This is a genomic window from Bradyrhizobium viridifuturi (genome assembly GCF_001238275.1).
Taxonomy (GTDB): domain Bacteria; phylum Pseudomonadota; class Alphaproteobacteria; order Rhizobiales; family Xanthobacteraceae; genus Bradyrhizobium; species Bradyrhizobium viridifuturi.
Window position 1 is genome coordinate 1 of the sequence record NZ_LGTB01000022.1, and the last position, 56,149, is coordinate 56,149.

Genomic DNA, 56,149 nt, shown 5'->3' on the forward strand with positions numbered 1-56,149 from the left:
CCGCGGTGATCGCCCGAACTTTAGCCGCGACGACCGTGGGCCGCGCCGCGATCGCGACGACGCCCGCCCGGCGGGACGATCTTCCGACCGCAAATTCGGCGACAGGAAGCCCTACGCACCGCGGGATCGCGATGGCGAGAAGCGGCCGTACACGCCGCGCGGTGAGCGATCCTATGGCGACCGTCCGTCGCGCGACGGTGATCGGCCCGAGCGGAAATTCGGCGGCGAGCGGAAGTTTTCGCGCGGCGGCGATCGCGGGGGAGATCGTGATCGTGGCCCGCGCAAGGATTTCGGTGATCGTCCGCCGCGCGGCGAATCCAAGCCGTGGCAGAAGCGCGAGGGCGGCTCCGATCGTCCCGAGCGTGGTTCGCGTCCGTTCCGTGACGGCCCGCGCAAGTTCGACAGGCCGCGCGACGATCGCGGCGGCGATGAGCGTCCGCGGTTCTCCCGGTCCCGCGACGATCGCGAGCAGGGCGATCGCCCGAAGTTCAGCCGGCCGCGCTGGAAACAGGATGAAGACGGCGGTGATCGCCGTGACAGCCGTCGTCGTGAACGCCCCGAAGGCCGCACCGACTGGCAGGAGCATCCGCGCAGCGAGGGCCGCTTCGGCGATCGTCCACGCCGCGACAACGAGGATGACAGCAGGATCTTCGCAAAGCGCCCGGCCTTCGGCGGCCGCGGCGCCTATCGCGAACGCGCCTCAGATGACCGCCGCGAGCAGAAGCCGAAGAAATCCGGCGAGCGCATCGCCAAGGTGCTGGCCCGCGCCGGTCTCGCCTCGCGCCGCGATGCCGAGGAGATCGTCACCCAGGGCCGCGTCACCGTCAACGGACGGGTGATCAACTCGCCGGCGCTCGATATCACCGACAACGATGTCGTGGCGGTCGACGGCAAGCCGTTACCGCCGCGCGAGCGGACGCGGCTGTTCATGTATCACAAGCCGCGCGGACTGATGACGACGCATGCCGATCCCGAGGGGCGGCCGACCGTGTTCGACAATCTGCCCGAGGGCCTGCCGCGGCTGATCTCGATCGGCCGGCTCGACTTCAACACCGAAGGCCTGCTGCTGCTGACCAATGACGGCGGCTTGGCGCGGACGCTGGAGCATCCCGACACCGGATGGCTGCGCCGCTATCGCGTGCGCGCGCATGGCGAGGTGACGCAGGCCCAGCTCGATCAGCTCAAGGACGGCGTCGAGGTCGACGGCGTCAAATACGGACCGATCGATGCGACGCTGGAGCGCGACCAGAGCTCCAACGTCTGGGTGGTGTTCGCGATCCGCGAGGGCAAGAACCGCGAGGTGCGCAACGTGATGGCGCATCTCGGGCTCGAGGTGAACCGCCTGATCCGGATCTCCTACGGCCCGTTCCAGCTCGGCGAGCTCGAGGAGGGCAAGGTCGAGGAGGTCAAGACGCGGGTGCTGCGCGAGCAGCTCGGCGAGAAGATCGCCAAGATCGCCGGTGCCGACTTCACGCGACCGGAGCAGCGTGACGCCGGCGACGATGCACCCGCGAAGAAGCCGAAAGCCAAGCGCGAGACCATCAACGACCGCAAGGGCCGCCGCGTGCTGGTGCAGCGTACCGGCAGCGAGGAGGCGCGCGCCCGCAACGAGGACGAGGCCAACGGCTACGGCCCGCCGCGCCGTGCCAAGCGCGGCTATCACGGCAAGCGCGATCTCAAGCCGCAGGACGAGTAACGGTCGATGCGTGTCGTCGGGGGCAGGCTGAAGGGCCGCAATCTCGCTTCGCCCTCGGGCCGCGAGATCCGCCCGACCGCGGACCGGTTGCGCGAGTCCGTGTTCAACATCCTGGTCCACGCCTACGACAACCCGATCGAGGACGCCCGCGTGCTCGATCTGTTTGCCGGCACCGGCGCGCTCGGCGTCGAGGCGGCCTCGCGCGGCGCGAAATTCACGCTGTTCGTCGACAATGGCGCCGAGGCGCGGGCGCTGCTGCGCAACAATGTCGAGTCGCTCGGCCTCGGCGGGACCACCAAGGTCTATCGCCGCGATGCCACCGACCTCGGGCCGGCGCATCCGGTCGAGCCGTTCTCGCTGGTGTTTCTCGATCCGCCCTATGGCAAGGGCCTCGCCGACAAGGCGCTGGCCTCGCTGCGCGACGGCGGCTGGCTGGCGCCGGGCGCACTGCTCGTGGTGGAGGAGGCCAAGGCCGCGGCGTTCGCGGCGCCCGACGGCTTCGAGGAGCTCGAGCGGCGGGCCTATGACGACACGGAATTCGTCTTCCTTCGCGAAAAAGTGTAGGGCGCACCGGCCTCTATCGACCTTATGCTGCGGCATGGTGGAGCCCGTCATCGGGCTCGGACCCGTTGGGCTATTCCACCATACGACGGACCAATCTTCGCTTTCGGAGCGTGAACCATGGCCGACACTCTCGCCGGGCTCGCAGTTCAGCTGGAGACGCGCGTCAAGGCGTTGCGCGGCGCGGGCGATGACGCAGCGCTGCTGGCGGCCGCGCGTGACGCCGCCGACCAGATCGGGCGTCGTCGCGGCGCGCTCGATGCTGACGCGCACGAAGCGCTCGGAATGATTCAGCGGATGACGTTCAACGCCGCGGCCGATTGCTGGCCGGGCTGGGCCGTTTCGGACAAGCCGATCGATCCGGCTCACCTGCTGGCCGCGCGCGACCTTGCCGAGCACTCGCTGGATCTTGTGCAGGAGCTGGAGCTTGGGCCGGCGCGGCTCGGAACGGGCGCCTGGCTGGTCGGGGCCTTCGATCTGGCGCTTGGCCGCTATGACGAGGCGATCGACATCTTTCGCGGTGCACGTCAGAACTATGCCGCCGCGCGCGCACCGGGCCTGGTGCTGCTGACGGACGGCTATGTCGCGATCGCGCGGCAATTGGCCGGGGATCAAACGTCATCCCGCGACGAAGGTCTCGATCAGGTCTGCGAGCGGATCGCAGCAGGCGGGTTCGAGCACGGCGACGAATGGATCGCGCAACTGCGCACCGCGCTGGAGGTCTTCACGCGGCAAGTGAATTCCTAGGATGGGTGGAGCCAAGCGATACCCATCATGATGCCGCAGAGGCGATGGGTATCGCTGCGCTCCACCCATCCTACGGGCTACGGATCGTCACCGCGTCATGACCTGTCGTCCCTGCGAAAGCAGGACCCATAACCACAGGATCGTGTGGTTGGATTCGCTGTAGCCCCAGCTAGCTCTAACGGCAATCAGCGGTGGTTATGGGTCCCGGGTCGCTCGGAGCCTGTCATCGGGCGGCGCTTTGCGCCGACCCGTTGGCTTGCCCGGGACGACGGAGCGTGTGGTGGCTACCGCCGCCCGAACAGCTTCTCTATATCGCTCAGCTTCAATTCGACATAGGTCGGCCGGCCGTGGTTGCACTGGCCGGAGTTCGGCGTGTCTTCCATCTCGCGGAGCAGCGCGTTCATCTCTTCCGGCTTGAGGCGTCTGCCGGCGCGGACCGAGCCGTGGCAGGCCATGGTGGCGGCGACGTGCATCAGGCGGCGCTCCAGCGGCAGCGCCTCGTCCCATTCCGCCATGTGCTCGGCGAGGTCGCGGAGCAGGCCGGCCGCGTTGGCCTTGCCGAGCAGCGATGGCGTCTCGCGCACGGCAACCGCGCCGGGGCCGAAGGATTCGATCGCGAGCCCGAACGAGCACAGCTCCTCGGCGCGATCGAGCAGTTTCTCGACGGTCGCCTCATCGAGCTCGACGATCTCGGGGATCAGCAGGATCTGGCGCTGCACGCCGTTCTTCGCCAGCGAGGCCTTCAGCCTCTCGTAGACGATGCGCTCATGCGCCGCGTGCTGGTCGACCACGATGAGACCATCGCGGGTCTGCGAGACGATGTAGGTCTCGTGGATCTGGGTGCGCGCGGCGCCAAGCGGACGGTCGAGCAGATCGGGCGCGGGTGCGGCCTCGAAGCGCACATCGGCGGTCGGGGTGCCGACGTCGAAGGCGGCCTGTCCCGGTTCGGCGAAGGCCGTCGCCGCAGCGCTTTCGAATCCGCGCATTGGACCAGTTGGATAGGACGGCGAGCTGCGCCAGTCCCAATTGCCTGGGCGTGGCGGCGTGAAGGCGGGGCGGAACGCCTGCAACGTCGCGCCGTCGGCGGTGTTGGCCGCGGTGCGCCGGCCTTCGCGCGCGAGGCCGTCCTTCAGCGCGTGCACGATCAGCGCGCGCACTAGGCCGGCGTTGCGGAAGCGCACCTCGGTCTTGGCCGGATGCACATTGGCGTCGACCTCTTGCGGGTCGCAGGTCACGAACAGCGCCACCACGGGATGGCGGTCGCGCGGCAGATAGTCGGAATAGGCCGCGCGCACCGCGCCGAGGATCAGCTTGTCGCGCACCGGGCGGCCGTTGACGAACAGATATTGCCCGAGCGCGTTGGCGCGGGTCAGCGACGGCGCGGCGGCAAAGCCCTCGACCACGACGCCTTCGCGCTCGGATCGGACTTCGATCGCGCTGGCTCGGAAATCCGCGCCCAGGATATCGCCAAGCCGCGTCAGCCGGCCGGCCGCCCCGGGCAGCGCGGCGGCCCAGGTCACCGGAGCACGCTCTTCGCCGGCCAGCGTGAAGGCGATGTCGGGGCGCGCCATGCCGAGCCGCCGCACCACCTCGCGGATCGCCTCCGCCTCGGTGCGGTCGGTCTTGAGGAATTTCAGCCGCGCCGGCGTCGCATAGAACAGCTCGTTGACCTCGACGCGGGTGCCTTGGCCGAGCGCGGCCGGCATGATCTCCGATTTCTCGCCGCCCTCGACCGACAGCGACCAGGCATGCGACTCGCTGGCATGACGCGTGGTGATGCCGAGCTTGGCGACCGCGCCGATCGACGGCAGCGCCTCGCCGCGGAACCCGAGCGTGCGGATGCGCAGCAGGTCTTCGTCGTCGAGCTTGGAGGTGGCGTGGCGGTCGACCGCGAGCGCGAGATCCGACCGCGTCATGCCGCCGCCGTCATCGGTGATGCCGATCCGGCGCCGCCCGCCGCCATCGGTGAACACGTCGATCCGGCTCGCGCCGGCGTCGATCGCGTTCTCGACCAGTTCCTTGACTACGCTCGCAGGGCGTTCGACCACTTCGCCGGCGGCGATGCGGTTGACGAGCTGTTCGGGAAGCTGGCGGACGGGCATGGATTGCGCGATCGGACAAGGATTCGAGGTTGACGGCATTCTAGTCGGCCTGCCCGCCAAATGCATGGGCCGGTCCGCGAATGGCTGCCTTTTGCTGGGGATGGAGCCGGCCTATCGCCTTGAAGACGCTCACCTTCGCGTGTGCTCCGGCTACGCCCTACGTGGCGATTGTGGGGCCTCACGCGCGGGTATATCGTTTAGAAAAATTATAATCCGATCGGAGGATAGCCATGTGCCATTTGTTCTCGCACCAGCCGCAGCGCAATTATGAGTCGCAGACCCGGTCGCTGCGAATCGGCGGTCACTGCACCTCGATCCGGCTGGAAATGTCGTTCTGGGACACGCTGGAGGAGATCGCCGCCAAGGAGGGGATGAGCGTCGCCAAGTTCGTCACCACGCTGTATGGCGAAGTCCTCAACCACCATGGCGAAGTCAATAATTTCGCATCGCTGCTGCGGTGCTGCTGTTTGATCTATCGCTCGCAGAGCACCACGCCTGTCTCCGAGTTTCAGAGCCAGCCCATCCTGGACGCTGCCGAATAGGCTTGCGGATTCATCGCGCAAGAAAAGCGGCCTTGTCCTGTTGGGCAAGGCCGCTTCAGTGAGAGGGGAACTGTAGTTTCTTGCTAGATCTCCTTCCGCTGCATCGCGCCGGCGATGCTGTCGGCCTGGCGGATCGCCAGCGACACGATCGTCAGCGTCGGATTGCAGGCGGCACCGCTCGTGAACTGGCTGCCGTCTGAGACGAACAGGTTCTTGATGTCGTGGCTCTGGCCGAACTTGTTGACCACGCCGTCGCGCGGCTTCTCGCTCATCCGGTTGGTGCCCATGTTGTGGGTGGAGGGATAGGGCGGCGTCGGATAGGTCACGGTGGCGCCGACCGCCTCATAGACCGCGGCGCCCTGCTTGTAGGCGTGATCGCGCATAGCGACGTCGTTCGGATGGTCGTCGAAATGCACGCTGGCGACCGGCATGCCGAACTTGTCTTTGATCTTCGGATCCAGCGTGATGCGGTTGGTCTCCTGCGGCATGTCCTCGCCGACCAGCCACATGCCGGCCATCCGCGGATAGCCCTCGATCGCGCTGGTGAAGCTGCGGCCCCAGGCGCCGGGATTGAGGAACGCGGCCATGAAGGGCAGGCCGAGCGACAGCGTCTCCATCTCGTAGCCGCCGACGAAGCCGCGGCTCGGATTATTCTTGGCCTCGTCGCGAATGATGCCGGCCATCGTGGTGCCGCGATACATGTGCACCGACTTCTCGAAGCTCGCATACACGCTGCCGGTCATGTGCCGCATGTAGTTGCGGCCGACCTGGCCGGATGAATTGGCGAGCCCGTCCGGGAACATGCTCGAGGCGCTGTTGAGCAACAGCCGCGGGCTCTCGATCGAGTTGCCGGCGACCGCGACCACGCGGGCCTTCTGGCGCTGCATCGCGCCGGTTGAATCGGCATAAACCACGCCGGTGACCTTGCCGGACTGGTCGTGCTCGATCTTGATCACCATGCTGCCGGGGCGCACTTCGAGATTGCCGGTGGCTTCGCCCTTCGGAATCTCGGTGTAGAGCGTCGACCATTTGGCGCCCGACTTGCAGCCTGGAAGCAGAAGCCGATCTGCTGGCACGAGCCGCGGCCGTCGCGCGGCTCGCTGTTGATCGCCATCCGCCCGGTATGGACCTCCTTGTAGCCGAGCTTCTTGGCGCCGGCTTCCATGACCTTGAAGTTGTTGTTGCCGGGTAGGCAGGGATGCCGTTGGTGCGGGTCACGCCCATCTTGTCCTCGGCCTTGGCGTACCACGGCTCCATTTCGGCGAGTGTGATCGGCCAGTCCAAGAGATTGGCGCCGGGGATGCCGCCGTAAGCCGACTTGATCTTGAACTCGTGCTCGTCGAAGCGCAGCGACGCGCCGGCCCAGTGCGTGGTCGAGCCGCCGACTGCCTTGACGATCCAGGCCGGCAGGCCCGGAAAGTCCTGGTGCACGCGCCAGCTGCCCGAGGTAGAGCGCGCGTCGGACCAGGCGAGCTGGGTGAAGCTGTCCCATTCATCGTTGATGAAGTCCTGGTTCTCGATGCGCGGACCGGCCTCCAGGATCACGACCTTGATGCCCTTCTGCGCCAGTTCATTGCCGAGCGTTCCGCCGCCGGCACCGGAGCCGACGATCACGACAACGCCGCTGTCATTCAGATCGAATTTTGCCATTGTGTCCTCCTGACCGTTTCCGACGCTATGCCTTGGGCAGCCAGTCGATGTCGGCGAAGCCGCGCTTGATGTAGCCGCCATGCTCGGCGGAGGAGCCCTCGTAGCCGAACCGCGGCCACACCTCCTTGTTGTTGTAGAGCGAGACGATGAGGTCGCCGCGGACCTGCTGGAAGAACGCGCTCTGCTCGATCTGCTGCAGCAGCGCGACGCGATCGTTTTCCCAGGCGAGCTGGGCATACGGCATCTTGTGGCGGTCGTTGGCCGCCTGATCGAGCCGGGCAACGCCGTCATTGATCAGCGATTTGACCGCCGGATCCTTGGCCGCCTTGGCATCCCATGCTTGACCGCCGTGATGTAGTAGCTGTCGCCGAGGAAATCGTGCGGATAGATGTCGCGCGCGACCTTCAACAACGTCTTCATCGTGGCCGGCGCCAGCGTCGAGGCCTCTTCGGCCCATGCATCGGTGATGCCGAGCCCGGTCGATGTCGCGATCGCGACGGCGGGTGCGGTGACGGCCGCGCCCTTGAGAAAGACACGCCGGTCATATTTGCTGCGTCGATCGATTTCTCTCATGGGTTCCTCCGAAGTTTATTTTCTGTTTGGATCTGCAACTGGATTAGCCGAAGCGCCCGCCGCGCTGGATCACCTCGATCTTGTAGCCGTCGGGATCGGAGACGAAGAAGAAGCGCGCCAGCGTCTTGCCGTCATGCTTGAAGTCACGCAGCGGTCCAGGCGACAGCCTCTCCTGCTCGAAGCGGGCGTGCTCGGCATCGACGTCGTCGACGACGACGGCGAGGTGGCCGTAGCCGTCGCCGAGCGCGTAGGGCTCCTTGCGATCGAAATTGACCGTGAGCTCGACCTCGAACGGCGAGGACGGATGGCGCAGATAGATCAGCGCGAAATCGGGAAATCGCAGATTGTCCGCGATCTCGAGCCCGAATGCGCGATGATAGAAGTCGAGCGCCCTGGCCTCGTCGAACACGCGGATCATCGAATGCACGGGTTTCGCCATTCAGTTCAGCTCCTTCAGATAGGCGATGATCATGGCGCGGGTTTCCGGCTTGGCCTGTCGATAGGCCATCACGGCGCCCGGGATCACCGCTTGCGGATTGGTCAGCCAGGCATCGAGCCTGGCGTCGTCCCAGACGAAATCGGCCTTGGCGAAGCCGCGGAATATTTGAAGCCGTCGGCCTGGCCGGCATGGCGGCCGACGACCTTGTAGAGCGACGGTCCCTGCCGGACAGGATCTGTCGTGTTGGTCGTGTGGCAGGTCGCGCATTGCTGCTTGAACAGCGTCGCACCATCGGGTGGCTTGGCGGCAGGCAAAGGCATCTGCGCGCTGGCCATTTGCACTGCGAGCATTGCGCTGCAAAATCCCAGCGCCAACATCCGTCTTGCAGCCCACCTTGCGTGCAGCTTTGTCATATACATCACCGCCTCTGTGCAGTGACTGTAGGAGGCTGAAATCCGCCGTTGGTAGTAGCGGGCTGTTTCACGGCAGAACAAAGCTGGGCGGTGATCTGGCGCGGAACCGGTCGCTGCCGCATATGCGGACGACAAATCCGCAAAATGACCGCGAAATCCCTGCACGATCACCACACGACGCAGCTTGCATTGGGTGTGCGCCGTTTGCGGAAATTCAGTCTCGCGCGATGGGGTTCAGGGTCGGCGCTGCAAACGGCGCACACCTGCGCCGCTCTTTCCATCGCCAATCAAAGTCCAGGAGAAATGGATGACGTTTGCAAAAACCAGCGTGCTCGCCCTTGCCATCTCGGCCGCGATGGCCGGCCCCGTCCTGGCACAGGGAGCGGCGACACCCAATACCCAGCTTCGCGGCGGTGCAACGGGCGCTGGAACGATGCAGCAGGGCGGCGGCATGTCCGGCAGCGGCGATGAGGAAATGGCGGCGCAGCCGACCGCGCCGACGCAGAAGAGCGGGACCAGCGCCAAGTCAGGCAGCAAGGGGACGGTCGGCAGCAGCAGCGGTCACGCCACGCCGAAGTCGAGCGGCGGCTCGGAGATGGCGCCCGCAACCAAGAAGCACTGAGTATTCTGATCCCGGATGCAGCGCCGCGCGTGCGCTGCATCCACTTCGCTCGAAAACGCTCTAGTCGTCGAAACGGCGGGTGCCGCGGCCGGCCTTGATGTCGCTGCGGCGCTTCTTGCCTTCGAGGCGGCGCTGCTTGGAGCCGAGCGTCGGCCTGGTCGGCCGCCGCGGCGTCGGCCGCACCATCGCTTCCTTCAGCATCTCGAGCAATCGTTCGATTGCGTCCGCGCGATTGCGCTCCTGGGTGCGGAAGCGGAACGCCTGGATCACGATCACGCCGTCCTTGGTCATGCGGCTGCCGGCAAGCCGCGCCAGCCGCTGCGCGGCATCCGGCGGCAGCGCGATCTTCGTCGTGTCGAAGCGGAGCTGCGCGGCGGTCGAGACCTTGTTGACATTCTGCCCGCCCGGACCGGAGGCGCGTACAAACACGATCTCAATGTCGTTCTCGTCGATCGTAAGGTCGCGGGACACCCGCAGCATGACATCACCCGGTGCAGGGAAGAATCGGCGGCCGCAGGATAGCGGGTTTGTGTTGCGTGTGCTTGGGGTGCGTGGATGCCGCGCTTGCGACATCTGCGGTCAGAGCCCGCGGCTTACCCCTCTCCCCCTCCCTCCTCCGCAAGGGGGGAGGGAGCCCTACCGCCTGCGCGTCCCTAACGATCGAAACGTTACGCAGATTGAAGCGTTGCGCCGATCGAAGCGCCAGTCGTGACGCGCCGTGAGGTGAGCACGCCCCCAGGCTCCCTCTCCCGCTTGCGGGGGAGGGGGGAGAGGGGTAGCCACGACGATGGTGTGTAAAGAAGGAGCGCGCCGAAGCGCCTCAGTTCGCCTTCGGCGGCGCCGACACCGGCTGCGCGGCGGCTTGCGGGGCGCGGCCGACGACCACGGTGAGCAGGCCGTTGCCCCAAAGCCGTTTGGAGACCCGCTTGACGTCGTCGAGCGTCACCGCATCGACGATGGCGCTGCGCTTCTCGATGTAGTCGATCGGCAGCTTGTCGAGCTGGTATTGCAGCATCGCCTGCGCGAGCTTGGAGGAGGTGTCGAGCGCCAGCATCTGCGAGCCCTTCAGATAGGACTTCGCCTCGTCGAGCTCCTGCTGCGTCGGACCCTGCTCGGCGATGCGGCGGATCTCCGCTTCGATCGCATCGATGGTCTCGCCAGAGCGGTCGGCGCGGGTGCCGGTGTTGCCGAGGAACAGCGCGGAGTGGTCCATCCAGAGCAGCGCCTCATAGATCGAATAGGCCAGCCCGCGCTTCTCGCGCACTTCCTTGTAGAGCCGCGACGACAGCCCGCCGCCGCCGAGAATGTGGTTCACCACATAGGCGGCCATGAAGTCGGGGTCGTGCCGGTTGATGCCGGGACCGCCGAAGGTGACGATGGTCTGCGGCACATCGAGCGGGACAAAGGCGCGCTGCGGCGGCTTGGTCGCCACGACGTCAGGAATCGGCGTCAATTCGGCCTTGGCCGGCAGGTCACCGAAGGTCTTGTCGAGCAGCTTGCCGAGCGTGTCGGGGTCGACGTCGCCGACCACGGCGATCCGCAGCGTGTCCTTGGCGATGATGCGGCGGACATACTCCTTGAGGTCGGAGATCTCGATCGTCGGCACGCTCTCGAGCGTGCCGGTCGCCGTCCTGCCGTAGGGATGATCGCCGAAAGCGAGCTCGAGGAACTTGCGGCCGGACAGCGAGGACGGATTGGTCGATTCGCGGCGCAGGTTCGAGATCACCTGGGCGCGGATGCGTTCGACGTCCTTCGGCTCGAACCGCGGCGAGGTCAGCGCCATCCGCAGGAGGTCGTAGGCTTCGTCCTTGTTGTCCTTGAGCATGCGCAACGAGCCGCGGAACTGGTCGCGGTTCGACGCGAAGCTGAGCTCGATGGCGCGGCGCTCGAGCCGCTCATGATAGGTCTTGGAATCCAGATCGCCGGAGCCCTCGTCGAGCAGGTCGGCGACCAGGTTGCCGACGCCGGGCTTGCCTGCCGGATCCTGGCTGGCGCCGCCGCCGAACGAATATTCCATCGCGATCAGCGGCACCGTCGCGTCCTGCACGAACCAGGCCTCGATGCCGCCGGGAGATACCAGCCGCTGGATCTTGGCCGCGGCCTGCGAGGGCGCTGACGTCAGCGCCAGCATCGCGGCGCAGGCGCCGCCGATCAGCGCCGCGCGGCGGGTGAGGGCATAGGTCACGAGCGCTTCTCCTCGCGTTTCGGCGCAGTATCCTTGATCAGATAGCCGGTCACCGACCGCTTCTTGTCGAGCCAGGTCGCGGCAGCGCTGCGCACCTGCTCGGCGGTGACGGCACGAATGCGATCCGGCCAGCTGCGGATGTCGTCGATGCTGAGGCCGGTGGTCAGCGCGCCGCCATACCAGCGCGCCAGCGTCGCCTGGTTGTCCTGGGCGTAGATCGCCTCGGCGATGAGCTGGGTCTTGACCCGTTCGAGATCCTCGGCCCGCGCCGGGTTCTGCGCGAGGTCGGCGATCACCTTGTCGATCGCATCCTCGATCTGGGCGAACTCGACGCCGGGCTTGGGCGTCACCGCGATCGAGAATTGCGACGGGTCGAGCGCGGTGCCCTGATAGCCGGCGCCGGCCGAGATCGCGAGGCCCTTGTCGATCACCAGCGCGCGATAGAGGTAGGAGTTGGCGCCGCCGCCCATCAATTGCGCCAGCACGTCGAGCGCCTGGCTCTCGCCGGCTGCCGCCGTCGTTGCCGACGGCACCAGGTAGTAGCGGCGCAGGCTCGGCTGCTCGACCCGCGGATCCGACAGCGTCACGGTGCGCGGTGCGGCCGGCGTCGGCTCCTGCGGCCGGACGCGCTTCTCGGGGATCGCATGCTGCGCCGGGATCGGGCCGAAATTCTTCTCGACCAGCGGGCGGACATCCTTGACGTCGACGTCGCCTGCGATGACCAGGATCGCGTTGTTCGGCGCGTAGAAGCGGCGGTAGAAGGCGAGCGCATCCTCGCGATCGAGCTTCTCGATCTCCTGGTGCCAGCCGATCACCGGCCGGCCGTAGGGATGGTTGAGATAGAGCGCAGCCATGATCTGCTCGGTGAGTCTTGCATCCGGGTTGTTGGCGACCCGCATGTTGAATTCCTCGAGCACGACGTCGCGCTCGGGCAGCACATTCTCGTCCTTCAGGATCAGGCCGGTCATGCGGTCGGCCTCGAATTCCATCATGGTGGGCAGCTGCTCGCGCGGCACGCGCTGGAAGTAGCCGGTGTAGTCGTTGGAGGTGAAGGCGTTCTCGTTGCCGCCGATGCGCAGCACGGTCTGCGAGAACTCGCCGGCCGGGTGCTTGGCGGTGCCCTTGAACATCAGATGCTCGAGGAAATGCGCGAGGCCCGATTTGCCGGGCGTCTCGTCAGCGGAGCCGACCTTGTACCAGATCATCTGCGTCACGACCGGCGTGCGGTGATCCGGGATCACCACGACCTGCAGGCCGTTGTCGAGCGTGAAGCTCGCAGGGCGTTCCGAGGTGACGGTGGTCTGGGCGCGGAGGCTGGCGCCCGACAGCGGGATGATTGAAACAAATGCGGCAGCGAACAGGGCAATCGATCGGCGAGAGCGCATCACGGTCCTTATGAAAGCCCAGACATGCGGCCGGGGCGCGAAAGCAAGCCATCGTACACGGTCGTGCCCGTGCCCGTCGTCACGAAGCGGAGAGACACACGTCACCCCGCATTAAGCTTTGCCCATGTCAGCCTTCGTTCGCCGAGGCCAAGCGATCACTGCACCGGTTTTCCGGTCATGACGTCGTACTGGCCTTCCTTCGCCATCGGCTGCATCGGTCCGGTGCCATAGGCAAAGCCCGAGGACGGCGTCTGGTAGCCCGGAGGCGGCTCTGTCAGCGAGTCGCGCGTCGGCTCACCCTTGAACGGCCTGGACTCGCTGCTGTTGCCCTTGAAGATGCCGAGCAGGCCGCCATTGTAGCCGAGCTGGCTCGGCATCAGCGACGGATTGGTGGTCGCGCCGGGCTCGAGCGGCTCCCTGCGGCCTTCGGTGGCCGTCTGCTGCTTGCGGCCCGCCTCGATCTCAGCAGGCGTCAAAGCCACCGCCGACTGCCACGGCTCCTTCTTGACTTCCTTCTTGCGCGCCGCGATCGCGGCCTTGCGGGCGGCGATATCAGGGTCCTTCGGCCAGTTCGGCGCGTTGACCTGGGCAGTCGAGGACGGCGGGGGCAGGTCGAGCTTCGGCGGCACCACCAGCGGCGAGCGCTCGCGGTAGTCGATGCCCTTGCTGGCGGCGCTCTTGGCACCGAGCCCGGTCATCAGATTGTCGATGATCCGCTCTTCGAAGGTCAGGCCATCATCGCCGTCATCGTCGTCGTCGCCGGCACGTACCGGGCCGGCCGCCATGACAAGGCCGATTCCGGCCGCGACGAACGCCAGGCGCAGGCCGCGCAGCAGCGAGGTCTCGATCAGATTTCCGCGGACTTCGGTGTTGCGCATCGCGCTTTCCCCATTTCAAAATTCGCCAAAGCGATCACTGGCTTAGCGCTCAGTTCCGCTGGGTACAGGTCGGCCGCCGACCGGCTCGTATCGGCCGGGATCAGGGCGCTTTTACGGCGGGGGTCCCCATGACGGAATCATACAATAGGGCCGCCACGCCAGCAACGATCGCCACGTCGGCGAGGTTGAAGATGTACCAATTATAGGTTTTTCCGGCGATCTCGACATGAAACAAGGCAAAATCGACCACGGCGCCATAGGCGAACCGGTCGATGCCGTTGCCGATGGCGCCGCCGATGATCAGGCCGAGCGAAACTGTCGCCAGCCAGGTCCGCGACCGCGCCATCCAGATCGCCAGCGCGATCACGGCGGCGGCCTTGATCGCCATCAGCAGGATCTGGGCGGCCGGGGTCTCGCTCTGGAACCAGCCGAAGCTGATGCCGGGATTCCAGGCCAGCACCAGGTCGAAGAACGGCGTCACCGTCACCGGGGCGTGGCGCGCGATGTCGAGGACGTGGAGCAGCCAGAGCTTGGAGGCCTGGTCGGCGATCAGGGTGATGACCGCCGCCAGCACACCGGCGCGAACGGGCGAGTTCAAGCCGTGACCCCCAGCGCCTTCCATTCGCGCAGCGCCTGCGCGTCGCGCGGCGAGACGTCGGGATACTCAGGGTCCTCGCCGACCGTTGGCAGGATCTTCCACGAGCGCGCGCATTTCTTGCCGACAGCCTTCTCGACCACGACCGCAACGCCCGGCACCGCATCGAGGCGGAAGGCGTTCGCCGGCGCCTCGCCCTCGCGCACCTCGTAGTTCGAGGTGATGCAGACCTCGGCGAGATCGATGTCGAACAGCGTGGCCAGCGTGTCGCGGTCGGCAACGTAGATCACCGGCGATGCCTCCAGCGACGAGCCGATGGTCTTGTCCTTGCGCTCCAGCTCGAGCGCGCCGGTGACGACGCGGCGGACGTTGCGGATCGTCTCCCACTTCGCGGCGAGGGCGTCGTCGCGGAACTGTTCGAGGCCTTCGGGGAACAGCGTGAGATGCACCGAGGGCTCGGCGTTCGGCCGGTACATCCGCCAGGCTTCGTCAGTGGTGAAGCTCAGGATCGGCGCCAGCCATTTCAGGATCGCGTCGCACAGCAGGTCGATCGTGGTCAGCGCCGCCTTGCGCGCCACCGAGGACGGCGGGTCGCAATACAGCGTGTCCTTGCGGATATCGAAGTAGAACGCCGACAGCTCGGAGTTCATGAAGGCGGCGAGCGTTGCGACCACGGTCTTGTAGTCGAACGCCGCATAGGCCTTGCGGATGGTCTCGGTGTGGCCGGCCAGCTCGTGCAGCATCAGCCGCTCGAGCTCAGGCATCTCGCCAAACGCGACCTTCTCGGCCTGCTTGAAGTGATGCAGCGTGCCGAGCATCCAGCGGATCGAGTTGCGCAGCTTGCGATACGTCTCGATGGTGTTCTTCAGGATCTCCGGACCGATGCGCTGGTCGTCGGCATAGTCGGTGGCGCAGACCCACAGGCGCAGGATATCCGCACCGGAATCCTTGATCACCTTCTGCGGCTCGACCGTGTTGCCGAGCGACTTCGACATCTTGCGGCCGTTCTCGTCGAGCGTGAAGCCGTGGGTCAGCACGATGTCGTAGGCGCGCGCCCGCGCGTGCCGGCGCTTTCCAGCAGCGACGAGTGGAACCAGCCGCGATGCTGGTCCGAGCCTTCCAGATACATCACGGTGTCGTCGCCGCCATCGATCTTGCGGACGATGTTGCCGAGTTGCGGGAAGTTCTGGCGGTCCTCCAGCACGAAGGCGTGGGTGGAGCCGGAATCGAACCAGACGTCGCAGATGTCGTCGACCTTCTTCCAGTTCTCGGACGCGCGGCTGCCGAGGAAGCGCTCGCGGGCGCCGTCCATGTACCAGGCGTCGGCGCCCTCCTCCATGAACGCCTCGGCGATGCGCTGGTTGACCACCTCGTCCTGCAGGATCTCGGCCGAGCCGTCGGCGTTCTCGCGCACGAACACGGCGATCGGCACGCCCCAGGCGCGCTGCCGCGAGATCACCCAGTCCGGACGGTTGGCGATCATGCCGTTGATGCGGTTCTCGCCAGCCGGCGGCACCCATTGCGTGACCGAGATCGCGTGCAGCGCGCGGGCGCGCAGCGTGTCGCCCTTCTTGGCATGGCCGTTCTCCGCGATGGGCTTGTCCATCGCGATGAACCATTGCGGGGTGTTGCGGAAGATCACCGGCTTCTTGGAGCGCCAGGAGTGCGGATACTGATGCTTGAGCCGGCCGCGCGCGAGCAGCTTGCCGGCTTCGATCAGCGCCTTGATGACAGCCTCGTTGGCGTCACCCTTCTCGCCCTTGTCGTTGAGCACGCGCTTGCCGGTGAAGCCCGGCGCCTGCGCCGTGTAGGCGCCGTTCTCATCGACGGTGTAGGGGATCGCGGTCGGGATGCCGCGTGCATCGAGCTCGCGGGTGTTGGCGGTCCAGACGTCGAAGTCCTCGCGGCCGTGGCTCGGCGCGGTGTGCACGAAGCCGGTGCCGGTGTCGTCGGTGACGTGCTCGCCGGCGAGCAGCGGCACGATGAATTCGTAGCCGCCGCCGAAGCCCTTCAGCGGATGCGCACATTCCACGGCGTCCAGCGTATCGCCGGGGATGTCGCGGACCTTCTCATAGGAGGTGACGCGCGCTTGCTTGAAAACCTCCGCGGCGAGCGCATCGGCCAGGATCAAGAGATCGCCGGTCTTGGCCCAATTGTCCGCGGGCGCATCCGTCACCTTGTAGAGGCCGTAGGCGATCTTCGGCGAGAACGAGATCGCGCGGTTGCCGGGCAGCGTCCACGGCGTGGTGGTCCAGATCACGACCGAGGCATTGGCGAGCGCGCCATGCGCCGGCGACGTGACGGGGAATTTCACCCACACCATGTCGGAGGTGTAGTCCTCGTATTCGACCTCGGCTTCGGCGAGCGCAGTCTTCTCGACCACGCTCCACATCACCGGCTTGGAGCCGCGATAGAGCGTGCCGTTGGCGGCGAACTTCATCAGCTCGCGGGCGATCTGCGCCTCGGCCGGATAGCTCATCGTCTGGTAGGGATGATCCCAGTCGCCGATGATGCCGAGCCGCTTGAACTCCTCGCGCTGCACGTTGATCCAGTGCGTCGCATAGGCGCGGCATTCCCGGCGGAACGCGACCATCGCGACGGAGTCGCGGAAGTCGGGCTTCTGCTTGCCCTTGGAGCGGTAGTTCTCCTCCTCGATCTTCCATTCGATCGGCAGCCGTGGCAGTCCCAGCCCGGCACGTAATTGGAGTCGAAGCCGAGCATCTGCTGGCTCTTGGTCACGACGTCCTTGAGGATCTTGTTCAGCGCATGCCCGATATGGATGTTGCCGTTGGCGTAGGGCGGGCCGTCATGCAGCACGAACTTGGCGCGGCCCTCGGCTTCCCGGCGCAGCTTGTCGTAGAGGCCGATCTCGTTCCAGTATTTCAGGATTTCCGGCTCGCGCTGGGGCAGGCCGGCGCGCATCGGGAATTCCGTCTGCGGCAGGTAAAGGGTCTTGGAATAGTCGTTGGCGTCGGTCTTTTGCGGCTTGTCGGACATGAAAGCTCTGATTTGGCAGGTGCGGGCGCGGATACGCGATCAATCGCGGGTGAAAACGGCGAAAGTCCCGGTCTTGCGCCGAGCCTTCAGGCTCAGGCGGAAGCCGGGCCGCTAATCCGTATGATGCGCCGCGAAAACATGGGGTTTCCATAGCAGCCAAGCGGGCAAATCGCAAAGCCCCCGCACCCGTAAATCCGACCCCGCCGGGGGTGCCCTAGGGGCGGCGCCGGGCCGGATTTCCGGCCACGATGGTGCCGGCCGCGACGTCCCGCGTCACCACACTGCCGGCCCCGACCAGGGCGCCGTCGCCGATGGTGACGCCGGGCAGGATGATGGCGCCCCCACCGATCCAGACGTCGCTCCCGATCCGGATCGGGCGGCCGAATTCCAGCCCGGCGCGGCGGGTTTCGGCATCGCGCGGGTGGTCGGCGGTATAAATCTGCACCGCGGGCCCGATCTGGGTGCGATCGCCGATCACGACCTCGACGACGTCGAGGATGACGCAGTTGAAGTTGAGGAACACGCCGTCGCCGAGGCTGATATTGCTGCCGTAATCGCAGAAGAACGGCGGGCGGATCATGGCGTCCTTGCCGACCTTGTGGAAGCGCTCGGCGAGCAGCGCGTTCAACTCGGCCGCGGACGACGCGCCCGACGCATTGTAGCGTGCCATCCAGCGTTCCGCCGCGGTATGGTCGGCGGCGATCTCCGCATCCGGACGATACAGTTCGCCCGCCAGCATTTTTTGCTTTTCAGTCTTGTTCAATCAATCGCTCCGAGCTGCGGGAACGCGTTCGGCGCGGCGGCGAGGTGCGCGCGCGCCTTGGCGCTGTCGTCATCCATCTGGCGTATCAACGCCTCGATGGTGTCGAATTTCAGCTCTTCGCGAATGAAACCGATGAATGCGACATCAAGGACCGCGTCGTACAGGTCGCCCTTGAAGTCGAACAGGAACACTTCGAGCAGCGGCGCGCCATTGTCGAAGGTCGGACGGCGTCCGAAGCTTGCGACACCGTCGAACCGCTGCGCGCCCTTGCCGACCCGTACCGCATAGATGCCGTGCTTCAGGCCGCAATGCTTGTCGAGCCGGATGTTGGCTGTGGGATAGCCGAGATCGCGGCCGCGCTTCTCGCCATGGATCACCTTGCCGGTGACGAACCACGGTCCGCCCAGCATGGTGGTGGCGTCGGTGACCTCGCCTTCGGCGAGCGCCATGCGGATGGCGCTGGAGGAGACCGGGCGCTCCGCGATGTCGACATGGGCCTGCACATCGACCTCGATGCCGAGCCGCGGTGCTTCGCTGACCAGCAGGCTCGGCGAGCCGACCCGGCCCTTGCCGAAATGGAAGTCGTAGCCGACCGCGATCCCGCTGATGCCGAGCCGGCGGATCAGGTCATGGTGAATGAAATCCTGCGCCGACGTCCCGGCACGCGCCTTGTCGAAGGTCATGACGACGGCGCCGGCGAGCCCGGTCGCTGCGAGCAGCCGCAGCTTGTTGGTCTCGTCCGTGAGGCGGAATTGCGGGGTGTTCGGGCTGAAGAAGCTGCGCGGATGCGGCTCGAAGGTCACGGCGAGCGCGGGCACGCCGTGCGCTTTGCCCATCGCCAGCGCCGCACCGATCACGGCGCGGTGACCGAGATGGACGCCGTCGAAATTTCCCATCGCGACCACGCTGCCCTTCGGGATGACGCTTTCGGGGGTGCTGTCGCGGATAACGGTAAAGCCGGTGCTCATGTCAGGTATTCTTCAAGGATTCTTAAGCATGATTGTTGCGCGCCGGACCGTGACGCGGCGGCGGCGTGGAAGTCAAGCGTAGCGAAAATCGCGTCAAATCCGTAACAATCCGGATTCAGCGGGTTAACGCGCTGTTTAACGCCAGCTGTTACTCGTTGCCGGAAAGCTGCGTTCGTGCAGAAGCCAAGTTGCGTCAGGCGTTTTGGGGGAAAAGATGGCGGTTGATTTGTCCATGCCGGTTCTGGTGGTTGATGATTACAGCACCATGATCCGCATCATCCGGAATCTTCTCAAGCAGCTTGGATTCGAGAATATCGACGATGCCTCGGACGGCTCCGCGGCGCTCAACAAGATGCGCGGCAAGAAGTACGGCCTGGTGATTTCCGACTGGAACATGGAGCCGATGACCGGCTACGACCTGCTCAAGGAAGTCCGCGCCGATCCCAATCTGGCGACCACGCCCTTCATCATGATCACGGCGGAATCCAAGACCGAGAACGTCATCGCGGCCAAGAAGGCCGGCGTCAACAACTACATCGTCAAGCCGTTCAACGCGGCGACGCTGAAGACCAAGATCGAGGCGGTCTTCCCGGACATGGCGACGGCGTAAGACGCTCGTCCATCGCATCTACTGAAATTCACGTCGTGCCCGGGCTCGTCCCGGGCATTTACGTCTTGGGTTGACGGTAAGGCGAGCGGACGCATCCGAAATTTCGGAATATTAGAAGTATGCCCCTGAGTTGCCCGACGTGTCAAGGCGACCGGTCGAACACCCGGCGCCGTGGGCCGCTTTGCATGGGGTTGTTTTCGATATTTTGGCAGCGCGCCGTTGCGGAGCCAGCCGCTACCACTTCAGCTCGCGCATCAGTGCACGCGGCGGGTGGCCGAACAGTTCCTTGATCGAGGCCGCGTCGAGCTGCTCGATGCCCTCGAACTGTTCGGAGTGGATGCCGCGGGTGACGAACAACAGGTCGATGCCGAAGCCATGGGCGCCGGTCAGGTCGGTGCGCACGGAATCGCCGATCGCGAGCACGCGGCCGAGTTCGGTCGGATGTCCGCGGCGCTCGGTGGCCAGCGCCATGGCGCGCTCGTAGATCGGCCGGTGCGGCTTGCCGTAGAAGATCACCTCGCCGCCGAGTTCGCGATAGAGTTCGGCGATCGCGCCGGCGCAATAGATCAGCCGGTCGCCGCGCTCGACCACGATGTCGGGATTGGCGCAGACCAGCGTCAGCTTGCGGTCAAGCGCCTTGAGCAGCGTGTCGCGATAATCCTCGGCGGATTCGGTCTCGTCGTCGAACAGGCCGGTGCAGATGATGTAGTCGGCCTGCTCCAGCGGCACCATGGTGGCGTCGAGGCCGCGATGGATCGAGCTGTCGCGCTCGGGACCGATCCAGAAGATCTTCTGGCCGGGATGATCGGCCACGAAGTGGCGGGTCAGGTCGCCCGAGGAGACGATCGCGTCGTAGGTCTCATCCGCGACGTCGAGCTTGCGCAGCTGGCGCTGCACGGAATCGGCCGGCCGCGGCGCGTTGGTGATCAGGATCACCGTGCCGCCCTGCTTGCGGAAATTGTGCAGGGCCTCGCAGGCCTCGGGAAAGGACTCGAGCCCGTTGTGGACGACGCCCCAGATGTCCGACAACACGACGTCGACATCGCCGACGAGGTCGCGAAATTGCTCGACGAAGCGCAATGACGTCATGATGCGAGCCGTTGGCTAGTTAGGACCGAGGGCGCGGCGCGCCAGCGCGGCGCTGCCGGTTGCGCGCGGCGGCGCTGTTGGGCTGGTGACAGGTGCTGAGGTGCCGGCGCCATTGAGGTCCTGGGGTTTGGCCTGCGGAGCCTCGGCGGTAGCAGATGCCCCTTCCGGCCGCAACGGTCGCGGCGGTGCGAACAGGAAGCCCTGGCCGAACCGGACATCATAGTCGAGCAGGTCGACCACCGAGCGCTCGCCCTCGATCCGTTCGGCGATCAGGTCGATGCCGTAGCGGCCGAGCAGGTCGGACAGATCGGACGGATGGATGTCTGACGTCGCGCTCTGCCTGGTGTCGAGCAGCAATGCGGCCGGCACCTTGATGAAGCGGACACCGCGATCAGCGAGCTCGCGCGGCTCGAGGCGGAGGTCGCTGACATGGTCGATCGAGAACCGGTAGCCGCGCTGCGACAGCGCCGCGAGGTTTTCGCTTTCGACCGGGCCGAGATTGCGGAAGGTCGCCTGCTTGAACTCGAGCACGAACGACGGCGCCAGCGCGCGGTTGGCCTCGAGGAAGTCGAGGCACTGGGTGAAATACGCGGGACTGGCCAGCGTCGCCGCCGAGACGTTGCAGAACACGCCGACATCCTTGCTGCGGATCATCAGGCGGCGCAGCACCTGGACGCAGCGAAGCATCACCATGTGATCGATACGGCCGATCAGGCCGGCGTCCTCGGCCGCCTCGATGAAATCGTCGGCGGCAAGCACCTGGTCGCGCTCGTCGCGCAGCCGCGTCACCGCCTCGTAGTAGCGCACCTTGCGCTGCGGCAGCGTCACCATCGGCTGCAGGTAGATGTCGAGCCGGTTCTCGTCGATCGCATGCCTGATCGCGCCGACGAGCTGGGCCTGGCTGCGCGAGATCGGCGGCGGCGGCGCGACTGGCGGCGGGGGTGCGAACACGACGGTCGGGGCCGGCGCCACCGGCTGCAGCAGATCGTCGCGCAGCGAAGTGACCGGCTGCGCCACGGGAGCTGCCGCCAGCAGATCCTCATGATGGGCGACGGATGCCGCAAGCTGCCGCACCAGTCCGCCAAGCTCGCTGATCTCGCCGGCCATGCCCTGCATCCGGTCGGCGCCGGTGGAATTGGCCGAGGCGACACGGCCCTCGACCGCGGCCAGCCGGCGGCCGAATTCGGCGACCTGGCGGGCGAGGTCGGCGGTGCCGCGCGACAGATCCGCAATCTGGCCGCCGACATCGCTGCGGTCGCGCAACCGCATCGAGACGGCGTTGTAGAGGATCAGGCAAGTGAGGGCGGTGAGCGCCACGATCGCCGATTCCGATCCGCTGATACCCACCACCGAATACAGGACGAAGCCGAGCGAGCTGCGACCAGCACCATGCAGATGGCGATGAAGATCGTCGAAATGCGAATCATGTCGCGCGCCCGCGCCCTCCGTCCGAACATCCCCGGCGCGCAAGCTTAGCACCATTGTTGATTCGACGGGTCTGCGATCTTCGGAACCGGCTGGAACTGCACACGATTTTCGCTTCGCTTGATTCGGCTCCGCAGCCGGGCTCCGTAATAGTCCGGACCGGCCGCACCGGTCCGCTCAGAGGTCGGCGGCGGCGATCCAGAACACCTCGCCCTCGGAGTCCTCGGTGTCGAGCCAGAGCAGCGGCAGGCTGGGATAGGCGGCCTCGAGATTGTCGCGACCGCGGCCGATCTCGCAGAGCAGCCCGCCCTGTGGGGTCAGATGCTGCCTGGCCTGATCGAGCAGGCGGCGGACGATGTCGAGCCCGTCGGGGCCGCCGTCGAACGCGATCTTCGGCTCGGCGCGGCACTCGCGCGGCAGCGCAGCCATGCCTTCGGCATCGACATAGGGCGGGTTCGAGATGATGAGATCGTAGCGCCTGTCGCCGAGCGGCTTGAACAGATCACCGCGATGGAGCGTCAGGCGGTCGTCGAGACCGTGGTCGGCGACGTTGCGCGCGGCGACCTCGAGCGCATCCTTTGAAATATCGACGGCATCGACGGTGGCATTGACGAAATGCCGGGCGGCGAGGATTGCAAGGCAGCCGGAGCCGGTGCAGAGGTCGAGCACGCTTTCGACCTCCGCGGGATCGCCGATCAGCGAGGCGCCGTCCTCGTCGCCGCCGAAATGCGAATCCAGCAATTCGCCGATGAAGGAGCGCGGCACGATGGTGCGCTCGTCGACATAGAACGGCAGGCCGCGCATGTAGACCTTGTTGACGAGATAGGCGGCCGGCTTGCGCGTCGCGATCCGCCGGTCGACCAAATCGAGGATCTGCTTGCCTTCGGCAAGCGTCACGCGGGCGGTCGCGAAATTTTCGAACTGGTCGGGATGCAGATGCAGCGTCTCGGAGATCAGGAACGCGGCCTCGGCCACCGGATCGGTGGTGCCGTGCGCGAACACCAGCTTTGCCGCGTTGAAGCGGCTCACCGCATAGCGCAGAAAATCGAACAGGGTGTGAATCTCGCCGGCCCCAACCTTCGGCATCTTTGGCGCGGCTGGGCTGCGCTTTGCCGGCACTTTGCTGCGCTTGGCCATCAGGATTTGGTCCAGCGCGCGGCGGCGGCGTCGTCATGGTCGCGCGCCTCGATCCAGTTCGTGCCGCGGGCGCTTTCCTCGCGCTTCCAGAACGGCGCGTTGGTCTTCAGATAGTCCATCAGAAACTCGGCAGCCTCGAACGCGGCCTGCCGGTGCGCGGAGGCGGTCACGACCAGCACGATGTTCTCGCCCGGCGCGATGCGGCCGAAGCGATGGATGACGGTGAGGCCCTGCAACGGCCAGCGCGCCAGCGCCTCGTCGGCGTGACGTCCAATCTCGGCTTCCGCCATTTCCGGGTAATGTTCGAGCGTCAGGGCTGCGATCGGCTCGCCCTGTTCGCTGCCGCGGCAGATGCCGCTGAAGCTGACGACCGCGCCGACATCGGTGCGGCCCTTGCCGAGAGCAGCGATCTCCTGCGCGACGTCGAAGTCGGCTTCCTGGATACGGATGGTCGCAGCGACAGCCATGATTGGATTTAACCGCCGGTCATCGGCGGGAAGAAAGCGATCTCGCGGGCGCCGAGGATTGCGGCATCCTGCTTGACATGGGCGTGGTCGATCGCGGCGCGGATCACCGTGGGCTTCTCGAAAGCATAGGCGTAGGCATCGTCGCGCGCGGTGAGCCAGCCGATCAGGTCGGCGACGGTCCGCACCTCGGCCGGCGGCTCGACGGTCTCCTCGGCCTTGCCGACGCGCTCGCGGACCCAGGCAAAATATTTCAGCTTCATCCCTCATCCTCCTTGATGAGGTGATGGATGCCGGCGCGGAAGTAATCCCAGCCGGTGTAGATCGTGAAGATCGCCGACATCCACAGCAGCACGATGCCGATCAGGGTGGTTGCCGGGAACACCTGTTCGCCCGCTTCGCCGGCGATCAGAAAGCCGATCGCGATCAGCTGGATCGTCGTCTTCCATTTCGCGAGCTTGGTGACGGGAACGCTGACCCTGAGCCCCGCGAGATATTCGCGCAGGCCCGAGACCAGGATCTCGCGGCACAGGATCACGATTGCCGCCCACAACGTCCAGCCGTGGATCGAATTGTCGGCGGCCAGCATCAGCAGGCTGGAGGCGACCAGGAGCTTGTCGGCGATCGGATCGAGCATCCGGCCGAACGCGGATTGCTGGTCCCACATCCGGGCGTAGTAGCCGTCGAGATAGTCGGTGATCCCCGCTGCGATGAACACGGCAAGCGCCACCCAGCGTAGCCACAACGGGCCGTCCAGGATCGACTGCCAGTAGACGCAGCCGATCACCACCGGAATGGCGGCGATCCGGGCGTAGGTCAGGATATTCGGGAGGGACATGGTCTTGGTCTGTCCCCGGGTCGTAGCGATGTTCATCCGTTCTACCAATACCGCTGAAGCGAGAAGGTCAACCGTGCGGGCGCCAAAGCGCGGCAACATTACGCGGAATCGTCATGGCGCTTTAGCTCGTTGTTTAAGCATGATCTTTTCGGACAGCCGCCTCACACTTTGCCGCATCATGCCCTAGATGCCCTGTTGCAGGCGACGCCCTGATGACTCGCCTTTGGTTTAACCCGGCTGGGCGTGGAAAAACTCGAAAATCTTGCGGGCGCTCTCGGCGCTGACGCCGGGAACCTTGCCGAGGTCGGCGATCGAGGCCCGCTCGATCTCCTTGAGCGTTCCGAAGTGGTGCAGCAAGGCACGTTTGCGCGACGGGCCGATGCCGGGGATCTCCTGCAGGCCGGCCTCCCGGATGTCCTTCTTGCGCAGCTTGCGGTGCGAGCCGATCACGAAGCGGTGGGCCTCGTCGCGCAGCCGCTGGATGAAATAGAGCACCGGGTCGCGCGGCTCCAGCTTGATGGCCTCGCGGTCCGGCATGAACAGGGTCTCGCGGCCGGCATCGCGCTCCGGCCCCTTGGCGACCGCCATCAGCGAGACCCCGCTCAGTCCGAGATTCCCGAAAATCTCCCTGACCGCGTTGAGCTGGCCGCGGCCGCCGTCGATGATGACGAGGTCAGGCCATTGCGGAAACGACTCGTCATCGGCCTTGTCGCTTTCGTTGGGTTTTGCGCCGTCCTTGGCCGTCTCGCCCTCAGGCGGCTTCAAGAGACGCTTGAAGCGCCGCTCCAGCACCTCGCGCATCATCCCGTAGTCGTCGCCGGGCGTCAGTCCCTCGGACTTGATGTTGAACTTGCGGTACTGGTTCTTCATGAACCCGTCGGGCCCGGCCACGATCATCGCGCCGACCGCGTTGGTGCCCTGGATGTGGCTGTTGTCGTAGACCTCGATGCGCTTTGGCGTGTGCGGCAGGCCGAGCGTCGTGACCATGCCCTCCAGCAGCCGGCTCTGGGTTGCGGTATCGGCGAGCTTGCGGCCGAGCGCCTCGCGCGCATTGGTGAGCGCGTGGCCGATCAGCTCCTTCTTCTCACCGCGCTTGGGCACGGAGACCTCGACCTTGGATCCGGCCTTGACCGAGAGCGCGTCGGCGAGCAGCGCGCTTTCCTCGATCTCGTGCGACAGCAGGATCAGCTTCGGCGGCGGCTTGTCGTCGTAGAATTGCGCGAGGAACGAGGACAGCACCTCCTCGGGCGTGAAGCTCTTCTCGGCCTTGGGGAAGTAGGCGCGGTTGCCCCAGTTCTGGCCGGTTCGGAAGAAGAACACCTCGACGCAGGAATAGCCGCCCTCCTGGTGGATCGCGAACACGTCGGCTTCTTCCACGGTGCGCGGATTGATGCCCTGCTGCGATTGTATCGCCGACAGCGCCGCGAGACGGTCGCGGTACAGCGCCGCGGTCTCGAACTCGAGCTCGCCGGAGGCCTTCTCCATTTCGGCCGCGAGCAATTCCTTCACGGCATGGCTGCGCCCGGAAAGGAATTCGGTCGCCTCGCGCACCAGCTCGCTATAGCCGGGAAAATCGATCTCGCGCGTGCAGGGGCCTGCGCAGCGCTTGATCTGGTAGAGCAGGCAGGGCCGGGTGCGGCTTTCGAAGAAGCCGTCGGTGCAGGAGCGGATCAGGAACGCGCGTTGCAGCGCCGTGATGGTGCGGTTGACTGCGCCCGCATTGGCGAACGGGCCGAAATAGCGGCCAGGCCGCGACTGCGCGCCGCGATGCTTGAGGATCTGCGGCGCCCAGTGATCGCCCGAGATTAGAATGTAGGGAAACGATTTGTCATCGCGCAGCTGCACGTTGAAGCGCGGGCGGAGCTGCTTGATCAGGTTGGCTTCGAGCAGCAGCGCCTCGGTCTCGGTCATGGTCGAGACGATCTCGACATGCGTGGTCGCGGCGATCATGCGCAGGATGCGCGCCGGCAACGGCGCGTTGGCCCGCGCATAGGACGACAGCCGTTTTTTGACGTTCTTCGCCTTGCCGACATAGAGCACGTCGTTGCCGGCGTTGAGCATGCGGTAGACGCCGGGCGAGGTCGGGGCGAGCCGCACCGCGTTCTCGATTGCGGCGTGCCCGACCGAGAGCGTCCCCTCGGCGACCGTCTCGGTGCTGTCCTCCGAAGCCTCGGGCAGACGTGCCTCGTCCTCCTCCTCGGCGGCGGAGCTCTCGGGATCGACGTCGCTGGTGTCGAGTGTCAGGTCGTCCTGCGGCAGGTCGGACCTTGAGCCGCGCCGTGGCTTGGCGGTGGCCTTGGCAACGGGCGTCGGACGTTCGGGAGAATCGTGAACCATGGGCCGTAAACTAAGCGCTCGAACGACTGCTCGCCAGCGTCGACGGCGCACGAAAACAACCTCGATTGCAGGAGGTTACCGGCTGCGCGCGGCGGCCGCGGCGGGGCGGTAACACATTGTTAAGACTGATGAGCGGGCCGGTAACCGGGCTTAACAGCCCTTTAACTTAAAACTCTCGATAAACCTTAGCGAAAAAAGTGGAATTCCGTAACCACGCAGGCCTTGGCCCGCGGGCTGCGGCAGTTGCGTGTGGAGAGTACCCATGACCCGGTTTGTTGCGCGTGCGCTGGCACTGATCGTCGCAGGCTGGACGACCTCGGCGGCGGCGGCCGACCTCAACTACGGCTCGCCCTATACCGTCTATCAGCCGCTCAATGCCTATAGCTGGGCCGGGCCCTATCTCGGCGGCAATGTCGGTTATGGCTGGGGTTCGGTCGAGAACAACCCGACCAAGCCGTCCGGCTTCGTCGGCGGCGTGCAGGCGGGCTACAATTTCCAGAACGGCTCACCCTGGGTGTTCGGTATCGAGGCCGATATCCAGGGCACCACGGCCGACGACCGGTTCGCGCCCTGGAAATTCTCCAACCCGTGGTTCGGCACGGTGCGCGGCCGCGCCGGCTATGCGGTCAACAACGTGCTGTTCTACGCGACCGGCGGTCTCGCCTTCGGCGAACTGCGCGGCGAGACCTTCGGCATGACGGAGAGTCACACCAACGCGGGCTTCACTGTCGCGCCGGCGCCGAAATGGGCTTCGCCCCGAACTGGAGCGCCAAGATCGAATATCTCTATGTCGATCTCGCCAACAGCAACTTCACGGTCACCGGCGGCGCGTCGAACGGCTACAGCTTCAGCCTGGTTCGCGCCGGCATCAACTATCACTTCTGAGAACAAGAAAACGTCTGAGATCGACTCCCGGCCGCGCCTCGCGCGGCCGGGTTTTTCTTTGCGGAGATCACGCTTTGCGTAGATCACGGCGACATCGCGCGCGGCGGCATCAACGCCGCGACGTCGGCGCAGCCAACCGATCGGCCGCGCGCATCCGATATGCGGCACCGTCAGTCGCGTCCGCATCATGCAGGCTGTCATGCAGCGAGCGCGAGCCACGCGCCCGGCAGTCAACTCACACGCAACGCTTCATTCGCCGTTCAGGACGAGCCGCGCATCGCGAGGGCTCGTCATGAAACCACCAGGTTGACCGCTTTCGGGCCCTTGCCCTTCTTGTCCGGCTCAACCTCGAACGTAATGCGCTGTCCTTCAGTCAGGTCCTTCAACCCTGCACGTTCGACAGCTGTGATGTGAACGAATACATCGCGGCCGCCATCATCAGGCTTGATGAAGCCGTAGCCACGCTCTCCGTTGAAGAACTTGACTGTCCCAGTCATGGCCATCGGGAAACTCCTCCCCCGTATTGCTCCACCGCTACGCGCACGCCGCGTAGCGGTTGACCGACATTCGCTTGTCGGAAGCTTGGCCACCTGAACAGGCCGGCGTCACGCCGCCGGTCTGCCTGGATCTTATTTCGGCCTTGTCACTCCGCCGCAACCATTCGCGGAAGCGGAACGTAAAGCCAGTCGTAACAGGATGAGCATAATACGGTTCCGCGCGCGTTGCCTATGCTCAAAATCGAACTTTTCAGTGGGTGCTGTAGATCAAGGTTTAGGCGTCTCGAGTCTGAAGCGTGCCGCGCCGCCCTGACCAAGCGGCTTCTCGAGTTCGGGCAGGATGATCTTCAGCTCGTTCGCCAGCGTCCACGGCGGATTCACGATCAAAAGGCCGGTGGAAACGAGGCCGGCTTCGGCTTCTTGCGGCGCCACACTGAATTCCAAACGCAAGCATTTGCCGGCGGGCCTGCTGGTTGCCGCTGCAACGGCAACGCTGCGCGCGAGTTCGTCGGTGGCTCTCCGGGATTTTACGGGGTACCACAAAAGATAGGCGCCGGTCGGCCACTTCGCGAACGCCGTCGTGAACGCGCCGGCCAGCCGCTCGAACTCGTCCTTCGCTTCGAACGGCGGGTCGATCAGCACCAGGCCGCGCCGTTCGTTCGGTGGCACGAATGCGGGCAGCGCCATCCAGCCATCGAGATCGACGACGCGCGCCTGCGCGTCGCGTCGCAATGCATCGATCAACTGCTTGCGCGCGCCGGGCTCGATCTCGCAGGCCGTCAGACGATCTTGCGGACGCAGCAGCGCCCGCGCGATCAGCGGTGACCCCGGATAGGTTTTCAATTCGCCGCGTGGATTGAATGCCCTGACGATGTCGAGATAGGGCCCGATCAAGGGCAGTGCCTTGTCGGAGAGTCGCGCCTGCATCAGGCGCGCGATGCCGGTGAGCCATTCACCGCCGCGCTGCGCTTCGCCCGACGTCAGATCATAGAGGCCGGCGCCCGCATGGGTGTCGATGACGCGGAACGGCGCCTGCTTCTCCTGCAAATAGGTGAGCATGCGCACCAGCACGATGTGCTTGATGACGTCGGCAAAGCTGCCGGCGTGAAAGGCGTGACGGTAGTTCATGCTGTGATCGCGCTGCGCTCCCGAGGGTGCGCATGTTGTACTTCGTCATGCCCGGCATGTCCCAGGGCATCTGCGCCTCATCTCGCCGATTTCGTGACGGCATCGACGAGCGGGACGCTCCGCACGCCGACGCGCGTCCGCCCGGCGATGACGTGGAGCAGGCTTCAGCCGCCGCGAACCGGCGGCATTACCACCTGATCGCGCCGGCAAGCGCGGCGATCGATTTCCTCGCAGGCGCGGAATTGCAGGTCCTTGCTCATGCAGATCCGCACCTCGCTGAGCCGGCCGCTGTTGCAGGTCACCGAGATCGCGGAGTTGCTGAGCCCGGGATTGGCCTTGATGAACGTGGTCTCGAGCTCGTCGGGCGCGATCGTTTTCGGCTCCGACAATTGCAGGAATTCCTCGGGGATCTTCACCGCGGCGCGGGCCTTGCGGATGGCTTCGAAATAGGCGCGCTCGTCGAGGCCGGAGCAGGTGCCGTGCTTGTCCCACTCATTGTAGATCAGCCCGGGCGCCGGCATCAGGTCGAGCATCGAGGTCATGATGTTGCGGGCGAGCCGCGGCGAGGGCCGTTGGCAGTATTCCGGAAAGCCGCGCTCATATTGCGGCCACAGGCCGTGCACCACGAAGGAGTAGGGCCGTCCGCCGCACTGCGCCTGCGTGCCGCGGCCGTTGTTGCCGCGCTCGCTCGCCGCCTCGCAGAACGACGGCGACCAGGACAGTGACAGCACGTAGAAATCGAATTCGCCGGGCGCATTCTGGCGGCGATCCTGGGCCGGGGCGCCAACCGCACCGCAGAGAACAAAGACAGCGGAAATCAGGAATCGGGAAATTGTGACCAACCGAGGCATCAAACGCTCCCCTCACGACCCCACGAAGCCTAGCAGGCTCACGGAACATTTCAAGAACAAAAGCCGCCGGCAGTGATGGCGGCGGCTTCCGATTCAGCAATCCGGTTGGAATATCAGGGCCGGGCGGCCTTGCAGGACGGGTTGTAGGCCCAGTTGCGGTCGAGCCCGGCGACGCACCATTCGACGCCCTGGTCGATGCCGGCAAAGCCGCCGTCCTCGATGATCGAATAATGGACCTTGCGCACCTTGCCGTCGCTCAAGAGCGCATCGCCCGAGCAATAGCGGCGCGGGATATTGTCGGACTGCCAAGGCCGGAACGCGGTTTCGTGAACCCGGCTGAAGCCGGTGATGACGAGCGGCGAATTCCAGAAGGTGGCTTCCTTCTCATGGAATTGATCGCTGATGGCCGCCAGGGCCTTCTCGCACGGGGCGACATTGCCGTCATAGCGCGGGCCCGACAGCCAGAAATTCAGCTCGAACGGATTGGCGGCCTGCGCCGTGCCCCCGAAGGCCAGCGTGCCGACCACGAGTGCGGCGCCGAGGCCAAGCGTGCGGCCGAGTTTGTTGCGGGAGTTGAACAGGTTGCGCATGGGAATCCACCCGATTGTCCGATGCGGCGGACGGTGCCGTGAAGCCCCGGCAAGGTCAAGTGCAGCGCGGCAACACCTGTCGAGAAGTCCACCGTCGGCTGCCGGCTCGTTCTTTTCACCGTCGCCGGCGCACTCTATGTTGGGTCCTAGCGAAATGGAGTCTGCGATGCGAAGGAAATTGGCTGCGTGCCTGGTTGCCGTTAGCGGGATGCTGGCCGTGGGTCCGGCGCAAGCCGACTGGATGCAGCCGGTGCCGCCGTTCAAGGGCAATGATACCGGCGGTATCATCGCCTATTCACTGGCAGCCCAGACCGACGCCCGGCAGCTCGCCGTCGACCACTGCGCCTCCTACGGCAAGGTGGTCAAGTTCCTGGCCGTTCAGCGTTACCCAGGCGGCTACATCTCGTTCGCCTGCCGCTGGGTGCCCTATGGCTCCGCGCAGAGACCGGTGCGCACGCTCTACTGAGTGCCTCAAAATTCCTCGATCGTTCAGCCGGGAGCTCGCCGCATGACCCGACAGCTTGCCTTGCTTGGCTCTGCCGTTTGCCTTGTCCTGTCCACCGGCGCCGCAAGCGCCGTCGACCTGCCGATCCGCAAGGCCGGTCTGTGGGAAATGAAGATGGTGCGCACCGGTGGGCAAATCCCCGAAGTGACCATGCAGCATTGCACCGACGAGACGACCGACAAGGAGATGAGCACCGCGGCCTCTCCGTTGGCAAAGCAGGTCTGCGCCAAGCAGGACGTCCAGAAGACCGCGACCGGTTATGTCAGCGACAGCGTTTGCGGCATCGCCGGCGTCAACGTGACCTCGCATGCCGAGATCATCGGCGACTTCAATTCGGCCTACACGGTGAAGAGCACCTCGCATTCCGAAGGCGGCCCGTCCGGCGCCCATGACGCCACCATGACCATCGAGGCGAAATGGCTCGGCGCCTGCAAGAACGACCAGAAGCCCGGTGACATCATCATGCCCGGCGGCATGAAGATGAACATCAAGGACATGGAAAAGCTGAAGGGCCTGCTGCCCAAGCAGAAGTAGGCGCTGCGTATTCGATTGCTGCCCGCGCGTTCAAGCACGGCCTCTCCCATGCGGAGAGGCCGTTATGCTTTTAGGCCATCATCGTTGCGCGCGGCCCGCGACGAGCGTGCAAGGCAATCTTGCGGTGAGCTGACGCGCGATCCATCTGATCCGTCCCCCGTCACCCTGAGGAGCGCGACGCGCGTCTCGAAGGGTCGACGGCCCGGCTGGTGGCCGCGCATCCTTCGAGGCTCGCCCAGCGGCGCAGTTGCGCCGCAAGGCTCGCGCCCCCAGCGACAAAGGCGAAGCCTTTGCGCAGGGATGACGGGTCCCACCGCTCGTTCGCGCAAGCCGTCAGTATGCAATGACGTGGAATGCGGATCGCAGATGTCGCGCGTGACCGTGCAACGCGCGAGAGCATTGCGGGATGCAATCAACATCATCGAGAGATTGCTGGGTATCACGCGCGCGAGCAATCAGTGAAGACACGCGTCTTCGTGCCGATTGCCTGCACTGCGCGCTGATTGGTTGCTGCGACAACATGTCGTTTTTGAATCGCTCCAATGTTGCGCTTCAAGCGATTCTATTTTGCGCGTGTGGAATTTCACCGATCCCGCCGATAGAAATCCGCCCCAATCGATTCCTGCGTAATGACGATCGCGCGGCTCGATCATGATTAGTCTGGGCGTGTGGGGATTTGTTCGGTGGGAATGGTTTCGTGTCGGAGCAGGCGTGGCTTGCTCGGATCGACGGCTGCGATCAACGCAGCGTTTCTTGGTTCGGTCATGCTTGCGCCAGTGTGCGCAGACGTCGCCAGTGCGCAGGCGCAAACCAGTCCTCCGCAAAACGATGTCAGCGTGCTTCCGCCGGTGACGGTGGAGCAATCCGGCGCTGCAAGGAAGCAAAGTGCCGCCGCTTCAAGGCAGAACACCAGGGCTTCGCGCGCGGCCGCGGCGAGCCGACGCCGCATTGTCGCGGCGACTGCGCAGAGCCAGGCTCCGCGCGCGCAGGCTGCCGCCGGGGCGATCGGTACGACGACCGGTTACGTCGCAACCGGCAGCACGACCGGCACCAAGACCGGCACGGCGCTGATCGAGACGCCGCAGTCGCTCTCGGTCGTCACGCAAAAGGAGCTCAGGGATCGCAACGTTCAGACGCTGAAGGACGCCGTCAACTACACGCCCGGCGTCACGACCACGGCGTTCGGTTACGACCCCCGGTTCGACAGTTTCTACATCCGCGGCTTCGATGCCACCTATACCGGGATCTACCGCGACGGCCTGCGCCAGGGCGGAGGCAACTTCGCGATTCCCAAGATCGAGCCCTATGGTCTCGACAGCGTGTCGATCCTGCGCGGCCCGGCCTCGGGCCTCTATGGTCTTGGTTCCCCCGGCGGCATCGTCGACGTCACCACCAAGCGGCCGCCGTTGACGGCGTTTGGCGAGGTGCAGCTGCAAGGCGGTACCTACGATCGTTACCAGGGCAGCTTCGATATCGGTGGTCCGGTGCCCGGCAGCGATCAGCTGTACTACCGGCTCACCGGTCTGCTCCGTGACGCAAAGACCTGGTATCCCGGCAACGACGATGATCGCACCTATATCGCCCCGGCACTGACCTGGCGGCCCGATGCCGATACGTCGTTCACGATCCTGAGCGAATATCAGAGCAGCCGGACCGCCGCGAGCATCGGCAACTTCCGCACCCCCGACGGCCGATTGACCAACATCTACTCGAATGATCCGGCTTTCAGCGCGATGGATCAGAAGCAGTATCGCATCGGCTACGCGTTCGAGCGCAATGTCGACGACGTCTGGACGGTGCGGCAGAATTTCCGCTTCTATCAGGTCGACACCGACGCGAAATACACCCAGATCGATTCGATCGACAGCAGCACCAATCTCGCGTCGCGGTCTGCATGGCGGATTCTCGACAGCTTCAACACCGTGACGCTCGACAACCAGGCCGAGGCCAAGTTCATGCTCGGCGCGATCAAGAACACGGCGCTGTTCGGCGTCGACTACGGCCATTCCTACTACAACGACAAGATCGGTTACGGCGCGGCGCCGGACCTCAATCTCCTGACCATGAACTACGGCGCGCAGGCGATCGCGACGCCGGCATTCTCGATCTTCAACAAGCAGTCGACCGACGAGGTCGGCCTCTATGCGCAGGAGCAGGCCAAGCTCGGCGGCTTCGTTCTGACGCTCAACGGTCGCCAGAGCTGGGTGGCGCAGACGACGACGGCCGGTCTCGACGGCGTGCCGTCAACGCAGAAGGCGACCGCCTTCACCGGCCGGGCGGGCCTCGCTTACGTCTTCGACAGCGGCATCGCGCCCTATGTCAGCTACGCGACGTCGTTCAGCCCGCAGGTCGGCGTCGACTTATCCGGGACACCGTTCAAGCCGACCACCGGCGAGCAGAAGGAGATCGGCATCAAGTACCAGATGCCGCAGCTTCCGGTGCTGCTGACCGCCGCGGTGTTCGACATCACCCAGGACAATGTGCTGCGCACCGATCCCAGCAACATGGCGTTCCAGGCCGCTACCGGGCAGGTCGAATCCAAGGGCGTGGAGCTCGAGGCGAAGCTGGCGCTCCAACAGGGCTTCGATCTCACCGCGGCCTACACTCATCTCAACGTCGTGATCACGCAGGGCAATCCCGATACCACCGGCAACGAGCTGTCGGGCATTCCGCGCAATTCCTTCGCCGCGTTCGGCAAATACACCTTCCAGTCCGGCGTGCCGGTCGAAGGGCTCGGGCTTGGTCTTGGTGTCCGCTACATCGGGACCAACTTCGGCAACGACCAGAACACGTTCCAGAATGCGGCGACGACGTTGTTCGATGCGGTGATCGATTATGATCTGGGCAGGCTCGACCGGCGCTTTCTCGGCGCCACCATGCGCGTCAACGCGACCAATCTGTTCGACACGCACTACCAGACCTGCCAGGCCGGCTACTGCTATGCCGGCGAACGGCGGCAGGTGATCGGCACCTTGTCTTACCGCTGGTAGCTACACCGGCACCCGCACCTGCGCCCGCAGGCCGCCCATCGGGCTTTCGCTGAGCATGATGTCGCCGCCATGCGAGCGGGCGATGTCGCGGGCGATCGCAAGCCCGAGCCCGCTGCCGCCTTCGTCCTGGTTGCGGGCATCGTCGAGCCGCAGGAACGGCTTGAACACTTCCTCGCGCATGGCGGGGGGGATGCCGGGGCCGTCGTCGTCGACCGTGATGTTGAGATAGCGGTGGTCGCGCTGGCCGGTGATCGAGATCGTGTTGGCATGGCGCGCCGCATTGGAAACGAGGTTGGCAAGGCAGCGCTTGAACGAGGCCGGCTTCACCGTGACCACGGGCAGGCCGTGGAATGCGACGGTCGCGGTGTGGCCGTGGCGCTCGGCGTCGCTGCGCAGCTCCTCCAGCGCCATCGCCATGTCGGTCGGCTGCGCGACCTCGCCGGAATCGCCGCGTGCGAAGGCGAGGTAGTCTTCCAGCATCATCGACATCTCGTCGACGTCCTTGCGCATCGCGTCGATCTCGGGACCTTCGCCGATCAGGGCGAGCTCGAGCTTGAAGCGGGTCAGGATGGTGCGCAAATCGTGCGACACGCCGGCGAGCATCGCGGTGCGCTGCTCGATCGAGCGCTCGACGCGCGCCTTCATCTCGATGAAGGCCTGCGCCGCACGCCGGACCTCACGCGCGCCGCGCGGTCGGAAGTTCGGCGCCTCGCGGCCCTTGCCGAAACTCTCGGCGGCGTCGGCGAGCCGCAGGATCGGCTTGATCTGGTTGCGCAGGAACAGCACGGCGACGATCAACAGGATGGTCGAGGTACCGAGCATCCAGAAGATGAAGATCTCCGAATTCGAGGCGTAGGCCGCGCTGCGCTGGGCGAAGATCCGCATTACGGAATCGTCGAGCTGCACGCGGATCTCGACCAGGTTGGACTTGCCGACGGTGTCGATCCAGAACGGACGGCTGATCTGGCGGCCGAGCTGCACCGAGAGGGTCTGGTCGAGCAGCGAGAAGAACGGCTTCGGCCCCGGCGGCGGCATGTCGCCGGCGGGGAGGAAGTCGACCACCAACTGCAGCTTCTGGGCGATGTGGCGAAGCTGGGCGCGGTCCTTGTCCTGCGGATAATTCTTGTAGACGTCGATCAGCGCGGCGATGTCGGACACAACGGCGGCCGACAGGCGCCGCGTCACCGTGTTCCAGTGCCGCTCCATGAACACGAACGCCACCACGGTCTGCAGGATCACCATCGGCACGATCATGATCAGCAGCGCGCGGGCATAGAGGCCGGTCGGCATCCAGCTCTTGAACGCATTGCCCATCCAGCCGTTCGCCTTCGAGACGCGCTGCGAGGCGTTCTTGATCAGGGTCAGGCCGGAATCGAGCGTGCTCATGGCTGGATCTTACGGCGAGGCGACCAGGCGATAGCCGATGCCGCGGACCGCCTGCAGGAACAGCGGATTGGCGGGATCGTGCTCGATCTTGCGGCGCAGCCGGTTGATCTGCACGTCGACCGCGCGTTCGTTGACGGTGCCGCCAGAGGTCAGCTCGGCGCGCGGCACGGTCTCGCCGGGAGCGCTGGCAAGGATACGCAGCATCTCGCGCTCGCGGTCGGTGAGATGGATGATCTCCTCGCCCTGGCGCAGTTCGCTGCGCTCGATGTGGAAGATGTAGGGGCCGAACGCGATCTGCTCGACGGTCACGACCTGCGGCGGCGCGGTGCGCTTGAGAATGTTGCCGATGCGCAGCACCAGCTCGCGCGGCTCGAACGGCTTGGCGACATAGTCGTCGGCGCCGATCTGCAGGCCCTCGATGCGGGCCTCCGCCTCATGGCGGGCGGTCAGCATGATGATCGGCACCGTGGAGGAGGTGCGGATGAAGCGGGCGAGGTCGAAGCCGTTCTCGCCGGGCATCATCACGTCGAGGATCAGCAAGTCGAAATGCAGCCCGAGCAGCTTGGCGCGGGCGTCGGTGGCGCTCATCGCCGTCGTGACGCGATAGCCTTCGCCGGACAGAAAGCGCGACAGCAGGTCGCGAATACGCCGGTCGTCGTCGACCAGAAGGAGGTGCGGCGCGTCGTCGGCCGGCTCGACCGGCGCGCGCATCATGGTTGCAGCCTGCACCAGGTTCACTCCCTTGTTTTCTTGCCGCCGCCGAAGATCGCTTCGAGCACCTTGTCGGGATCGTCGCGGTCGATCATCGCGCGGAGGAACTGTCGGACCGTCTCGACGCCGGCTGGATCGATGCCGGCGATCGCGCGGTTGATGCGGTCGGTCTGCAGCCCTGCGAGCTTGGCGACCAGCGCCTCGCCCTTCGGCGTGGCATAGAGCAGGCGCTGCCGGCGATCGTTGTTGCCGGTCTTCTGCACGATGTAGCCTTCGTCCAAGAGCTGCTTGAGCACGCGCCCGAGCGATTGCTTGGTGATGCGCAAGACGTCGAGCAGGTCCGCGACCTTCAGGCCGGGATAGCGGGTGACGAAGTGGATGACGCGGTGGTGGGCGCGGCCGAAACCGAATGCCTCCAGCTCCTGGTCGGCGTCGCCGACAAAGTCGCGGTAGGCGAAGAACAGGAGCTCGATGATGTCCCAGCGCAGGTCGCGTCCGCCCGTCGCAGGAGCATGATCGTCTCCCTGCGAATCGGGCTTGGCAGCCATGCCTGAGAAATTTATGTCAGTCATATTGACGTATCTTGGGTTCAATGTTACAAAACTGACTGTCACGACGAAACATTAGGTCGTTTCGTCCCCGACAGCGTTTGACTCGGCCTGAAAGAGCCTGTGAGGCGGTTTGGGCCGCAAATTGGACTACCGTGCGATTGTCGAGCGGCATTTCGGCAAACATACTGGACTTCAGCGTTCCGCAAAAGCATGTCTAAACCGCATGTTGGCGATGGAAACCGGCCCGTGCGGCCGGTGGTGGTGAAGTCCGGGCCAGCCGAGCCTGACGGCTCCGGGGGAAACAGGCCGGCGCCCGGTATGGCGCCGGTTCCGACAGCGGAAAGCAAGAAAAATGACTTTGAAATTCGACATCCATCCTTCGCCGAATGCGACCTCCGACAAGGATCGCGCGGCGAAGCTCGTGGACCCGGGCTTCGGCCGCGTCTTCACCGACCACATGGCGATCGTCCGCTACAGCCAGGGCAAGGGCTGGCACAGCGCCCGCGTCGAGGCCCGCGCGAATTTCCCGCTCGATCCGGCCGGCGCGGTGCTGCACTACGCCCAGGAGATCTTCGAAGGTCTCAAGGCCTACCGGCGCGATGATGGCGGTGTGAACCTGTTTCGTCCCGACGCCAATGCCCGCCGCTTCCACGATTCGGCCGAGCGCATGGCGATGGCGCCGCTGCCCGAGGATGTGTTCATCGAGGCGGTCGAGCAGCTGGTGCGGATCGATCGTGCCTGGATCCCGGGCGGCGAGGGCAGCCTCTATCTGCGGCCGTTCATGATCGCGAGCGAGATCTTCCTCGGCGTGAAGCCGTCGGCGGAATACATCTTCTCGGTGATCGCATCGCCGGTCGGCTCTTACTTCAAGGGCGGTCCTGCGCCGGTGTCGATCTGGGTGTCGGAGAATTACACGCGTGCCGCGATCGGCGGCACCGGCGCGGTGAAGTGCGGCGGCAACTACGCCGCCAGCCTGCGCGCGCAGGCGGAGGCGATCGAGCGCGGCTGCGACCAGGTCGTGTTCCTCGACGCGGTCGAGCGCCGCTACATCGAGGAGCTCGGCGGCATGAACATCTTCTTCGCCTTCGACGACGGCTCGCTGCTGACGCCGCCGCTCGGCACCATCCTGCCCGGCATCACCCGCGACTCGATCATCGCGCTCGCCAAGGATGCCGGCACGCGCGTGCGCGAGGAGCCCTACACGATCCAGCAGTGGCGCGCAGATGCCGCCAGCGGCAAGCTGAAGGAAGCGTTCGCCTGCGGCACCGCCGCCGTGATCTCGCCGATCGGCAAGGTGTGCTCGGCGAGCGGCGATTTCCAGATCAGCAGCGGCGTGGCCGGCCCGGTCGCCATGGGCCTGCGCAAGAAGCTGGTCGACATCCAGTACGGTCGCACCAATGACCCGCATAACTGGATCCGAAACGTCGCCTGACACTGCGGTTCCACCGCTGACAATTTGGCGCCTCTTCCTGTGCAAGGAAGAGGCGCTCTTGCTTTTTGGAACTCCAGCAAGCACGCCGACGCTTCGCTTCGGTCGTCATTTTTCCGTGTTGTCGGCCGTCATCGCATGAACGGGCTGCCGCGAGCGCGCGACAAAGTCTCGCCTCCCGCTTCAAACATTCCCAACTCGCGTGATGAAATGACCGAAACTCTCGTAACACGTCTGACCTGTGCCGTGCTGATGACGGCTGCGTTCGCGTTCTCCGGAACGAGCACCGTGCGCGCGGAGGATCGCTCGCCTGTGATCGACGTTCGCACGGCCGACTCGGACATGAATGCCGCGATCGCCCATGCGCGCGAGACGCTTCCGGCATTCTGGGTGTCCTATGAGGCGCCGAAGCCGTCGGAGACCCAGCACTCCCTGAAGGTCCGCTTTCCGACCCATCGCAACGAAGGCGAGCACATCTGGATGCGCGAGGTGAAGAAACTGCCGAACGGAAGCTATTCCGGCCGCTTCGCCAACCAGCCGCGCGACCTGCCGGGCAAGCAGGCCGGCGACCTCGTCGAGTTCAAGCAGGCCGATATTTCGGACTGGATGTTCATGCGCAACGGCAAGATCGTCGGCGGCGAGACCATCAAGCCGCTGCTGAAATCGATGCCGAAGGCCGATGCCGACGCGCTTCGCGCGCGGATGGAGCAGCCCTGAAGACCGCTGTTCGGCCGTGGCGGAGGCGCAAAGCGGTTGCCGCCTTGCGTGTCCGCTGGTAAATGCCCGCGATGGCCGAAAAATCCAAAAAACCCCAGAGGCTGAAGGCGCGGCTGCCGCGCGGGCTCGAAGATCGTGGCCCGGCCGCGATCAAGGCCACGCGGGCGATGGTCGAGAAGATCCGCGCCGTCTACGAGCTCTACGGCTTCGAGCCGGTGGAGACGCCGGCGATGGAATACACCGACGCGCTCGGCAAGTTCCTGCCCGACCAGGACCGCCCCAACGAGGGCGTGTTCTCGTTCCAGGACGATGACGAGCAGTGGATCTCGCTGCGCTACGACCTGACCGCGCCGCTGGCGCGCTATGTCGCGGAAAACTTCGACGCGCTGCCGAAGCCTTATCGGTCCTATCGCTTCGGTTACGTCTTCCGTAACGAGAAGCCCGGCCCCGGCCGCTTCCGTCAGTTCATGCAGTTCGACGCCGATACGGTCGGCTCGGCGACGCCGGCGGCCGACGCCGAGATCTGCATGATGGCGGCCGACACGATGGAAGCGCTCGGCATCCCGCGCGGCTCCTATGTCGTGAAGGTGAACAACCGCAAGGTGCTCGACGGCGTGCTCGAGGCGATCGGCCTCGGCGGCGACGACAATGCAGGCCGCAGGCTCACGGTGCTGCGTGCGATCGACAAGCTCGACAAGTTTCACGCCGACGAGGTTCGCAAGCTGCTCGGTCCCGGACGATGGGATGGCGGTGAAGAGGGCAAGGGCGACTTCACCAAGGGCGCTGAGTTGAGCCCGGCGGATGCCGATATCGTTCTGGCCGTCACGCAGCAGCGTGCGGATTGGCGAGAGGCGATCGCGGCGGCGGAGACCTACCTCGCGAAGAGCGAAGTTGGCCAGGCCGGCGTGAGCGAGCTCGAGGAAATCGCAAAACTGGTCGCAGCGTCCGGCTATGGCTCGGATCGCATCCGCATCGACCCCACCGTGGTTCGCGGTCTCGAATATTACACCGGCCCGGTCTACGAGGTTGAACTGCTGCTCGACACCAAGGACGAGAAGGGCCGCCCGGTGCGGTTCGGCTCGGTCGGCGGCGGCGGCCGCTATGACGGGCTGGTCTCGCGCTTCCGCGGCGAGCCGGTGCCGGCAACCGGTTTCTCGATCGGCGTGTCGCGCCTGCAGGCCGCGCTGACCATGCTCGGCCAGCTCGACACGCGAGCCGAATTCGGCCCGGTCGTCGTCACCGTGTTCGACCGCGACCGCGTCGCCGACTACCAGAAGATGGTCGCAGAGCTGCGCCAGGCCGGCATTCGCGCCGAGCTCTATCTCGGTAACCCGAAGAACATGGGCAACCAGCTCAAATATGCCGACCGCCGCAACTCGCCCTGCGTCATCATCCAGGGTTCGGACGAGAAGGCGCGCGGCGAGGTGCAGATCAAGGATCTGATCGAGGGCGCCAAGGCCGCGGCTGCGATCGCGTCCAATCAGGAATGGCGCGAGACGCGTCCGGCGCAATTCTCCTGCGCGGAGACCGATCTGGTCGCGAAAGTCCGCGAGGTCCTGGCGCGGCATGACGTGGCGTGGGGATAGCCATTCGCTGGTGATGTGATGCCCGGCCTTGTGCCGGGCATCCGCCTCTTGTTTGATGCACGCCGACGTGAATGGCCGGGAACAGCCTGGCCATGGCGACAACAAGAGGGAGAGCAACAATGCCTGAGATCACCGTGAGCATGGCCGCCGGCCGCACCGACGAGCAGAAGCTCGGCATGATGCGCGACATCACCCAGGCGCTGGTGAAGAATCTCGGCGTCGACGCGACGCGGTCGTGATCCAGATCAACGAAGCGCCGCTGCATCACAAGATGAAGGGCGGCAAGTCCTTCGTCGAGCGCGCGGCCGCGGCGAAGAAGTAACTCACCGTCGTCGTCCCTGCGAAAGCAGGGACCCATAACCACCGATGCCGGTTGTTGTGTTCGCTGGGGCCACAGCCTTCGATCAATTGATATTTGTGGTTATGGTCCCGGGTCGCGCTTCGCTTGCCCGGGACGACAGTGTTTTTGAGGCACCTATGGACGCACGCGACTTCATCAAGATCGGCATGAGCGCCGAGCGCATGCTCGTGGTGCCGCCGGAGCGCACCGTCGGGCATTTCGTGCCTGATATGCCGATGGTTTATGCGACACCGATGATGATCCTCGAGATGGAGATGGCATCGGGCGATGCCATCCGCGCAGCATTGCAGCCCGGCTGGGTTACGGTCGGGACCGAGGTCGACATCCGTCATCTTGCCGCCGCGCTCGTCGGAGCCACGGTGCGGACCACCGCGAAAGTGGTCGCGGTCGAGCGCCGCGTGATCCGCTTCGAGGTCGGGGCGTTCGAAGGCACCCGCAAGCTCGGCGAAGGCCGCCACGCCCGCGGCCTGATCAATGTCGAGAGCTTCAACAAGCGGCTGGCCGCAACGTCAGGTCAGGCGCAGTAGGCGAAGGGCTACTTCGCCAGTTCCTTCGAGCGTCGCGTCGCGGCGGCAATCGCGCGGGTCATCAGCGGCTGTAGGCCGTCGCTCGCCATCAACACCTCCAGCGCCGCAGCGGTGGTGCCGCCGGGCGAGGTGACGTTTTGCCGCAATGTCGCCGACGGTAGGTCCGAGCGGTGCAGCAGCTCGCCGGAGCCGGCGACGGTCGCGCGCGCCAGCGTGGTTGCGAGTTGCTCGGGCAGGCCGGCCGCGACGCCGGCGCGGGCGAGTTCTTCGGCGAGCAGGAAGATATAGGCCGGGCCGGAGCCGGAGACCGCGGTCACCGCGTCCATCAGGCCCTCATCGTCGACCCATTCGACGAGCCCGGTTGCCTTCAGCAGCGCATCGGTCATGGCGCGCTGCGCTGCGGTGACGCGCTTTGACGGCACCGCGACCGTGATGCCGCGGCCGATCGCCGCCGGCGTGTTCGGCATCGCGCGCACCACCGCGCCGCCGACGACTTCCTCGAGCGCTGCGATGGTCGTGCCGGCCATGATCGAGACCACGAGGGTCGAGGGGCCGACCAATGCTTTCAACGCAGCGCCGGCATCGCGGAACGATTGCGGCTTCACCGCGACGACAAGCGTATCAACCGTGCCGAGGTCGGTCGCCTGCGGATTGAGCCGCGCGCCCTTCGCCGCGAGTGCGGAGATCTCCGGCGACAGATACGGATCGATCACCGCGACCTGCTTCGGCGAAAGGCCCTGCGCGAGCCAGCCGGTCAGCATCGCGCCGCCCATCTTGCCCGCGCCGGCAAGCGCGATGGCGCCGGTCGTATTCGTCAGTGCGCTGCTGGATGTGCTCACAGGTGGCTCCGCAAACTCTGTGTCGTCCCTGCGAACGCAGGGACCCATAACCACAGGCGGTTCTAGTAAAGCGTGACGTCAGCCACAAGCAGTTTGCGTGAGCCCCGCGGCCGCCGGGGTATGGGTCCCTGCGTTCGCAGGGACGACACCGAGACGTGTGGAAAGGCCGCGAACCCTTACGCTTCGCCCTCGGTATCGAACATCGCGGCGGCCATCGCCTCGGCGGTCGACTTGCCGGCCCACACCACGAACTGGAACGCCGGATAGTAGCGCTCGCAGGCGTGGATCGCGTTGACCACCATGGCCTCGCATTGCGCGGTGGAGGCGGTGAGGCCGCCCGGCAGCACCAGTGCCTGACGATGCATCACCATGCCGGTGTGGGTCCACAGATCGAAATGGCCGACCCACAATTGTTCGTTGATCGCAGCGACCAGCCGCTGCACCTCGGCGCGGCGCGCCTGCGGCATCTTCATGTCGAAGGCGCAGGCGAGATGCAACGCCTCGATCTCGCCCATCCAGGTGAAGGAGAGCTGATAATCGATCCAGTCTCCCTTGGAGACAATCGTCACCTCGTCTTCGCCGGAACGCTCGAACGCCCAGTTGTTGTCGGTGGCGATATCCTCGACCACCGCAAGCGGGTTGTTCCGGGAATCGATAATGCTTTCGAGGAGGGACATGCCGTCTCGGACCTTGTTCTTATGATCGCTTGATACGCACACGGAAGCCGGCACTTGCGACATACTGCGTCGTGGCCGAGTACAGCTCCTTGACCGGGCTTCCGGATGCCCCTGGACCTGACGCCGATGAAGTGATGTGATTTGCGGAATCCGCGCAACCGCACGCCGAGTCCGTCCACAGCCAAAGCGCGCATCGTCCACAGCTGATCTCCGCCACACTTGTGATTTTGCGAACAAATCGGAATCTTCGTGGTCGGTAAACGATTTGTTAACCATTTGCCGGCGCTTCGCCGTACGCGTGAATCAGCCTTTCCGGCGCTCACCTCACTCTGCAAGAGCCGCAACGCGCTCATGGGGACATGCTGTTTCCCCATGCCAAGGCCTTGCCCGGCTGTCGCGGTTTGGTCATATTTCGGCTCAGGCGCGTCCATCCCGGGCGTGCCGATGTTCTCAGGGCGGGGTGAAAATCCCCACCGGCGGTAAGGGTGACGAGCCCAAGCCCGCGAGCGCCTTCTTCCGCGAAGCCGGAAAAAGGGTCAGCAGATTCGGTGCAATTCCGAAGCCGACGGTTACAGTCCGGATGAAAGAGAACGGTTGCGGCGGCCCTCGCGTTTTCGCGTGGGTCAATGTCGTTGTCCGTATGCCCTGATTCTGGTCCTGAAAGAGGAAAGCCATGAATCAGATGTTGCAAGACGCTGAAGTTCAAAACGCCGAAGTCCAAACCTCTCAAGCAGAAGGCGCTCCCGACACGCCGGCTGGTCCGCCGGCGCCGGAGCATCCGCGCTTCGCAAAGCCGCAACGCGTTGCCTTCGTGCAGTCGTCCTGGCACCGCGATGTGGTGGAGGAATGCCGCATCTCCTTCCTGAAGGAGATCGAGGCCCGTCACATCACCAATGTCGACGTGTTCGAGGTGCCGGGCTCGTTCGAGATCCCGCTGCATGCGCAGCTCCTGGCAAAGACGCGCCGCTACACCGCAATCGTTGCGGCCGGGCTCGTCGTCGATGGCGGCATCTACCGCCACGAATTCGTTGCCGACACCGTGATCAAGGCGCTGATGGATGTGCAGTTGCGCACCGAAGTGCCGGTGTTCTCGGCGGTGCTGACGCCGCAGCAGTTCCACGAGACCGAGGTGCACTACGACTTCTTCCGCAAGCACTTCGTGATCAAGGGGATCGAGGTCGCGGAAGCCTGCGCCAACACGCTGCTCAGCCTGGAACGCCTGCGCGGCCAGGTCGCGGCGGGGATACCCGGCTAACGCGTCAACAGCCTAAGGCCCGACGAAGATGCGATTCCGGCATGCGTGCCGGGATCGCTCTCGTAGCCTGCGCGTTCGGTTATGCTTGCCGGCATAATCAGAACGCGCGGGAGGCGCCCATGACCGAACAACATTCCTCCGACTGGCTCGGCCTGTCGGGTCGCGTTGCCGTTGTCACCGGCGGAGGCGGCGGCATCGGCCGTGCCACTGCGGTCAGCTTCGCCCGTGCCGACGTCAAAGTCGCCGCACTCGATCGCGACGAACGCGGTCTGGCCGAGACCAAGGCCAGGCTTCGCGAGTTCGGCGACGGCCATCTCGTCGCAAGCTGTGACACGACCAGCGAGGACAATGTCGCTGCTGTCGCCGACGCCGTCGCGCGCACGCTTGGTTCATGCGACATCCTCGTCAACACCGCGGCGGTGCTGCGTCCCGGCGGGCTCGATACGCTGCCGCTTGCCGAATGGAACGCGGTGCTGGCGGTCAATCTCACCGGTTATCTCATCTGCGCGCAGGCGTTCGGCCGCCAGATGCGCAAGGCCGGTCGCGGCAGCTTGATCCACGTCGCCTCGATCGCCGCCAGCAATGCGCAGGGCCAGAGCGGCGCCTACAGCGTCAGCAAGGCCGGCGTCGTGATGCTCTCGCAGCAGCTTGCCGCCGAATGGGGGCCGCACGGCATTCGCAGCAATGTGGTCAGCCCCGGCCTGGTCGTCACGCCGATGAGCCAGGCCTTCTACGATACCCCCGGGGTCACCGAGCGGCGCACCGCCGTGGTGCCGATGCGCCGGATCGGCGCGCCGCAGGACATGGCGGACGCGACGCTGTTCCTGGCCAGCGACCGCTCGTCATATGTCAATGGCGAAGAGATCATCGTCGATGGCGGCTACGTGCGGACGCTGATGAGCCACGTGCCGCGGCCGGGGTTCTGAGGAGGCGGCTACCGCAAACTCAGTGTCGTCCCGGCCTTGAGCCGGGACCCATAGCCACGAATGTTTGTTGGTTGAAGGATGGGGCCACAGCGGCGTTCCACAATGGAGCCCTGTGGTTATGGGTCCCGGCTTTCGCCGGGACGACAGAGTGCTAATCGAACAGGCTCGACACCGACTCTTCCGCCGCGGTGCGGCCGATCGCTTCGGCGATCAGCCCCGCGATCGAGATCTGGCGGATGTTCGGCGCCTTGTTGACGGCTTCGGTCGGCAAGATCGAGTCGGTAATGACCAGTTCCTTCAGCCGCGACGAGGCGATGCGCGCGGCGGCGCCGCCGGACAGCACGCCGTGGGTGATGTAGGCCGAGACTTCCTTGGCGCCGTGCCCGATCAGGGCCTCGGCCGCGTTTACCAGCGTGCCGCCGGAGTCCACGATGTCGTCGACCAGGATGCAGTTGTAGCCGGCGACGTCGCCGATCACGTTCATCACCTCGGACTCACCGGGACGCTCGCGGCGCTTGTCGACGATCGCAAGCGGGGTGTTGATGCGCTTGGCGAGGCCGCGCGCACGGGCCACGCCGCCGACGTCGGGCGACACCACCATCACCTTGGCGAGGTCGAACTTTTCCCTGATGTCGCGCACCATCAGCGGCGCGGCGAACAAATTGTCGGTCGGGATGTCGAAGAAGCCCTGGATCTGGCCGGCATGCAGGTCGAGCGTCATGACGCGGTCGACGCCGGCGCGGGAGATCAGGTTGGCGACGAGCTTGGCCGAGATCGGCGTGCGCGAACCGGATTTCCGGTCCTGGCGGGCATAGCCGAAGTAGGGCACCACCGCGGTGATGCGGCGCGCGGAAGCACGGCGCAGCGCGTCGGTGATGATCAGGAGCTCCATCAAATTGTCGTTGGCCGGAAACGACGTCGACTGCAGGATGAACATGTCCGAGCCGCGGATGTTCTCCTGGATTTCGACGAAGATCTCCATGTCGGCGAAACGCCGGACCACGGCCTTGGTCAATTCGATGCCAAGTCCCTTGGCGATTTCCTGCGCCAGCGCAGGATTGGAGTTGCCGGCGACGAGCTTGATGGATCCGTTTTTTGCCGACATCGATGCTTCCCCCCGCGCCTTGCTGGATACGATGTTCAGCATCTCAAGTCCTTACAGAACCGGCGGGTTTTCGGTGCGCGAGGGAATATCAGGCAGGCGGCTCCGCTGGCAACCCATTAGGTCGCCTTCGCCACGGTTTTCCTGGGCAAAAAACGCATTTCCCCGGGAGATACCGGGGGTTAGTTGGCGGAATAGCTGAGGGCCACGGTCTCGGCGGGGGCCGGGGCGCTGACCATCGCCGGCCCGCGGAGCTCCGGTGCTGGGGCCGGGCCATCAGCCGGGCCGCCATTGATCATGCTGGAGAGGCCACTGAGGCCGGCCTGGGCGATCTTGCGCAGCACCAGATCGTCGGCGGCGGCCCAGGCGTCGCGGCCGGCCTTGCCTGCGGGCTCCTCGCCCGAGAGCCGGAGCGCGCGTTGCTGATTGCTGTCGTAGACGTCCCAGACCCACGCGATCATGGTCCGGCCGCGCACCACCTGCGCCGACAGATAGCTGCGCACACGATAGGCCGCAGCGCCTTCGCGCGACACGATCGAAAGGCTGCGCAGCTTGGATTCGCTGTCGAGCACACCCACCATGCGGTCGAACACCTGGGGCGCGGGCCGTCGATCGATTCGAACGCGACGGTTGCGCCGCTGCCCGCCGGGGTGGCCATGGCATAGGAGTCGGCGACATTGCCGCCGGCCGCGCAGCCGCCGAGCGCACACGCGATCGCCAGCCAGGTGGCCGCGAGCGCGGCACGCACGGCTGTCCCAGTTTGAAACTGGTGGTTTGACGCTTCCCTCATTGCGTCCTGCGATATCGTTAAAACGGCTTAACGTCTAGGGCAGGACGGCCACAGCACTTAACCGATCCGATGGCCACGCCACGAGGTTTCGGATTTCCTTGCTCAGTCAGAGAGATGGTGCCGCATAGCTGCCGTGATCCATGCCCATTCGCGGTTCGGGCTCGCGTCCGGCGACTGCCCGCGCATGATGGCGACCAGTTCCCAGTAACGCGCCGCGCGGGCATCGTGCAGCGCATACTTGCCGCGAATCCAGGTTCGGAATTCCAGATCGGGTTCTCGTTTCAGCAGTCGCGCCGACGTCTCCAGCCAGTCGCGCGCCAGTGTCTTGCCGGCTTCCGAATCCGGCGCGAGGCCACGCGCGACGATCTCCTTGGCGCTCGCCAATACGGCCTCGTTGGCTTGTTGCCAGGCGGCGAGGTCCAGCATGTGATGATTCCAGACGTCTTCGGCGTTGGCGCGCATGTTGGCGACCAGCGTGGGATCGCTGAGCATCTGCGACAGCTCGATCCAGGCATCGCATTGTTCCGGCGTCGGCTCGTCGGGCAATTCGGGCACGCTGGTTTCGATCATCTGCCGGATCCATTTCCGGTCGATGTTGATGCCGTCGGATACTTTCTCGAAGAAGCGTTCGACGACGTTGCGGCGTTCAGTGCGGGACAGCTGCGTCATGGTCAGGAATCTCCTCAGGTCTGCTTCGGTGAGTTGCGGTGAACGCAACGCAGCCCGCAGGGCCGAGGCGACGCGGCGCTGCGCCGCGATCTCCGCTTCCAGCGTCTCGAGGCGGAGCTTCAGCGCCTCGACGAGCGAGAGTTCCTTGGTCAGGACCTCACGGATGGCGTCGAGACCGAGCCCCGCATCGCGCAGGCAGCGGATCAGGTCGAGGCGAACCAGTTCGTCGTCGCTGAAGACCCGATAGCCGCTCGCGGTGCGGCCGGCCGGCGGCAGCAAGCCCTGGTCCGAATAGAAGCGGAGCTTGCGGACAGAAATTCCGCTGAGCCGTGCCGCCTCGCCGATGCTGTAGGTGCGTTGTGTCATGCGCCGCTTGTCCGGTCTCCAGCAGGTGGAGAGTCAAGCCGCTTGTCGCACAAAAATCGTGGGGGTGTCCGGCGTCAGCTTCCAGCGCGATGGCGTGAACGTGCCGGCCGTAATCGGCTTCCTTGCGGTGCACCGAGCGGCGATAGCTGAAGCATCGCTCGTCGGAATAGGTGTCGATGCCGAGATCGTCGATCATCAGCACGCCGGCATTCTCCAGCCGCATGCGGATGAAGCCGGCGAGATCGAACATCGCATGGCCGTCGCGTTCGGCGGGCATGAAGAATATGCCGTTTTCCGCATCGGCCTCGATGAAGCGTTCGACGAACTCGCCGCCGACCTCGTAGGATTCCTTGCGGATCAGCGGCCCGATCGCGGCGACGATGCCGCTGCGCTCGGCGCCGAGCTTCTCCATCGCATCGATGGTCGATTCCAGCACGCCGGTCAGCGCGCCCTTCCAGCCGGCATGCGCCGCGCCGATCACCCGCGCATCGGGATCGACGAACAGGATCGGGCCGCAGTCGGCGGTCGTGACCGAGATCGCAAGCCCTTCGATGCGCGTGACCAGCGCATCCGCCTTCGGCCGTGCAGCGCCGTTCCACGGGCCGGTCACGGCCACGACGTCGGGCGAGTGGACCTGATGCACGCTGATCAGGTGGTCGAGCGGCACGCCGAGCTGCTCGGCCATCCGCCGCCGGTTCTCCGCGACATTGGCCGGATCGTCGTGCGAGCCGAGACCACCATTGAGGCCGGCATAGATGCCCTCGGAGACGCCACCCTCGCGCGAGAAGAAGGCGTGGCGCAGGCCCGGAATGGCCGACAGCAGCGGTGATCCCAATGTCATTGTTCGGTCTCGTCAGGCTGATCGCTGAGGCCCGCGATCGAGGTGAGGCGCGGATCGGAGATGGCCATGACCTTGAACATCGAGCCCATCCCGCCGCGCCCGGAATCGGTCAACCGCCTCAGTGCACCGGCGATGTCGGCGGACATTTCGGGGCTGGCTTTCGCCATCAGTCCTGCGGCGCGAGCCTCGACCCCGAGGCGCTTGAGGAAGTCGCCCTGCGTCGCCGGCCCGTGGACGAGCGCGCCGACGTCCTCCGCGGCCCGCGCCAGCGCCTGGAAGTCGACATGCGCGGTCACGTCGGCCTGCCCCGGGTTCTTCAGCGGGTCGGCGAAGCTGTGGCGCGCGATCGCCTGGAAGGTGTCGCCGGCGTCGCTGCGCAGATGGCCGTAGTCGATGATCAGCGCGGCGCCGTCCTGGTCGCGCACCCGCGTCGCTAGCTTCATGATCTCGTTGTCGGGCCGCCACTCGAACACCGCACCGAGCGGCGCGGCGCGCACCAGCGGCGGCAGCAGCACCTCGAAGTGCGGCGTCGGCTCGGGGGCGGGCGCGAAATACAGGCTGCCATTGGCGTCCATCCCGACCGTGCGCTCGTGCCAGCCGGTCTCGCGGCGGACCATCTGGTGGATCGGCAGCACGTCGAAATATTCGTTGGCGAGGATGACGGCCGGTCCCTCGGGCACATCGTCGATGCTGTCGTGCCAGGTGATGTTGCGCACGCCGGTCAGCGTCGCCTGCTGCTTCTCGCGCAGCACCGGATTGACCTCGACGAGATGGATGCTGAGCGACTGGTAGAGCGGCGGCAGCACGCGAAGCGCTCGCAGCGCGTCGGCCATCATGGTGCCGCGGCCGGGTCCGAGCTCGATCAGACGGAACGTCTCGGGCGAGCCGATCGCGCGCCAGATCGAGGCGCTCCACAGCCCCAGCAGCTCGCCGAACATCTGGCTGACCTCGGGCGCCGTGGTGAAGTCGCCCTCGCGGCCGAGCGGATCGCGCGACAGGTAATAGCCGTACTGCGGATGCATCAGGCACAATTCCATGTAGCGCCAGACCGGCATCGGCCCGGATAATTTGATCAGCTTCCTGATCTCATCCAGCAACGGGGAGGGTTCGCTCACGGCCTTCCTTGGAATGAACTTGCGCTAGGTTGGAGTTGTCGGCGCCGGCCCGTTTGCCCTGCGGCGAACGGCGGCCGTGATGATGATAGCGCCCACGATAATCATTGGCACCGACAGCAGCATCCCCATGGTTAGTCCGCCCCACAGGAATCCGAGCTGCGGGTCCGGCTCCCTGAAGTGCTCGCCGATGATCCGGGCGATGCCGTAGATCGCAATGAAGCTGCCGAGGATCAGGCCGGGCCGCTTCAGCGCACCCATCCGGATCATGATCGCCAGCACCGTGAACAGCACGATGCCCTCGAGGCCGGCTTCATAGAGCTGGCTCGGATGGCGCGGTAGCGGCCCGCCATTGGGGAAGATCATGGCCCAGGGCAGGCTCGGGTCGGCGTGCCGGCCCCACAATTCGCTGTTGATGAAGTTGGCGAGCCGGCCGAGGAGCAGCCCGATCGGCGCGACCGCGGTGGTGATGTCGCCGAGCGACAGGATCGGGATGTCGTTGCGGCGGGCAAACAGCATCACCGCGGCGACGCAGCCGAGGAAGCCGCCGTGGAACGACATGCCGCCCTTCCACAATTCGAGGATCTCGGACGGGTGCGCCATGAAGAACGGCAAATTGTAGAACAGCACATAGCCGGTGCGGCCGCCGACGATGATGCCGATGGTGACCCAGAGGATGAAATCGTCGAGCTGCGGCAGCGTGATCGGCGCGGGGCCGCCCCACAGCCGTTCCTTCTTGATCAGCGAGCGGGCGTAGATCCAGCCCAGCACGATGCCGACGATATAGGCCAGCGCATACCAGCGGATTACGATCGGCCCGAGCGCGAGCGCGACGGGGTTGAACACCGGAAAGTCGATCAGCAGGAACGGCATCGTGCGGGTTGAGACTCAGTTCACGAGGTTGCGCCGGTAGAGCGCGAGCAGCCGCTCCCAATGGCGTTCGGCGGCGTCGCGGTCATAGACCGGGCGCTTGGGGAACGCAAAGCCGTGATGCGTGCCGGGATAGATCTCGCCCTCGTTGTTCGATCCCTTCATGCCGGCCTTCACCTGCTCGATGATTTCCTGAGGCGCGTAGATATCGGTCTCGGCGCAGGCGAAATAGAGTTCGGCTTTGGTCTTTTGCGCGGCAAGATGCGGACTGTCGGGCTGGTCGGTCGCCAGATGCGTGCCGTAGATCGAGGCGGCGGCCTTGACCCGATCGCCGAAATGCGTGGCCGCGTTCACCGCATAGCGCCCGCTCATGCAGTAGCCGACGGTGCCGATGATGTTGGTGTTGGCGGCCTTCTGCGTCTCGGCGTAGGCGAGCAGGCCCCTGGTGTCTTCCATGACCAGCGGGATGTTGAGCGAGTGCATCAGCTCGAACATGCGCTTGCGCTCGGGCGATTCCGGATCGGGATTGATCGGGCCGAGCTCCATCACGCCGGCGCGGTAATACATGTTGGGCAGCATCACGTAATAGCCCGAGGTGCCGAGCCGGCGCGCCATGTCGCGCAGCTCCTCGCGGATCGCCGGTGCGTCCATGTAGAAGATGACGACCGGGAAGGGGCCGCCGCGCTCGGGATGGGTGATGAAGGTGGTGGTCTTGCCGTCCTTGGTGGGGATCTCGACGGTCGCTTCGATCATGGCGTTTCTGCTCGCGTTATGTGTGCGATTTCTCTTGTGGGTTCATACGATTGCAAGGAAACCGGAGCATGACAAGGCAAGCTCCCGCCAAGGCTGCCATTTAGGCCTGCCATTCGCGGCGGACTTGAACCGGATGGCGGGGATCGCCATTGTCTTATCGCGATTCAGTGAACGCGGAGAGTTTTGCCAGATGACCCAGACCAGCAACCGGTTTTTCGATGAGATCGGCCGTCTGATGAACGATGCCGCGGGCGCCGCCCAGGGCGTCAAGCGCGAGGTCGACACGGTCATGCGCAACCAGGCCGAACGCATCCTGCGCGACCTCGACGTGGTCAAGCGCGAGGAGTTCGACGCGGTCAAAGACATGGCCCGCCTGGCCCGCGAGGAGAACGAGGCGCTGAAGGCCCGGATCGCCGCGCTGGAAGCCAAGCTCGGCGGTTCGGCGGGCTAACGAGCCCGGCCGGCGGCAGGGCATTTCCGACCTCCCATCTCGAACCTTGCGGCCCTTCCAGTCGGGAACATGACTGAAGCCGTCAAAGAAGCGTATCTGAGGGAGACCCGGACATTGCTCTCGGGCCATCCGACTGAGCTCCAAATATTTGAGGGGCTGTGGGCGGCTGAGAAGTATCGAGAGGCGTTCCTAGCGGTCGACAGCGCGGTAAGGAACCTGGGACTGGCCCGCACCGAGCAAGGCGAGAGGGCGGACGAAGATTTTTACTGGACATTCCGGTAAATTGGCAGCTCACCTCGCCGAGGCGCGCGAGCAAGAAAAATCCCTTCATTTCCTTGTCATTTCGGCCCTTTGGGGCTAAAAGCCCGCCACGTCCGCGGCCCCCGCACCCCTGGAGGCTTGCTGTGGACTTGAGCATGGGCCGCGCTGCGGCCTTTAACTTTTTAAATACAAGGACTTAACGCTATGGCGACCGTCAAGGAATTGAAGGCGACCGCGCGTCCGAAGAGCGGCAAGGGGGCCGCCCGGGCAGAGCGTCGCGCCGGGAGAGTTCCCGGAGTGATCTACGGAGACAACCAGCCCCCCGTCACCATCTCGGTGGACGATCGTGAACTGCGCCAGCGCATCCTGGCGGGCCGGTTCCTCACCACGCTGTTCGACATCGATCTCGAGGGCAAGAAGCACCGCGTGATTCCGCGCGACTACCACCTCGACCCGGTGAAGGACTTCCCGCTCCATGTCGACTTCCTGCGGCTCGGCGAAGGCGCGACCATCCGCGTCAGCGTGCCGCTGCACGTCATCAACGCGGAAGCCGCCCCCGGCATCAAGCGCGGCGGCACCGTGAACATCGTCACCCACGCGCTCGAGCTCGAATGCGCGGTCGACAACATTCCGCAATACATCGAAGCGGATGTCGGCAGCCTCGAGATCAGCCACTCGCTGCATCTCACCGACGTCAAGCTGCCGAAGGGCGTGAAGTCGCTGACCCGCGAGGACGCGACCCTGGTCACCATCGTGCCGCCGTCCGGCTACGCCGAAGAGCAGAAGGCCGCGGCTGCGGCGGCTGCCGGTGGCGCTGCTCCGGCAGCGGGTGCTGCGGCTCCGGCCGCTGCGGCTCCGGCTGCGGGTGCTGCGGCTCCTGCCGCGGGTGCCAAGGCTCCCGCCGGCGGTGGCGACAAGAAGAAGTAACCGATCAGGTCGGCGCGCGATCATCTGATGGCGCGCCGATGCGGGATGCCGTGCCATGCGCCTCTTTGTTGGTCTCGGTAATCCAGGCGCGAAATACGCCAGCAACCGGCACAATATCGGCTTCCTGGCGGTCGACGAGATTGCACGGCGTCATGGTTTCGGACCATGGCGCCGTCGCTTTCAGGGCGAGACCTCGGAAGGCGTCGTCGATCGCGAGAAGGTCGTGCTGCTGAAGCCGACCACCTACATGAACGAGTCCGGACGCGCGGTGCAGGAAGCGGCGAACTTCTTCAAGCTCGCGCCCCCCGACATCACCGTGTTCCAGGACGAGCTGGAATTGCCGCCGGCCAAGGTGCGGGTCAAGATCGGCGGCGGGATCGCCGGCCATAACGGGCTGCGCTCGATCTCCGCGCATATCGGCAACGAATATCGGCGGGTGCGGCTCGGCATCGGTCATCCCGGCGTCAAGGAGCTCGTGCACAGCCACGTGCTGTCGGACTTCGCCAAGAGCGACCGGGCGTGGGTGGAGGCCTTGTGCCAGGCCGTCGCCGACAATGCCGGACTGCTCGCAGCGGGGCACGATGCGTCGTTTGCGAACAAGGTGCATCTGACGATGCAGGCCAAGGGATTTTTCGACAAGGGTGAGTACGGCGGCGACAAGCCGGCCTGATCCCCTTGTCGTCATGCCGGCGCAAGGCCGGACATGACGAGATGGATAGAGGAAGACATGGGATTCAAATGCGGGATCGTCGGGCTGCCTAACGTCGGCAAGTCGACGCTGTTCAATGCACTGACCGAGACGGCTGCTGCCCAGGCGGCGAACTATCCGTTCTGCACCATCGAGCCGAATGTCGGCGAGGTGGCGGTGCCCGATCCGCGGCTGGAGAAACTCGCGGCGATCGCGAAGTCCGCACAGATCATCCCGACCCGGCTCACCTTCGTCGATATCGCAGGCCTCGTCCGCGGCGCGTCGCAGGGCGAAGGCCTCGGCAACCAGTTCCTCGCCAACATCCGCGAGGTCGATGCCATCGCCCATGTGGTGCGCTGCTTCGAGGATTCCGACATCACCCATGTCGAAGGCAAGATCGCGCCGCTCGCCGACATCGAGACCATCGAGACCGAGCTGATGCTGTCCGACCTCGACAGCCTCGAGAAGCGCGTCGACAACCTCACCAAGAAGGCCAAGGGCAACGACAAGGACGCCAAGGAGCAGCTCGAGCTGGTCAACCGCGCGCTGTCGTTGCTGCGTGACGGCAAGCCGGCTCGCGGCATGGAGCGCAAGCCGGAGGAAGAGCGTGCGTTCCGCATGCTCGGCCTGCTGACCTCGAAGCCCGTGCTCTATGTCTGCAATGTCGAGGAAGGCTCGGCCAAGGACGGCAACAATTTCTCCAAGGCGGTGTTCGAGCGTGCCAAGGAGGAGGGCGCGGTCGCAGTCGTGATCTCCGCCAAGATCGAATCCGAGATCGCGACGCTGTCGCGTGCCGAGCGCGCCGAATTCCTGGAGACGCTGGGCCTCGAAGAGGCCGGGCTCGACCGGCTGATCCGCGCCGGCTACCAGCTGCTCGACCTCATCACCTATTTCACCGTCGGTCCGAAGGAAGCGCGGGCCTGGACCATCGATCGCGGCACCAAGGCGCCCGCCGCCGCCGGCGTGATCCACACCGATTTCGAGAAGGGCTTCATCCGCGCCGAGACCATCGCGTATGACGACTACATCGCCGGCAACGGCGAAGCCGGCGCCCGCGATGCCGGCAAGCTGCGGCTCGAAGGCAAGGACTACGTCGTCGCCGACGGCGACGTGATGCATTTCAGGTTCAATACCTAAACTCGATCTCTCCTCAGTGTTGTCCCGGCCTTCGCCGGGACGACACTGAACCTGAGGCGCTGCTCTCTCCCCACGTCGTCCCGGGCAAGCGAAGCGCGACCCGGGACCCATAACCACAGGGCGTGGTTATGAAGCGCGCTATGGCCCCAGCTCGCTCTATCCTAACGTCTTGTGGTTATGGGTGACTGCTTTCGCAGGGACGACACTGAATATGAGGCGCC

Annotated in this window: 48 protein-coding genes, 9 pseudogenes and 1 riboswitch; of the genes and pseudogenes, 21 read left to right on the top strand and 36 right to left on the bottom strand. The window is 65.3% G+C overall.

All coding sequences use genetic code 11. From position 1 onward, the window contains the following. The 3 genes from ALC15_RS20395 to ALC15_RS20405 all read left to right on the top strand — a co-directional run. On the top strand, positions 1–1,696 hold a 1,696-nt coding region (locus ALC15_RS20395; protein WP_050628808.1), incomplete at its 5' end, for a pseudouridine synthase. A gap of 6 nt (positions 1,697–1,702) precedes the next feature. Continuing rightward, the gene (gene rsmD / locus ALC15_RS20400; protein ID WP_050628809.1) at positions 1,703–2,260 is read left to right on the top strand and encodes a 16S rRNA (guanine(966)-N(2))-methyltransferase RsmD; all 558 of its coding nucleotides are present in this window, start codon (positions 1,703–1,705) and stop codon (positions 2,258–2,260) included. 171 nt (positions 2,261–2,431) lie between these two features. After that, positions 2,432–3,004, top strand: a complete 573-nt coding sequence (locus ALC15_RS20405) for a hypothetical protein (protein ID WP_128089542.1) — start codon at positions 2,432–2,434, stop codon at positions 3,002–3,004. Positions 3,005–3,288: 284 nt separating this feature from the next. Here ALC15_RS20405 and mutL read toward each other — a convergent pair whose 3' ends face one another. Continuing rightward, complete coding sequence (gene mutL / locus ALC15_RS20410; RefSeq protein ID WP_050628811.1) at positions 3,289–5,106, bottom strand: DNA mismatch repair endonuclease MutL; 1,818 nt, start codon at positions 5,104–5,106, stop codon at positions 3,289–3,291. Between the two features lie 230 nt (positions 5,107–5,336). Between mutL and ALC15_RS20415 the strand changes: the two genes are divergently transcribed. Further along, positions 5,337–5,648, top strand: a complete 312-nt coding sequence (locus ALC15_RS20415; protein WP_050628812.1) for a ribbon-helix-helix domain-containing protein — start codon at positions 5,337–5,339, stop codon at positions 5,646–5,648. 83 nt (positions 5,649–5,731) lie between these two features. Here the strand turns inward: ALC15_RS20415 and ALC15_RS20420 are convergent. The 4 genes and pseudogenes from ALC15_RS20420 to ALC15_RS20435 form a co-directional block, all read right to left on the bottom strand. Next, positions 5,732–7,298 (bottom strand): annotated as a pseudogene (locus ALC15_RS20420) (GMC family oxidoreductase). 25 nt (positions 7,299–7,323) lie between these two features. Then, positions 7,324–7,871, bottom strand: a pseudogene (locus ALC15_RS20425) (gluconate 2-dehydrogenase subunit 3 family protein). Positions 7,872–7,914: 43 nt separating this feature from the next. Beyond that, positions 7,915–8,310 carry a VOC family protein gene (locus tag ALC15_RS20430; RefSeq protein WP_050628813.1) on the bottom strand — a complete coding sequence of 132 codons (396 nt, stop codon included), beginning with the start codon at positions 8,308–8,310 and terminating at the stop codon, positions 7,915–7,917. Continuing rightward, positions 8,311–8,630 (bottom strand): annotated as a pseudogene (locus tag ALC15_RS20435) (c-type cytochrome). Between the two features lie 400 nt (positions 8,631–9,030). Here ALC15_RS20435 and ALC15_RS20440 point away from each other — a divergent pair. Further along, entirely contained in the window at positions 9,031–9,345 is a 315-nt protein-coding gene (locus ALC15_RS20440; protein WP_050628814.1) for a hypothetical protein, read from the top strand. A 60-nt stretch (positions 9,346–9,405) separates the two neighbouring features. On the opposite strand, the gene arfB is transcribed toward ALC15_RS20440, so the two are convergent. The 8 genes and pseudogenes from arfB to ALC15_RS20480 form a co-directional block, all read right to left on the bottom strand. Further along, entirely contained in the window at positions 9,406–9,825 is a 420-nt protein-coding gene (gene arfB / locus ALC15_RS20445) for an alternative ribosome rescue aminoacyl-tRNA hydrolase ArfB (protein WP_050628815.1), read from the bottom strand. Positions 9,826–10,165: 340 nt separating this feature from the next. Then, entirely contained in the window at positions 10,166–11,530 is a 1,365-nt protein-coding gene (locus ALC15_RS20450) for a M16 family metallopeptidase (RefSeq protein ID WP_430649183.1), read from the bottom strand. Continuing rightward, the gene (locus ALC15_RS20455; protein WP_050628905.1) at positions 11,527–12,915 is read right to left on the bottom strand and encodes a M16 family metallopeptidase; all 1,389 of its coding nucleotides are present in this window, start codon (positions 12,913–12,915) and stop codon (positions 11,527–11,529) included. The genes ALC15_RS20450 and ALC15_RS20455 overlap by 4 nt, the downstream gene beginning before the upstream one ends. A 155-nt stretch (positions 12,916–13,070) precedes the next feature. Beyond that, a complete protein-coding gene (locus ALC15_RS20460; RefSeq protein ID WP_050628816.1) occupies positions 13,071–13,793 on the bottom strand; it encodes a hypothetical protein in 723 nt (240 codons plus the stop codon). 100 nt (positions 13,794–13,893) lie between these two features. Beyond that, entirely contained in the window at positions 13,894–14,415 is a 522-nt protein-coding gene (lspA, locus tag ALC15_RS20465) for a signal peptidase II (RefSeq protein WP_050628817.1), read from the bottom strand. Beyond that, positions 14,388–17,385 (bottom strand): annotated as a pseudogene (ileS, locus tag ALC15_RS20470) (isoleucine--tRNA ligase). Before ileS ends, lspA begins: the two are co-directional and overlap by 28 nt. Positions 17,386–17,599: 214 nt before the next feature. Beyond that, positions 17,600–18,148: a sugar O-acetyltransferase gene (locus ALC15_RS20475; RefSeq protein WP_050628818.1), complete on the bottom strand. Its 549-nt coding sequence runs from the start codon at positions 18,146–18,148 to the stop codon at positions 17,600–17,602. Next, positions 18,145–19,116, bottom strand: a complete 972-nt coding sequence (locus ALC15_RS20480) for a bifunctional riboflavin kinase/FAD synthetase (protein ID WP_050628819.1) — start codon at positions 19,114–19,116, stop codon at positions 18,145–18,147. The genes ALC15_RS20475 and ALC15_RS20480 overlap by 4 nt, the downstream gene beginning before the upstream one ends. A 214-nt stretch (positions 19,117–19,330) precedes the next feature. On the opposite strand from ALC15_RS20480, the gene ALC15_RS20485 reads away from it, so the two are divergent. Next, a complete protein-coding gene (locus ALC15_RS20485) occupies positions 19,331–19,726 on the top strand; it encodes a response regulator (protein WP_016844467.1) in 396 nt (131 codons plus the stop codon). A 234-nt stretch (positions 19,727–19,960) separates the two neighbouring features. Here the strand turns inward: ALC15_RS20485 and ALC15_RS20490 are convergent, their stop codons facing one another. From ALC15_RS20490 to uvrC, 7 genes and pseudogenes are all read right to left on the bottom strand, one after another. Beyond that, a complete protein-coding gene (locus ALC15_RS20490; RefSeq protein ID WP_050628820.1) occupies positions 19,961–20,815 on the bottom strand; it encodes a TIGR01459 family HAD-type hydrolase in 855 nt (284 codons plus the stop codon). A 15-nt stretch (positions 20,816–20,830) separates the two neighbouring features. After that, positions 20,831–22,242, bottom strand: a pseudogene (locus ALC15_RS20495) (EAL domain-containing protein). Between the two features lie 175 nt (positions 22,243–22,417). Next, positions 22,418–23,377 carry a 50S ribosomal protein L3 N(5)-glutamine methyltransferase gene (gene prmB, locus ALC15_RS20500; protein WP_050628821.1) on the bottom strand — a complete coding sequence of 320 codons (960 nt, stop codon included), beginning with the start codon at positions 23,375–23,377 and terminating at the stop codon, positions 22,418–22,420. Then, entirely contained in the window at positions 23,377–23,844 is a 468-nt protein-coding gene (locus ALC15_RS20505) for a molybdenum cofactor biosynthesis protein MoaE (RefSeq protein ID WP_050628822.1), read from the bottom strand. The genes prmB and ALC15_RS20505 overlap by 1 nt, the downstream gene beginning before the upstream one ends. Positions 23,845–23,852: 8 nt before the next feature. Further along, a complete protein-coding gene (gene moaD / locus ALC15_RS20510; RefSeq protein ID WP_050628823.1) occupies positions 23,853–24,104 on the bottom strand; it encodes a molybdopterin converting factor subunit 1 in 252 nt (83 codons plus the stop codon). After that, complete coding sequence (pgsA, locus tag ALC15_RS20515) at positions 24,101–24,715, bottom strand: CDP-diacylglycerol--glycerol-3-phosphate 3-phosphatidyltransferase (RefSeq protein WP_050628824.1); 615 nt, start codon at positions 24,713–24,715, stop codon at positions 24,101–24,103. Before pgsA ends, moaD begins: the two co-directional genes overlap by 4 nt. 192 nt (positions 24,716–24,907) lie before the next feature. Beyond that, the gene (uvrC, locus tag ALC15_RS20520; protein ID WP_050628825.1) at positions 24,908–27,016 is read right to left on the bottom strand and encodes an excinuclease ABC subunit UvrC; all 2,109 of its coding nucleotides are present in this window, start codon (positions 27,014–27,016) and stop codon (positions 24,908–24,910) included. Between the two features lie 262 nt (positions 27,017–27,278). Between uvrC and ALC15_RS20525 the strand changes: the two are divergent. Next, a pseudogene (locus ALC15_RS20525) lies at positions 27,279–27,901 on the top strand (outer membrane protein). Between the two features lie 290 nt (positions 27,902–28,191). Here the strand turns inward: ALC15_RS20525 and ALC15_RS20530 are convergent. From ALC15_RS20530 to ALC15_RS20545, 4 genes are all read right to left on the bottom strand, one after another. Next, entirely contained in the window at positions 28,192–28,404 is a 213-nt protein-coding gene (locus tag ALC15_RS20530) for a cold-shock protein (RefSeq protein ID WP_016844477.1), read from the bottom strand. A 261-nt stretch (positions 28,405–28,665) separates the two neighbouring features. Beyond that, positions 28,666–29,526 carry a 23S rRNA (adenine(2030)-N(6))-methyltransferase RlmJ gene (locus ALC15_RS20535; protein WP_050628826.1) on the bottom strand — a complete coding sequence of 287 codons (861 nt, stop codon included), beginning with the start codon at positions 29,524–29,526 and terminating at the stop codon, positions 28,666–28,668. Positions 29,527–29,690: 164 nt separating this feature from the next. Then, a complete protein-coding gene (locus ALC15_RS20540; RefSeq protein WP_050628827.1) occupies positions 29,691–30,377 on the bottom strand; it encodes a ribonuclease T2 family protein in 687 nt (228 codons plus the stop codon). 113 nt (positions 30,378–30,490) lie between these two features. After that, positions 30,491–30,967: a hypothetical protein gene (locus ALC15_RS20545; RefSeq protein ID WP_050628828.1), complete on the bottom strand. Its 477-nt coding sequence runs from the start codon at positions 30,965–30,967 to the stop codon at positions 30,491–30,493. A gap of 166 nt (positions 30,968–31,133) precedes the next feature. Between ALC15_RS20545 and ALC15_RS20550 the strand changes: the two genes are divergently transcribed. From ALC15_RS20550 to ALC15_RS20560, 3 genes are all read left to right on the top strand, one after another. Further along, positions 31,134–31,433, top strand: coding sequence for a hypothetical protein (locus tag ALC15_RS20550; RefSeq protein ID WP_050628906.1), 300 nt, complete (start codon positions 31,134–31,136; stop codon positions 31,431–31,433). A 42-nt stretch (positions 31,434–31,475) separates the two neighbouring features. Continuing rightward, a complete protein-coding gene (locus ALC15_RS20555) occupies positions 31,476–32,006 on the top strand; it encodes a DUF3617 domain-containing protein (RefSeq protein ID WP_050628829.1) in 531 nt (176 codons plus the stop codon). Between the two features lie 836 nt (positions 32,007–32,842). Further along, positions 32,843–34,996 carry a TonB-dependent siderophore receptor gene (locus tag ALC15_RS20560; RefSeq protein ID WP_244486176.1) on the top strand — a complete coding sequence of 718 codons (2,154 nt, stop codon included), beginning with the start codon at positions 32,843–32,845 and terminating at the stop codon, positions 34,994–34,996. Here ALC15_RS20560 and ALC15_RS20565 read toward each other — a convergent pair whose 3' ends face one another. Genes ALC15_RS20565 through ALC15_RS20575 form a run of 3 tightly spaced genes read right to left on the bottom strand, consistent with a single transcriptional unit; the run spans position 34,997 to position 37,665 of the window. After that, on the bottom strand, positions 34,997–36,382 hold the full coding sequence (locus ALC15_RS20565; protein WP_050628830.1) for an ATP-binding protein: 1,386 nt from the start codon (positions 36,380–36,382) through the stop codon (positions 34,997–34,999). 9 nt (positions 36,383–36,391) lie between these two features. Beyond that, the gene (locus ALC15_RS20570; protein ID WP_095733638.1) at positions 36,392–37,096 is read right to left on the bottom strand and encodes a response regulator; all 705 of its coding nucleotides are present in this window, start codon (positions 37,094–37,096) and stop codon (positions 36,392–36,394) included. A 20-nt stretch (positions 37,097–37,116) separates the two neighbouring features. Then, positions 37,117–37,665, bottom strand: a complete 549-nt coding sequence (locus ALC15_RS20575) for a MarR family winged helix-turn-helix transcriptional regulator (RefSeq protein WP_050628832.1) — start codon at positions 37,663–37,665, stop codon at positions 37,117–37,119. A gap of 331 nt (positions 37,666–37,996) precedes the next feature. Here ALC15_RS20575 and ALC15_RS20580 point away from each other — a divergent pair, with 331 nt between their 5' ends. The 5 genes and pseudogenes from ALC15_RS20580 (at position 37,997) to ALC15_RS20600 (ending at position 42,264) form a co-directional block, all read left to right on the top strand. Then, positions 37,997–39,076, top strand: a complete 1,080-nt coding sequence (locus ALC15_RS20580) for a branched-chain amino acid aminotransferase (protein WP_050628833.1) — start codon at positions 37,997–37,999, stop codon at positions 39,074–39,076. A gap of 249 nt (positions 39,077–39,325) precedes the next feature. Next, on the top strand, positions 39,326–39,790 hold the full coding sequence (locus tag ALC15_RS20585; RefSeq protein WP_244486182.1) for a YegJ family protein: 465 nt from the start codon (positions 39,326–39,328) through the stop codon (positions 39,788–39,790). A 71-nt stretch (positions 39,791–39,861) separates the two neighbouring features. Beyond that, entirely contained in the window at positions 39,862–41,376 is a 1,515-nt protein-coding gene (gene hisS / locus ALC15_RS20590) for a histidine--tRNA ligase (protein ID WP_094193987.1), read from the top strand. A 119-nt stretch (positions 41,377–41,495) separates the two neighbouring features. Then, positions 41,496–41,698: pseudogene (locus ALC15_RS20595) on the top strand (tautomerase family protein). 155 nt (positions 41,699–41,853) lie between these two features. Continuing rightward, on the top strand, positions 41,854–42,264 hold the full coding sequence (locus ALC15_RS20600) for a thioesterase family protein (RefSeq protein WP_050628835.1): 411 nt from the start codon (positions 41,854–41,856) through the stop codon (positions 42,262–42,264). An 8-nt stretch (positions 42,265–42,272) separates the two neighbouring features. Here ALC15_RS20600 and proC read toward each other — a convergent pair whose 3' ends face one another. Both proC and ALC15_RS20610 read right to left on the bottom strand, forming a co-directional pair. Next, positions 42,273–43,151: a pyrroline-5-carboxylate reductase gene (gene proC / locus ALC15_RS20605; protein WP_200914680.1), complete on the bottom strand. Its 879-nt coding sequence runs from the start codon at positions 43,149–43,151 to the stop codon at positions 42,273–42,275. A gap of 128 nt (positions 43,152–43,279) precedes the next feature. Then, a complete protein-coding gene (locus ALC15_RS20610) occupies positions 43,280–43,780 on the bottom strand; it encodes a type III secretion system chaperone family protein (RefSeq protein ID WP_016844492.1) in 501 nt (166 codons plus the stop codon). Between the two features lie 442 nt (positions 43,781–44,222). Next, positions 44,223–44,376: riboswitch (FMN riboswitch) on the top strand. 77 nt (positions 44,377–44,453) lie between these two features. Between ALC15_RS20610 and ALC15_RS20615 the strand changes: the two genes are divergently transcribed. Both ALC15_RS20615 and ALC15_RS20620 read left to right on the top strand, forming a co-directional pair. Next, positions 44,454–45,035 carry a 6,7-dimethyl-8-ribityllumazine synthase gene (locus ALC15_RS20615; protein ID WP_050628837.1) on the top strand — a complete coding sequence of 194 codons (582 nt, stop codon included), beginning with the start codon at positions 44,454–44,456 and terminating at the stop codon, positions 45,033–45,035. A 119-nt stretch (positions 45,036–45,154) separates the two neighbouring features. Continuing rightward, complete coding sequence (locus tag ALC15_RS20620) at positions 45,155–45,961, top strand: SDR family NAD(P)-dependent oxidoreductase (protein WP_050628838.1); 807 nt, start codon at positions 45,155–45,157, stop codon at positions 45,959–45,961. 151 nt (positions 45,962–46,112) lie between these two features. On the opposite strand, the gene ALC15_RS20625 is transcribed toward ALC15_RS20620, so the two are convergent. From ALC15_RS20625 to ALC15_RS20655, 7 genes and pseudogenes are all read right to left on the bottom strand, one after another. Beyond that, on the bottom strand, positions 46,113–47,066 hold the full coding sequence (locus ALC15_RS20625) for a ribose-phosphate pyrophosphokinase (protein ID WP_050628839.1): 954 nt from the start codon (positions 47,064–47,066) through the stop codon (positions 46,113–46,115). Between the two features lie 179 nt (positions 47,067–47,245). After that, a pseudogene (locus ALC15_RS20630) lies at positions 47,246–47,853 on the bottom strand (hypothetical protein). Positions 47,854–47,955: 102 nt separating this feature from the next. Next, positions 47,956–48,888 (bottom strand): MerR family transcriptional regulator, encoded by a 933-nt coding sequence (locus tag ALC15_RS20635; protein ID WP_050628840.1) that lies wholly within the window; start codon positions 48,886–48,888, stop codon positions 47,956–47,958. A gap of 79 nt (positions 48,889–48,967) precedes the next feature. Further along, a pseudogene (pgeF, locus tag ALC15_RS20640) lies at positions 48,968–49,729 on the bottom strand (peptidoglycan editing factor PgeF); the annotation flags it as partial. Beyond that, entirely contained in the window at positions 49,726–50,784 is a 1,059-nt protein-coding gene (locus ALC15_RS20645; protein WP_050628909.1) for a class I SAM-dependent methyltransferase, read from the bottom strand. The pseudogene pgeF and the gene ALC15_RS20645, both read right to left, overlap by 4 nt. 84 nt (positions 50,785–50,868) lie before the next feature. Then, on the bottom strand, positions 50,869–51,714 hold the full coding sequence (lgt, locus tag ALC15_RS20650) for a prolipoprotein diacylglyceryl transferase (RefSeq protein WP_050628841.1): 846 nt from the start codon (positions 51,712–51,714) through the stop codon (positions 50,869–50,871). Positions 51,715–51,729: 15 nt separating this feature from the next. Then, positions 51,730–52,464 (bottom strand): dienelactone hydrolase family protein, encoded by a 735-nt coding sequence (locus tag ALC15_RS20655; RefSeq protein WP_050628842.1) that lies wholly within the window; start codon positions 52,462–52,464, stop codon positions 51,730–51,732. Positions 52,465–52,654: 190 nt separating this feature from the next. Between ALC15_RS20655 and ALC15_RS20660 the strand changes: the two genes are divergently transcribed. From ALC15_RS20660 to ychF, 4 genes are all read left to right on the top strand, one after another. Beyond that, positions 52,655–52,915, top strand: a complete 261-nt coding sequence (locus tag ALC15_RS20660; protein WP_038388183.1) for an accessory factor UbiK family protein — start codon at positions 52,655–52,657, stop codon at positions 52,913–52,915. A gap of 465 nt (positions 52,916–53,380) precedes the next feature. Next, entirely contained in the window at positions 53,381–54,103 is a 723-nt protein-coding gene (locus ALC15_RS20670; protein WP_050628844.1) for a 50S ribosomal protein L25/general stress protein Ctc, read from the top strand. Positions 54,104–54,158: 55 nt separating this feature from the next. Next, positions 54,159–54,773 carry an aminoacyl-tRNA hydrolase gene (pth, locus tag ALC15_RS20675; protein WP_050628845.1) on the top strand — a complete coding sequence of 205 codons (615 nt, stop codon included), beginning with the start codon at positions 54,159–54,161 and terminating at the stop codon, positions 54,771–54,773. 57 nt (positions 54,774–54,830) lie between these two features. Next, positions 54,831–55,928, top strand: coding sequence for a redox-regulated ATPase YchF (ychF, locus tag ALC15_RS20680; RefSeq protein WP_050628846.1), 1,098 nt, complete (start codon positions 54,831–54,833; stop codon positions 55,926–55,928). The last annotated feature ends 221 nt before the right edge of the window (positions 55,929–56,149 follow it).

What these genes read in the sequence shown, in the direction of transcription:
- rsmD (WP_050628809.1), top strand. Translation starts at nt 1,703, where the DNA reads ATGCGTGTCGTCGGGGGCAGGCTGAAGGGCCGCAATCTCGCTTCGCCC.
- mutL (WP_050628811.1), bottom strand. Translation starts at nt 5,106, where the DNA reads ATGCCCGTCCGCCAGCTTCCCGAACAGCTCGTCAACCGCATCGCCGCC.
- ALC15_RS20415 (WP_050628812.1), top strand. Translation starts at nt 5,337, where the DNA reads ATGTGCCATTTGTTCTCGCACCAGCCGCAGCGCAATTATGAGTCGCAG.
- ALC15_RS20430 (WP_050628813.1), bottom strand. Translation starts at nt 8,310, where the DNA reads ATGGCGAAACCCGTGCATTCGATGATCCGCGTGTTCGACGAGGCCAGG.
- ALC15_RS20440 (WP_050628814.1), top strand. Translation starts at nt 9,031, where the DNA reads ATGACGTTTGCAAAAACCAGCGTGCTCGCCCTTGCCATCTCGGCCGCG.
- arfB (WP_050628815.1), bottom strand. Translation starts at nt 9,825, where the DNA reads ATGCTGCGGGTGTCCCGCGACCTTACGATCGACGAGAACGACATTGAG.
- ALC15_RS20455 (WP_050628905.1), bottom strand. Translation starts at nt 12,915, where the DNA reads ATGCGCTCTCGCCGATCGATTGCCCTGTTCGCTGCCGCATTTGTTTCA.
- ALC15_RS20460 (WP_050628816.1), bottom strand. Translation starts at nt 13,793, where the DNA reads ATGCGCAACACCGAAGTCCGCGGAAATCTGATCGAGACCTCGCTGCTG.
- lspA (WP_050628817.1), bottom strand. Translation starts at nt 14,415, where the DNA reads ATGGAAGGCGCTGGGGGTCACGGCTTGAACTCGCCCGTTCGCGCCGGT.
- ALC15_RS20480 (WP_050628819.1), bottom strand. Translation starts at nt 19,116, where the DNA reads ATGAGCACCGGCTTTACCGTTATCCGCGACAGCACCCCCGAAAGCGTC.
- ALC15_RS20485 (WP_016844467.1), top strand. Translation starts at nt 19,331, where the DNA reads ATGGCGGTTGATTTGTCCATGCCGGTTCTGGTGGTTGATGATTACAGC.
- ALC15_RS20490 (WP_050628820.1), bottom strand. Translation starts at nt 20,815, where the DNA reads ATGACGTCATTGCGCTTCGTCGAGCAATTTCGCGACCTCGTCGGCGAT.
- prmB (WP_050628821.1), bottom strand. Translation starts at nt 23,377, where the DNA reads ATGGCCAAGCGCAGCAAAGTGCCGGCAAAGCGCAGCCCAGCCGCGCCA.
- ALC15_RS20505 (WP_050628822.1), bottom strand. Translation starts at nt 23,844, where the DNA reads ATGGCTGTCGCTGCGACCATCCGTATCCAGGAAGCCGACTTCGACGTC.
- moaD (WP_050628823.1), bottom strand. Translation starts at nt 24,104, where the DNA reads ATGAAGCTGAAATATTTTGCCTGGGTCCGCGAGCGCGTCGGCAAGGCC.
- pgsA (WP_050628824.1), bottom strand. Translation starts at nt 24,715, where the DNA reads ATGAACATCGCTACGACCCGGGGACAGACCAAGACCATGTCCCTCCCG.
- uvrC (WP_050628825.1), bottom strand. Translation starts at nt 27,016, where the DNA reads ATGGTTCACGATTCTCCCGAACGTCCGACGCCCGTTGCCAAGGCCACC.
- ALC15_RS20530 (WP_016844477.1), bottom strand. Translation starts at nt 28,404, where the DNA reads ATGGCCATGACTGGGACAGTCAAGTTCTTCAACGGAGAGCGTGGCTAC.
- ALC15_RS20535 (WP_050628826.1), bottom strand. Translation starts at nt 29,526, where the DNA reads ATGAACTACCGTCACGCCTTTCACGCCGGCAGCTTTGCCGACGTCATC.
- ALC15_RS20540 (WP_050628827.1), bottom strand. Translation starts at nt 30,377, where the DNA reads ATGCCTCGGTTGGTCACAATTTCCCGATTCCTGATTTCCGCTGTCTTT.
- ALC15_RS20545 (WP_050628828.1), bottom strand. Translation starts at nt 30,967, where the DNA reads ATGCGCAACCTGTTCAACTCCCGCAACAAACTCGGCCGCACGCTTGGC.
- ALC15_RS20550 (WP_050628906.1), top strand. Translation starts at nt 31,134, where the DNA reads ATGCGAAGGAAATTGGCTGCGTGCCTGGTTGCCGTTAGCGGGATGCTG.
- ALC15_RS20555 (WP_050628829.1), top strand. Translation starts at nt 31,476, where the DNA reads ATGACCCGACAGCTTGCCTTGCTTGGCTCTGCCGTTTGCCTTGTCCTG.
- ALC15_RS20565 (WP_050628830.1), bottom strand. Translation starts at nt 36,382, where the DNA reads ATGAGCACGCTCGATTCCGGCCTGACCCTGATCAAGAACGCCTCGCAG.
- ALC15_RS20570 (WP_095733638.1), bottom strand. Translation starts at nt 37,096, where the DNA reads ATGATGCGCGCGCCGGTCGAGCCGGCCGACGACGCGCCGCACCTCCTT.
- ALC15_RS20575 (WP_050628832.1), bottom strand. Translation starts at nt 37,665, where the DNA reads ATGACTGACATAAATTTCTCAGGCATGGCTGCCAAGCCCGATTCGCAG.
- ALC15_RS20580 (WP_050628833.1), top strand. Translation starts at nt 37,997, where the DNA reads ATGACTTTGAAATTCGACATCCATCCTTCGCCGAATGCGACCTCCGAC.
- ALC15_RS20585 (WP_244486182.1), top strand. Translation starts at nt 39,326, where the DNA reads ATGACGGCTGCGTTCGCGTTCTCCGGAACGAGCACCGTGCGCGCGGAG.
- hisS (WP_094193987.1), top strand. Translation starts at nt 39,862, where the DNA reads ATGGCCGAAAAATCCAAAAAACCCCAGAGGCTGAAGGCGCGGCTGCCG.
- ALC15_RS20600 (WP_050628835.1), top strand. Translation starts at nt 41,854, where the DNA reads ATGGACGCACGCGACTTCATCAAGATCGGCATGAGCGCCGAGCGCATG.
- proC (WP_200914680.1), bottom strand. Translation starts at nt 43,151, where the DNA reads ATGGGTCCCTGCGTTCGCAGGGACGACACAGAGTTTGCGGAGCCACCT.
- ALC15_RS20610 (WP_016844492.1), bottom strand. Translation starts at nt 43,780, where the DNA reads ATGTCCCTCCTCGAAAGCATTATCGATTCCCGGAACAACCCGCTTGCG.
- ALC15_RS20615 (WP_050628837.1), top strand. Translation starts at nt 44,454, where the DNA reads ATGAATCAGATGTTGCAAGACGCTGAAGTTCAAAACGCCGAAGTCCAA.
- ALC15_RS20620 (WP_050628838.1), top strand. Translation starts at nt 45,155, where the DNA reads ATGACCGAACAACATTCCTCCGACTGGCTCGGCCTGTCGGGTCGCGTT.
- ALC15_RS20625 (WP_050628839.1), bottom strand. Translation starts at nt 47,066, where the DNA reads ATGTCGGCAAAAAACGGATCCATCAAGCTCGTCGCCGGCAACTCCAAT.
- ALC15_RS20635 (WP_050628840.1), bottom strand. Translation starts at nt 48,888, where the DNA reads ATGACACAACGCACCTACAGCATCGGCGAGGCGGCACGGCTCAGCGGA.
- ALC15_RS20645 (WP_050628909.1), bottom strand. Translation starts at nt 50,784, where the DNA reads ATGCCGGTCTGGCGCTACATGGAATTGTGCCTGATGCATCCGCAGTAC.
- lgt (WP_050628841.1), bottom strand. Translation starts at nt 51,714, where the DNA reads ATGCCGTTCCTGCTGATCGACTTTCCGGTGTTCAACCCCGTCGCGCTC.
- ALC15_RS20655 (WP_050628842.1), bottom strand. Translation starts at nt 52,464, where the DNA reads ATGATCGAAGCGACCGTCGAGATCCCCACCAAGGACGGCAAGACCACC.
- ALC15_RS20660 (WP_038388183.1), top strand. Translation starts at nt 52,655, where the DNA reads ATGACCCAGACCAGCAACCGGTTTTTCGATGAGATCGGCCGTCTGATG.
- ALC15_RS20670 (WP_050628844.1), top strand. Translation starts at nt 53,381, where the DNA reads ATGGCGACCGTCAAGGAATTGAAGGCGACCGCGCGTCCGAAGAGCGGC.
- pth (WP_050628845.1), top strand. Translation starts at nt 54,159, where the DNA reads ATGCGCCTCTTTGTTGGTCTCGGTAATCCAGGCGCGAAATACGCCAGC.
- ychF (WP_050628846.1), top strand. Translation starts at nt 54,831, where the DNA reads ATGGGATTCAAATGCGGGATCGTCGGGCTGCCTAACGTCGGCAAGTCG.